Annotated in this window: 52 protein-coding genes (1 of these 52 running past the window's edge); 30 read left to right on the plus strand and 22 right to left on the minus strand. The window is 43.1% G+C overall.

Annotated features, from left to right (window positions below):
• The coding region (locus tag ACM0OZ_RS28930; protein WP_414586290.1) for a pentapeptide repeat-containing protein at positions 1–216 on the plus strand (216 nt) is incomplete at its 5' end.
• Positions 217–437: 221 nt separating this feature from the next.
• Here the strand turns inward: ACM0OZ_RS28930 and ACM0OZ_RS28935 are convergent.
• A complete protein-coding gene (locus tag ACM0OZ_RS28935; RefSeq protein ID WP_414586291.1) occupies positions 438–623 on the minus strand; it encodes a hypothetical protein in 186 nt (61 codons plus the stop codon).
• A 57-nt stretch (positions 624–680) separates the two neighbouring features.
• Between ACM0OZ_RS28935 and ACM0OZ_RS28940 the strand changes: the two genes are divergently transcribed.
• From ACM0OZ_RS28940 to ACM0OZ_RS28965, 6 genes are all read left to right on the plus strand, one after another.
• Positions 681–1,766 (plus strand): RNA-guided endonuclease InsQ/TnpB family protein, encoded by a 1,086-nt coding sequence (locus tag ACM0OZ_RS28940; RefSeq protein WP_414586292.1) that lies wholly within the window; start codon positions 681–683, stop codon positions 1,764–1,766.
• A gap of 105 nt (positions 1,767–1,871) precedes the next feature.
• On the plus strand, positions 1,872–2,822 hold the full coding sequence (locus tag ACM0OZ_RS28945; protein WP_414586293.1) for a DUF4351 domain-containing protein: 951 nt from the start codon (positions 1,872–1,874) through the stop codon (positions 2,820–2,822).
• Positions 2,823–3,244: 422 nt separating this feature from the next.
• A complete protein-coding gene (locus ACM0OZ_RS28950; protein ID WP_414586294.1) occupies positions 3,245–4,219 on the plus strand; it encodes a phosphate/phosphite/phosphonate ABC transporter substrate-binding protein in 975 nt (324 codons plus the stop codon).
• A 232-nt stretch (positions 4,220–4,451) separates the two neighbouring features.
• Complete coding sequence (locus ACM0OZ_RS28955) at positions 4,452–5,180, plus strand: phosphonate ABC transporter ATP-binding protein (RefSeq protein ID WP_414586295.1); 729 nt, start codon at positions 4,452–4,454, stop codon at positions 5,178–5,180.
• A 37-nt stretch (positions 5,181–5,217) separates the two neighbouring features.
• On the plus strand, positions 5,218–6,012 hold the full coding sequence (phnE, locus tag ACM0OZ_RS28960; protein ID WP_414586296.1) for a phosphonate ABC transporter, permease protein PhnE: 795 nt from the start codon (positions 5,218–5,220) through the stop codon (positions 6,010–6,012).
• Between the two features lie 20 nt (positions 6,013–6,032).
• Positions 6,033–6,179: a hypothetical protein gene (locus ACM0OZ_RS28965; protein WP_414586297.1), complete on the plus strand. Its 147-nt coding sequence runs from the start codon at positions 6,033–6,035 to the stop codon at positions 6,177–6,179.
• Positions 6,180–6,340: 161 nt separating this feature from the next.
• Here ACM0OZ_RS28965 and ACM0OZ_RS28970 read toward each other — a convergent pair whose 3' ends face one another.
• The 5 genes from ACM0OZ_RS28970 to ACM0OZ_RS28990 form a co-directional block, all read right to left on the minus strand.
• Complete coding sequence (locus tag ACM0OZ_RS28970; RefSeq protein ID WP_414586298.1) at positions 6,341–6,685, minus strand: type II toxin-antitoxin system RelE/ParE family toxin; 345 nt, start codon at positions 6,683–6,685, stop codon at positions 6,341–6,343.
• Positions 6,682–6,936, minus strand: coding sequence for a hypothetical protein (locus ACM0OZ_RS28975; protein WP_414586299.1), 255 nt, complete (start codon positions 6,934–6,936; stop codon positions 6,682–6,684). Before ACM0OZ_RS28975 ends, ACM0OZ_RS28970 begins: the two co-directional genes overlap by 4 nt.
• Before the next feature lie 125 nt (positions 6,937–7,061).
• Entirely contained in the window at positions 7,062–7,784 is a 723-nt protein-coding gene (locus ACM0OZ_RS28980; RefSeq protein ID WP_414586300.1) for a hypothetical protein, read from the minus strand.
• Between the two features lie 263 nt (positions 7,785–8,047).
• Positions 8,048–8,743: a (2Fe-2S) ferredoxin domain-containing protein gene (locus ACM0OZ_RS28985; RefSeq protein WP_414586301.1), complete on the minus strand. Its 696-nt coding sequence runs from the start codon at positions 8,741–8,743 to the stop codon at positions 8,048–8,050.
• 54 nt (positions 8,744–8,797) lie between these two features.
• Positions 8,798–9,046 (minus strand): Asr1405/Asl0597 family protein, encoded by a 249-nt coding sequence (locus ACM0OZ_RS28990; RefSeq protein WP_414586302.1) that lies wholly within the window; start codon positions 9,044–9,046, stop codon positions 8,798–8,800.
• Positions 9,047–9,552: 506 nt separating this feature from the next.
• On the opposite strand from ACM0OZ_RS28990, the gene ACM0OZ_RS28995 reads away from it, so the two are divergent.
• From ACM0OZ_RS28995 to ACM0OZ_RS29025, 7 genes are all read left to right on the plus strand, one after another.
• Positions 9,553–10,107: a Dps family protein gene (locus tag ACM0OZ_RS28995; protein WP_069348791.1), complete on the plus strand. Its 555-nt coding sequence runs from the start codon at positions 9,553–9,555 to the stop codon at positions 10,105–10,107.
• A 531-nt stretch (positions 10,108–10,638) separates the two neighbouring features.
• Positions 10,639–13,902 (plus strand): carbamoyl-phosphate synthase large subunit, encoded by a 3,264-nt coding sequence (gene carB / locus ACM0OZ_RS29000; RefSeq protein ID WP_414586303.1) that lies wholly within the window; start codon positions 10,639–10,641, stop codon positions 13,900–13,902.
• Positions 13,903–14,084: 182 nt separating this feature from the next.
• Positions 14,085–15,242: a sulfate ABC transporter substrate-binding protein gene (locus tag ACM0OZ_RS29005; RefSeq protein ID WP_414586304.1), complete on the plus strand. Its 1,158-nt coding sequence runs from the start codon at positions 14,085–14,087 to the stop codon at positions 15,240–15,242.
• A 175-nt stretch (positions 15,243–15,417) separates the two neighbouring features.
• Positions 15,418–16,419, plus strand: a complete 1,002-nt coding sequence (locus ACM0OZ_RS29010; protein ID WP_414586305.1) for a PstS family phosphate ABC transporter substrate-binding protein — start codon at positions 15,418–15,420, stop codon at positions 16,417–16,419.
• A gap of 1,176 nt (positions 16,420–17,595) precedes the next feature.
• Positions 17,596–18,552, plus strand: a complete 957-nt coding sequence (locus ACM0OZ_RS29015) for an RNA polymerase sigma factor, RpoD/SigA family (RefSeq protein WP_414586346.1) — start codon at positions 17,596–17,598, stop codon at positions 18,550–18,552.
• Positions 18,553–18,845: 293 nt separating this feature from the next.
• Entirely contained in the window at positions 18,846–19,190 is a 345-nt protein-coding gene (locus tag ACM0OZ_RS29020) for a DUF760 domain-containing protein (RefSeq protein ID WP_414586306.1), read from the plus strand.
• 539 nt (positions 19,191–19,729) lie between these two features.
• Positions 19,730–20,176, plus strand: a complete 447-nt coding sequence (locus ACM0OZ_RS29025) for a DUF4332 domain-containing protein (protein ID WP_414586307.1) — start codon at positions 19,730–19,732, stop codon at positions 20,174–20,176.
• A 39-nt stretch (positions 20,177–20,215) separates the two neighbouring features.
• Here the strand turns inward: ACM0OZ_RS29025 and ACM0OZ_RS29030 are convergent, their stop codons facing one another.
• On the minus strand, positions 20,216–20,830 hold the full coding sequence (locus tag ACM0OZ_RS29030; RefSeq protein ID WP_414586308.1) for a TetR/AcrR family transcriptional regulator: 615 nt from the start codon (positions 20,828–20,830) through the stop codon (positions 20,216–20,218).
• A gap of 192 nt (positions 20,831–21,022) precedes the next feature.
• Positions 21,023–22,087, minus strand: a complete 1,065-nt coding sequence (locus ACM0OZ_RS29035) for a hypothetical protein (protein ID WP_414586309.1) — start codon at positions 22,085–22,087, stop codon at positions 21,023–21,025.
• 275 nt (positions 22,088–22,362) lie between these two features.
• Here ACM0OZ_RS29035 and ACM0OZ_RS29040 point away from each other — a divergent pair, with 275 nt between their 5' ends.
• From ACM0OZ_RS29040 to ACM0OZ_RS29050, 3 genes are all read left to right on the plus strand, one after another.
• Positions 22,363–23,940, plus strand: a complete 1,578-nt coding sequence (locus ACM0OZ_RS29040) for a M16 family metallopeptidase (protein WP_414586310.1) — start codon at positions 22,363–22,365, stop codon at positions 23,938–23,940.
• A 79-nt stretch (positions 23,941–24,019) separates the two neighbouring features.
• Entirely contained in the window at positions 24,020–25,528 is a 1,509-nt protein-coding gene (locus ACM0OZ_RS29045) for a M16 family metallopeptidase (protein WP_414586311.1), read from the plus strand.
• Positions 25,529–26,342: 814 nt separating this feature from the next.
• Positions 26,343–27,185: a hypothetical protein gene (locus tag ACM0OZ_RS29050; protein ID WP_414586312.1), complete on the plus strand. Its 843-nt coding sequence runs from the start codon at positions 26,343–26,345 to the stop codon at positions 27,183–27,185.
• A gap of 96 nt (positions 27,186–27,281) precedes the next feature.
• On the opposite strand, the gene ACM0OZ_RS29055 is transcribed toward ACM0OZ_RS29050, so the two are convergent.
• The 5 genes from ACM0OZ_RS29055 to ACM0OZ_RS29075 all read right to left on the minus strand — a co-directional run bounded on the left by ACM0OZ_RS29055 (position 27,282) and on the right by ACM0OZ_RS29075 (position 34,002).
• A complete protein-coding gene (locus ACM0OZ_RS29055) occupies positions 27,282–27,473 on the minus strand; it encodes a hypothetical protein (protein ID WP_414586313.1) in 192 nt (63 codons plus the stop codon).
• 186 nt (positions 27,474–27,659) lie between these two features.
• On the minus strand, positions 27,660–27,962 hold the full coding sequence (locus tag ACM0OZ_RS29060; RefSeq protein ID WP_414586314.1) for a hypothetical protein: 303 nt from the start codon (positions 27,960–27,962) through the stop codon (positions 27,660–27,662).
• Positions 27,963–28,439: 477 nt separating this feature from the next.
• Positions 28,440–29,222 (minus strand): peptidylprolyl isomerase, encoded by a 783-nt coding sequence (locus ACM0OZ_RS29065; RefSeq protein ID WP_414586315.1) that lies wholly within the window; start codon positions 29,220–29,222, stop codon positions 28,440–28,442.
• A gap of 23 nt (positions 29,223–29,245) precedes the next feature.
• A complete protein-coding gene (locus tag ACM0OZ_RS29070; RefSeq protein WP_414586316.1) occupies positions 29,246–30,808 on the minus strand; it encodes an HlyD family efflux transporter periplasmic adaptor subunit in 1,563 nt (520 codons plus the stop codon).
• Positions 30,809–30,924: 116 nt separating this feature from the next.
• Positions 30,925–34,002, minus strand: coding sequence for a peptidase domain-containing ABC transporter (locus tag ACM0OZ_RS29075; protein ID WP_414586317.1), 3,078 nt, complete (start codon positions 34,000–34,002; stop codon positions 30,925–30,927).
• Between the two features lie 1,616 nt (positions 34,003–35,618).
• On the opposite strand from ACM0OZ_RS29075, the gene ACM0OZ_RS29080 reads away from it, so the two are divergent.
• The 5 genes from ACM0OZ_RS29080 to nblB all read left to right on the plus strand — a co-directional run bounded on the left by ACM0OZ_RS29080 (position 35,619) and on the right by nblB (position 39,860).
• Positions 35,619–35,861 (plus strand): hypothetical protein, encoded by a 243-nt coding sequence (locus ACM0OZ_RS29080; protein ID WP_414586318.1) that lies wholly within the window; start codon positions 35,619–35,621, stop codon positions 35,859–35,861.
• Between the two features lie 344 nt (positions 35,862–36,205).
• Positions 36,206–37,291, plus strand: coding sequence for an SGNH/GDSL hydrolase family protein (locus ACM0OZ_RS29085; RefSeq protein ID WP_414586319.1), 1,086 nt, complete (start codon positions 36,206–36,208; stop codon positions 37,289–37,291).
• Between the two features lie 145 nt (positions 37,292–37,436).
• The gene (locus ACM0OZ_RS29090) at positions 37,437–38,480 is read left to right on the plus strand and encodes a M42 family metallopeptidase (RefSeq protein ID WP_414586320.1); all 1,044 of its coding nucleotides are present in this window, start codon (positions 37,437–37,439) and stop codon (positions 38,478–38,480) included.
• Between the two features lie 138 nt (positions 38,481–38,618).
• The gene (locus ACM0OZ_RS29095; RefSeq protein WP_414586321.1) at positions 38,619–39,086 is read left to right on the plus strand and encodes a CBS domain-containing protein; all 468 of its coding nucleotides are present in this window, start codon (positions 38,619–38,621) and stop codon (positions 39,084–39,086) included.
• Positions 39,087–39,188: 102 nt separating this feature from the next.
• Positions 39,189–39,860 (plus strand): phycobilisome degradation protein NblB, encoded by a 672-nt coding sequence (gene nblB, locus ACM0OZ_RS29100; RefSeq protein ID WP_414586322.1) that lies wholly within the window; start codon positions 39,189–39,191, stop codon positions 39,858–39,860.
• A 329-nt stretch (positions 39,861–40,189) separates the two neighbouring features.
• Here the strand turns inward: nblB and ACM0OZ_RS29105 are convergent, their stop codons facing one another.
• From ACM0OZ_RS29105 to rpaB, 3 genes are all read right to left on the minus strand, one after another.
• Positions 40,190–40,708, minus strand: coding sequence for a DUF456 domain-containing protein (locus tag ACM0OZ_RS29105; RefSeq protein ID WP_414586323.1), 519 nt, complete (start codon positions 40,706–40,708; stop codon positions 40,190–40,192).
• Positions 40,709–40,881: 173 nt separating this feature from the next.
• A complete protein-coding gene (locus ACM0OZ_RS29110) occupies positions 40,882–41,526 on the minus strand; it encodes a cofactor assembly of complex C subunit B (RefSeq protein WP_073635752.1) in 645 nt (214 codons plus the stop codon).
• Positions 41,527–41,556: 30 nt separating this feature from the next.
• Positions 41,557–42,285 carry a response regulator transcription factor RpaB gene (gene rpaB, locus ACM0OZ_RS29115; RefSeq protein ID WP_414586324.1) on the minus strand — a complete coding sequence of 243 codons (729 nt, stop codon included), beginning with the start codon at positions 42,283–42,285 and terminating at the stop codon, positions 41,557–41,559.
• 170 nt (positions 42,286–42,455) lie between these two features.
• Here rpaB and radA point away from each other — a divergent pair, with 170 nt between their 5' ends.
• Positions 42,456–44,000: a DNA repair protein RadA gene (gene radA / locus ACM0OZ_RS29120; protein WP_414586325.1), complete on the plus strand. Its 1,545-nt coding sequence runs from the start codon at positions 42,456–42,458 to the stop codon at positions 43,998–44,000.
• Positions 44,001–44,327: 327 nt separating this feature from the next.
• Here radA and ACM0OZ_RS29125 read toward each other — a convergent pair whose 3' ends face one another.
• On the minus strand, positions 44,328–44,993 hold the full coding sequence (locus ACM0OZ_RS29125) for a helix-turn-helix domain-containing protein (RefSeq protein WP_414586326.1): 666 nt from the start codon (positions 44,991–44,993) through the stop codon (positions 44,328–44,330).
• A 188-nt stretch (positions 44,994–45,181) separates the two neighbouring features.
• Complete coding sequence (locus ACM0OZ_RS29130; RefSeq protein ID WP_414586327.1) at positions 45,182–47,071, minus strand: KAP family NTPase; 1,890 nt, start codon at positions 47,069–47,071, stop codon at positions 45,182–45,184.
• A gap of 157 nt (positions 47,072–47,228) precedes the next feature.
• Here ACM0OZ_RS29130 and menB point away from each other — a divergent pair, with 157 nt between their 5' ends.
• Positions 47,229–48,062, plus strand: coding sequence for a 1,4-dihydroxy-2-naphthoyl-CoA synthase (gene menB, locus ACM0OZ_RS29135; protein ID WP_414586328.1), 834 nt, complete (start codon positions 47,229–47,231; stop codon positions 48,060–48,062).
• Positions 48,063–48,446: 384 nt separating this feature from the next.
• Here menB and ACM0OZ_RS29140 read toward each other — a convergent pair whose 3' ends face one another.
• The 3 genes from ACM0OZ_RS29140 to ACM0OZ_RS29150 form a co-directional block, all read right to left on the minus strand.
• Positions 48,447–48,746: a hypothetical protein gene (locus tag ACM0OZ_RS29140; protein ID WP_414586329.1), complete on the minus strand. Its 300-nt coding sequence runs from the start codon at positions 48,744–48,746 to the stop codon at positions 48,447–48,449.
• A 647-nt stretch (positions 48,747–49,393) separates the two neighbouring features.
• Complete coding sequence (locus ACM0OZ_RS29145) at positions 49,394–49,969, minus strand: DUF721 domain-containing protein (protein WP_414586330.1); 576 nt, start codon at positions 49,967–49,969, stop codon at positions 49,394–49,396.
• Positions 49,970–50,320: 351 nt separating this feature from the next.
• Positions 50,321–50,509 carry a hypothetical protein gene (locus ACM0OZ_RS29150; RefSeq protein WP_414581817.1) on the minus strand — a complete coding sequence of 63 codons (189 nt, stop codon included), beginning with the start codon at positions 50,507–50,509 and terminating at the stop codon, positions 50,321–50,323.
• Positions 50,510–50,674: 165 nt separating this feature from the next.
• On the opposite strand from ACM0OZ_RS29150, the gene ACM0OZ_RS29155 reads away from it, so the two are divergent.
• From ACM0OZ_RS29155 to thiL, 6 genes are all read left to right on the plus strand, one after another.
• A complete protein-coding gene (locus ACM0OZ_RS29155) occupies positions 50,675–52,015 on the plus strand; it encodes a hypothetical protein (RefSeq protein ID WP_414586331.1) in 1,341 nt (446 codons plus the stop codon).
• A 140-nt stretch (positions 52,016–52,155) separates the two neighbouring features.
• Positions 52,156–52,857 (plus strand): PspA/IM30 family protein, encoded by a 702-nt coding sequence (locus ACM0OZ_RS29160; protein ID WP_414586332.1) that lies wholly within the window; start codon positions 52,156–52,158, stop codon positions 52,855–52,857.
• Between the two features lie 162 nt (positions 52,858–53,019).
• Positions 53,020–53,793, plus strand: a complete 774-nt coding sequence (locus ACM0OZ_RS29165) for a PspA/IM30 family protein (RefSeq protein ID WP_414586333.1) — start codon at positions 53,020–53,022, stop codon at positions 53,791–53,793.
• 209 nt (positions 53,794–54,002) lie between these two features.
• Complete coding sequence (locus tag ACM0OZ_RS29170; RefSeq protein ID WP_073635741.1) at positions 54,003–54,338, plus strand: thioredoxin family protein; 336 nt, start codon at positions 54,003–54,005, stop codon at positions 54,336–54,338.
• Between the two features lie 71 nt (positions 54,339–54,409).
• Positions 54,410–55,594, plus strand: coding sequence for an LL-diaminopimelate aminotransferase (locus ACM0OZ_RS29175; RefSeq protein ID WP_414586334.1), 1,185 nt, complete (start codon positions 54,410–54,412; stop codon positions 55,592–55,594).
• Positions 55,591–56,634: a thiamine-phosphate kinase gene (gene thiL, locus ACM0OZ_RS29180; RefSeq protein ID WP_414586335.1), complete on the plus strand. Its 1,044-nt coding sequence runs from the start codon at positions 55,591–55,593 to the stop codon at positions 56,632–56,634. Before ACM0OZ_RS29175 ends, thiL begins: the two co-directional genes overlap by 4 nt.
• A 44-nt stretch (positions 56,635–56,678) precedes the next feature.
• On the opposite strand, the gene ACM0OZ_RS29185 is transcribed toward thiL, so the two are convergent.
• A protein-coding gene (locus ACM0OZ_RS29185; protein WP_414586336.1) for a type I glyceraldehyde-3-phosphate dehydrogenase crosses the window boundary here: on the minus strand, positions 56,679–57,671 show its 3' portion. 24 nt of this gene lie beyond the right edge of the window; only the last 993 of its 1,017 coding nucleotides appear in the window; the start codon falls outside the window, past its right edge; its stop codon occupies positions 56,679–56,681.

Genomic DNA, 57,671 nt, shown 5'->3' on the forward strand with positions numbered 1-57,671 from the left:
CTTAGAGAGGCGGACCTTAGAGAGGCGGACCTTAGAGAGGCGGACCTTAGAGAGGCGGACCTTAGTGGGGCGGACCTTAGAGAGGCGAACCTTAGAGAGGCGGACCTTAAAAAGACAAAGCGTGAAGGAACAAACTTTGCAGGAACAATTTTTGAGGGCAAAGACTTAACATACTTAGATGAAGATGATGAAGATTTAGATTCTGATGAATCTTAGCAAGGCAACGGCGATCGCATTGTTGTCATTGAAATGGAGTGCGATCTTTGCAGCTTAAGGAAGCGATCGCGTTGAGATATGGCACGTCAATGAGAACCGCTATATTGCACGCCCAAGCTTGATAATTGAAACACCAGTACCATATACCAAGCTCATTCATGACCTCCGAACGCAAAAGGGTTAGAAACTGTAACTTAATCTCTATTCACCTGTGTGCATTGTTAGTCATTTTTGGGTAGGTTTGAGATGAGTTGATCAACAAACTCTCTCAATCGTTCTTGCCAATCAGGAACAGCTTTGAGTTTTTCTTTTTGCCCTTCATAGCCTTTAAATGCGATTGCTTGTTTGTCTAGTGGTCTTTGCAATTTCTTTTTTGCTCCCAGCTGATGACCTTTTTTGAATGGCATGATTGACACAGCATTTTATATTGGTTAACCTATATATACCATAAAAAAAATGACGCAATGCTACTGGGCTTTAAGACTGAATTGAAACTGAACAACCAACAACGTACGGCACTGATGAAGCATTGTGGTGTGGCACGCCATGCATGGAATTGGGCACTTGGGCTGACTAAACAAATCCTTGACCACAACAAAACCAATCCTGAGGAGAAAATCAAGTTCCCCACTGCTATCGATTTACATAAGTGGTTGGTGGCACTGGTGAAATCTGAAAATAAGTGGTATTACGAGTGCAGCAAATCTACACCACAACAAGCGTTAATGGCTTTGCGCGAAGCTTGGAAGCGTTGTTTTAACAAAACTGCTGGCGTTCCAAAGTTTAAGAAAAAAGGTAAGAGAGACTCTTTCACACTTGAAGGCACAGTCAAAATCTTAGGCAGCAACAAGATTCAAGTGCCTGTAGTTGGTGTTCTTAAGACCTATGAACGATTGCCACAGCAGTTAATTAAATCTTGCACAATATCTCGTCAATCTGATAGATGGTTTATCAGTTTTCGGTTTGACATTGAAGTTCAAGACTTAGGCAATACAGACGTTGTAGGCGTTGACTTAGGAGTCAAATCATTAGCCACACTCTCTAGTGGTGAGGTGATAGCCGGAGCTAAATCTTACAAAAAGTACGAAGCCAAGTTATCTAGAATACAGTGGTTGAACCGCCATAAAATCATCGGTTCTAATAATTGGAAAAAGGCACAGACGCAAGTTGCTAGGCTCCACAGAAAGATAGCCAACATCCGAAAAGATACGTTGCACCAAGCTACAACACTACTAGCTAAGAACCACGGCACAGTAGTGATTGAAGACCTCAATGTATCAGGCATGATGGCTAATCACAAGCTAGCTAAAGCAATCGCTGATATGTCATTCTTTGAGTTCCGTAGACAGTTAACCTACAAGTGTGAGTTATATGGCTCAAAACTTGTCGTTGTTGACCGATGGTTTCCATCTAGCAAGACTTGCTCTAACTGTGGAACAAAAAAAGAAACACTCGGACTTGATGAGCGAGTGTTTGAATGTGGTCATTGTGGCTTCATAATTGACCGCGATTTGAATGCAGCAATCAATTTGAGCAAAGCTGTCAGTTAGACAGTGATAGCCTGTGGACTGGTTGAAGCCGACTTCTCCAGAGTGAAGCAGGAAGTAAACGAAGTTCAAGTTCAGTTGAATAGTTTTGATTAGCATTGACTAAACTTGAGCAGGATTTATGTAACGGTCGATAATGATTCACCGTGGAAAGAAATCTTAGAAGCTTACTTTCCCCAAGCAATGCAATTCTTCTTCCCTCAAACGGCTGCATTAATTAATTGGAAACGTCCCCATGAATTTCTTGATAAGGAATTTCAACAAATAGCCCGCAATGCCGAACAAGGAAGAAGATACGCAGATAAATTAGTCAAAGTTTGGCAAATTCAAGGAGAAGAAATTTGGCTGTTAATCCATGTCGAAATCCAGGCGAAACCGGAAGATAACTTTGCAGAAAGAATGTTTTCCTACAACCTACGAATTTTTGACAGATTTGCGAAACCAGCCATTAGTTTAGCTATTTTGTGTGATCCAGACCCGACATGGCGACCAAATCAATACAGTTATAATTATCCTGATACGAGTCTGCATTTTAAATTTGGAACCATCAAACTTCTCGATTATCAAAACCGTTGGACGGAATTAGAGAAGAGCGATAATCCTTTTGCAACGGTTGTGATGGCACATTTGAAAACACAGCAAACTAGTAAAAAGCCAGGAGAACGCAAAACTTGGAAATTTAGCTTAATTCGGCGATTGTACGAATTAGGTTTTCCAGAAAAAGATATTCGTAACCTTTATCGCTTCGTGGATTGGGTTATGATTTTACCAAAAGCATTAGAAGCAGAGTTTTGGCAAGATTTTAAGGAGTTTGAGCAGGAGCGTGTAATGAGTTACATTACTACAGGCGAGCGCATTGGCTACGAACGTGGACAGCAGGATATCGTTCTACGGCAACTACAAAGACGAGTAGGAGAGCTATCTCAAGAGGTTAAAAAGCAAGTACAGGCTCTTTCACTGGAAGATTTAGAAGCACTTGGCGAAGCGTTATTAGATTTTACAGCAATGGGTGACTTGCTAAATTGGTTACAAGCACATCCTAATGAAACTGAAAATTAGCGATCTTCGCAGTTTCAGGAAGCGATCGCATTTGTGATCGCATTTATTGTAACCGACCATAGGGGCGATAAGCCGGAGGCTTGACGCTACGCGTATCGCGCAGCTTAACGAAGCGATCGCGCCATCGATGTTGCACCGAGACACAGATCCCCGACTTCTTTAAGAAGTCGGGGATCTTGTTTTTCAGCTATAGTAATGTGCATTTTAAATTTGGAACCATCAAGCTTATTCCCCCCCTCCCCGCTTGCGGGGAGGGGTTGGGGGTGGGGTTCTGAGTTCAAGTTTTCTAGCCAATACCCTCGAACGACTCAGCACTGATTGACTTTTTCTCCAAAAAGCTTAATAATATTCCTTCTTAATAACAATCTTGTTAAAACAAATTCTCAAAACTATTAAGAAATATTTATCATGGAGGGTGGCAAATGAGTGTGAGGAAAAAGGGTTTATTGAGCGCTGGCGCTGCGTTTGCAGTGCTTACAGGGTTAGTTGCTAGCAGCTTTGGAGGTATGCAAGCTATTGCTAACTCAACCCGAAATCAGAAGAGTTCAACATTAGTTGCTCAAGCAGAACAAAAAACTTTAACAGTTATCTTTCCTAATAGGTCTGATTCTACAGACTTACAAAATAAAGCAAATGCAGTCGCGACATTTTTGTCTAAAGAACTAGGAACACCAGTTCAGGCAAAAATCGGCGATGATACAGCTGCTGTAGAAGCGTTGAGAGGAAACACCGCTGATGTGGCTTTCTTAAGCAGCCGTCCGGCTTTGAAAGCTGAACAACTCGCAAACGCACGCTTGTATTTAGCAGAGGTACGTCCGAATTACTCTGGAAGATACACTTATAATTCAATTATTGTTGTCCCCAAAGATAGCTCGCTCAAAACTTTAGGCACATCCAAAGCGACTTTAGAACAGTTGCGAGGTAAAAGAATGGCATTTACTTCGCCCACTTCTGGATCGGGGTTTATCTTCCCTGTGGGTGAGTTGGTGAAACAGAAACTTGTGCCAAACCGCGATCGCCTAGACGCTTTCTTCGGTCAAGTTGTCTACGGTGGCGATTACAGTAAGGCGTTAAAAGCTGTTGTGCAAGGTCAAGCAGATGTAGGGGCTGTGTCAGAATATGCTTTCAACACTCCGTATATTACGGATGCTGAAAAAAGCCAGTTACGAGTTCTCTATAAAATCCCTGGAGTTCCAGCACACGGCGTAGCTATTGATGATGACGTTCCTACTGCTACGCGCGAACGACTTGTCAATGCCATGCTGAAGTTAAATGAACCACAAAACAACGAATTGCTTCGCAGCTTGTATAACTCCACAGAATTGGTGAAAGTTGACCATACTAAGCACTTAGCACCAATCCGTGAAGCCCTTAAAAACGCAGGAATTGACCCGTAATGTTAGTAGGGTGCGTTATAGCGAAGCGCAACGCACCATTGATCGGGCGTGCGTTACGGCAATAATATTTATATTTATTGTCACTATCTTTAGTCACAAGCGTGCCGTAACACAACGGCAATAAACCGGGAGGAAAATCCACACCGCTTTTTGCCTCCCCTACATTAAGGTTTAGTTTATAAATGGTCTCTAAGGTGTTACCCAACTAGATAATGAAAATGCCCAACCGCACATGAGCCAGCCAGTAATTGAGTGTCAGGATGTAGAAACTGCTTATTCCGCAGCTTTGAATCGTCCTATCCTTAACCAAATTAATCTCCAGATTCATCAGGGTGAGTTTGTTGTTTTGCTGGGACTGAATGGCGCGGGTAAGTCTACGCTTTTGCGTTCTTTGGTTGGGTTAGTACCAATCGTGCGGGGAGCAATTGAGATCAATGATGTACAATTAACTCCACGCACGCTGCCTCATATTCGACGTGATGTTGGTATGTTATTTCAGGGCGGCGGATTGATTAGGCAATTATCGGCAATTGAGAATGTGCTGTGCGGACGCCTTGGCGCTAGGACAACTTGGGAAACGCTGTTTGGGTTTCCTAAAAATGACCGTCGTCAAGCGTTGGAACTGCTGGAACAGTTAGGGTTAAGAGAGCAAGCTTATCAAAAAACAGGTCAACTCAGCGGCGGACAACAACAACGAGTGGCGATCGCCCGCGCTTTAATTCAATCTCCTCAAATTCTGCTTGCAGATGAACCAATCACAGGATTGGATATCAAAGCATCTAAACAGGTGATGGAAACTTTATCTATGCTGCACTCGCAACAAGGTATGACAATTGTTACAGTTTTACACGATTTGGGTGTAGCAGCGCAGTACGCCCAACGAGCAATTGTGTTGGATGCTGGATGTGTTGTTTATGATGGGTGTTGCGACAATGTGCAAGCTCAATTTGCTCAAGCATAATCGATATCGCACACAGTAGGCGAATTCTTTTTTAGTAATGAAAAATTTTTCTCGTTTTTGGAAACGCTTTTCTTGGGTGAGTCGCCTACTCATCTTGTGCGTTGTTCTTTTAGTTTATGGTTGGGCATTCCAAGGTTTGAAAGTAGATTTTGGACTATTAAAACAAAGCTGGTTCAACATCATTGATTTTGTATCGCGGTTGTTTCCCCCGAATACAAGTTGGGATATTTTCTACAAAACAATCAAAGCACTAGTAGAAACTGTGCAGATGTCTGTGGTAGGAACGACTCTTGGGGCAATGCTTTCTCTACCTATTGCTATTGCTAGCGCCCGCAATGTCGCCCCAGTTTGGCTACAATGGTTAGCTAATTTTCTGCAAAATGCTGTACGTTCTGTCCCGTCGATTATTCTGGGATTGCTGTTTGTCGCAGCAACTGGACTTGGTCCACTAGCAGGTACACTCGCTTTAAGTATTTACACAATTGGCTACTTAGGAAAATTTTATCAACAAGCGATCGAAGCGGTTGACCCTCGTTCTATAGAATCTTTGCAAGTCGCTGGTGCATCGCGAATCCAAATTGCCCAATATGGTATTTTGCCGCAAGTGCTACCTTTGGTGTTAGGCTACACCTTGTGGATGTTTGAGTACAACATCCGTGCTGCATCAGTTCTTGGTGCTGTTGGTGCTGGTGGATTTGGCTTTGAGCTAAAAAGTTATATAGATGGCTTTGAGTACACTAAAGCAACGACTATGATCCTGATACTGTCGGTAGTCGTTACCGTGATTGATGCGCTAAGCAGCAAATTACGTCAGCGTTTGGAATCAATGTAGTTGTTATGGCGGCTTGATACGTGATTAGCTTTGCCACTCACTGCCGTGTTCAACTGAGCGCTCACGGCGAAGCCTTGGGCAATCGCCCTTTGGGCGGCTCCTCTGGAGCATCGCCTACCGCGGACGCTTTGCGCCAATACCCTTTGGGTACGCTACGCGAACACTGAAAGGCGGGTACCTTATGCCATCCACGATTCGTCTAGTGCAATATGGTTATACCAATTCCCCATGAAGATGCACTTAATATTAAAAAACGAACCGCCAAGAAGCCAAGAACGCCAAGGAACAGAAGAATATTTATTAAGTGCAAGTTTATAGAGAATTGGTATTAGGTTTCGTTGGATTCCTGGCTCTCACCAATTGTTTGCTTTGCAGCATGTCGAACGTGGAGAATCCGAACTGTGAATACCTCTTCGCCTTCCACAATGGTAAAAAGGATACGGTAAGAGTTGCGCCCTCGACTGTAGAGAAGCTGCCGAATTTCTTTGGTGAAATAGTCATTCTCCCGTGCCAACGGACATCGTTTTGGCATTTCTGATAGAGACTCAATTGCTTTGAGCAACCCCTCATACCAGTGACTTGCCTTTTCAGCTGAGGTAACTTGAGACATCCATAAAAATGCACTATCTACTTCAGCCTCTGCCACACTTGAAATTTCAACACGATATTTCATGGGTTGCTTGGCAAGTTGTATTTGCGACGCTGCTCCTCCGCAAATTCATTAAAAGAACGGGATCGTTCCGCCTCAAAATCATCTAAGCCACCTTGAATGCCTGCAATAGCCTCTTCGTAGTCTTGCGCCTCCCACTCTAAAGCACTAGCCAAGAGTTCAGCAGCAACAATCGCAACATCTTTCCCTTGTCTTGCAGCTTTTCTGTGGAGTTTCGCCTCTTCTTCTGGAGTGAGAGTAATAATAATAGCCATAGACTTGCTTCCTCTATCTAATATCAAGTTTTTGTCTGCCATCCTAGTAGAGCGATCGCACAAACTAACACTACGCTAAGCAAAATAAGCGATTTTCTTTGGCACTACACTCTGTGTGCTCGCACTTACCTCCTGATCAGCTTCATAATTTCATCGGCTGTTAACAGCTTGTTTACCACTAATTTCTTATTTTTTAACATACTAGCTATATCAATCTTTTGAAAGGCAAATCCCCAAGTTGCATAAATCTCATCTATCACTAATTGAACTCGCTTTTCAAATCTTTTATAATCCTCATCAGAGGGTATAAGTAGAATTGTATCTAAATTTCTCACACGCAAATTCGATAGCACAATACGCTGAGTTTTAAATCTTATACTTCTGTAATTGATGAACTGAATTTTCTTGTCACTTTCTGCGTTCCAAAACTTACCGTTGTCTTCCCACCCTTCTGCATAGAGCGCATAGTACGAGGTAGGTATAGGAAGACCAGATATAAGGCAAGATTTAATTCTTTGCCTAACTGGATAGGCTTGATTAAGTTCTCTATCTTTGATTAATCTTATGAAATTCAAATGCGTTTTAATTAGCCAACCTAAAGTATAGATGGTGAATGTTACAGTAATGGGATGTGCGCTGTTCCCATTTACCAACTCACTGACTAATCTGCTCCCTGCTGCGTCATAAGGTGACAGTTTTGGGTTACAAGAATCACACACGTCTTTTAAACATTGCTCGTGATCAATTAAAATCTTCTCCCCCAAAAATTCTGCACTCAGTACATTTCTAACAGGCTCCCCAAATGCTTCATGCAATGCAGCGGCTGAGATCACATGTTCTCTAGTCATCTTTGAACTGCAATTTTGCTGGTTATAAAAGCACTTCTGCAAGTTTATCTCCTCAAATACCGCCAACTTTCATCTTGGCACAACCACAAACGTATTAACGGATGCAAATAATGACAATTGTAATGATAAACCCGGTTTCTTAAAGAAACCGGGTTGATGAGAGATTTTGCAAAACTTTTGCAAAAATCACGAGTAAGTTTTTGAACAACAGCGGTAGTAAAATTCTTAGTAGATTTCCCATTTATATAGTAGTGCTACAACTGTCAGCACTCAGTTTGCGATAGGCACGTTACTTTACTTTCCTGATCTTGCTCGTTGTCTACGCTGTCAGCGGCAAAATGTTTATCCATAAGTGCAGAGACTTGTGTAGCTTTTATACGACTGTAACGAGTTTTGTCTGGCATCACCAAGTTTGGTCCGGCTTTGCAATTTTTCATGCAACCAGTTCCTTTAATCGTTACTTCTGACTCTAAACCACGAGCGCTTACAGCAGCTTCCAAAGCTTGACAAACCTCTTTGCCACCACGTTTCATGCAATCAGACTTTTGACACACTAATATAGTGGCTTTTTTTAACTTGGCGTTACCAGAAGAGGATGCTCCGACACGGGAAGACTCCAACGTGGGCAAAGAAGAAGACACGGGCAAATTTTCACTCTCTGCGTCTTTTTCTCTGTGCGTCTTTACCTCTACAGCCGCCGCCATCACTTGCTGAGCCTTTAGTTTGACTTCGCCCTTTTTCGGGTCATACTTTTTCTCACCTACAACTTGCAACCAAGTACCTACTGGTAAGCGCAAGTCAAAAGTAGCACGTAAATGTTTAGCCAATTTAACGTAGCATTCACCGTCAGCAGTTTGCAGTAGTAAGCCTTTGAGTTTGTAACCATCTTTGATGACAAAATCTAGAAGCTTTCCCTCAAGGCAAAATTCGGAAACTTCGGTTGTGTGGAATTTACTCATTTCTTTGACCTATTTTTGACTAGTTTTTGACTAGATTGTAGCTACAGCAAGCTTTTAAGTGCGATACTGCCAGCATTTTTTCAGAGTCCCAATTAAGTCTTGGCGGCAAGTAGTAAATTGCCGCATAACACTCCAAAGTTGTATGGCGGCTGTAGGATTGCTTATTTCAACTGTCAATGGCTGGTTCGTCTCACACCGGCAAGGAATGTCTAGTTCCTGCAAGCGTCGATATATTTGCCAGCGATCTGCCCAATTTACCTCAACGATGTACTTTACCTGCGGTTCTAAAATTGACGGTTTCAAGACAATCCCCCTAAAAGTGCAATAGTTTTGCAGTAAGTACGCACCTTGACTCGCATAATTTTTTGTTTGTTAGGAGCTTAGTACAACTTGTCATTCATAGGGGTCGAAAACCAAAGTTATGCCAAATCTGGGAAATGAATTATCCCTTAAGGCAATTCCGAACGCCCTTTTATGGTGATCTGTACTTAGCTTCTTTACATAAGAATAACCTAAGTGCAAACTTTTCTCAGTAATTTTTGAAAAAAAATAAAATCTATAAGCATTCTTAAACTTTCCTCTAACTCAGGATAATGCAATGCACGTTTATGGAAAAAAATCAGTAATCTAGATAACATTAAGTATGATATGTGTGGAAATCTCTAAAAAGGAATAAAAGTTTAGGCTGATTTTGAATACAAAACTCAAAAGTTTGTGAGATTAATTGAGCTTGCTATGATTTTTAAAATGTTAAGATGTAGAGACTAAGCAGTTAGAAACTCTAACTGCCAAAAGCGAGGAGAACAACAATGTCTGAAACGCAAACTTTGTTACGAAATTTTGGTCAAGTCTATGACAATCCTGTCCTCTTGGACAAAAGTGTAACCGAGCCAGTTTGTGAAGGATTCAATGTCGTATTAGCAAGTTTCCAAGCACTGTACTTGCAGTACCAAAAGCATCACTTTGTAGTGGAAGGTGCAGAATTCTACTCTCTGCATGAGTTCTTTAACGAAAGCTACAACGAAGTCCAAGAACATGTCCATGACATTGGAGAACGCTTAGATGGACTGGGCGGAGTACCCGTTGCTAACTTGCGCAAATTGGTAGAATTAACGTGCTTTGAGCAAGAACCCGATGGCGTCTATTCTTGCCGTCAGATGGTAGAAAATGACCTGAAGGCAGAACAAGCGATTCTTGGTGTGATCCGTCGCCAAGCTGCACAGGCAGAGAGCTTGGGCGATCGCGCAACCCGCTATTTATACGAAAAAATCCTGTTAAAAACAGAAGAAAGGGCTTACCACTTGGCTCACTTCCTTGCCAAGGATAGCTTAACCTTGGGATTTGTTCAACCTGCTCAAAACTAACGCACTCATAATAATGAGTGGTTTAACTAGACTGGAAAAAAAAGTTGTAAGTACTGATTCTTAAACAACTATTAAGAAATGGCAGAGAGGTAGACGCCCTACCTCTCTGCCATTTTTCATACAAGTCAACAAAAAAATGCGGGTTTAACTTCCATTGCTCGGGAAGATAGTTAGTAAATATTGTTATTTAGCAAGATTAGCATATGAATAAAACACGAAATTGTTCATTCAGGCATTTGCCAAAAATGATAATCTGCTTATTGAGAAAAATCACCATTTTAAATAGAAAAGAGTTGCAAAAAAAATATCAGCATAGCATGATAAATGAATAAAATAAAACCTTTAAAACCAGCCAATAAAAAAACAGGGTACACACGATAGGACATAGCGAAAAAGCTGTAACCTATAACTTGTCCCCTATGCCCTCTGTATAGAGAGAACTGAGAAAAGTTGATAATAAACAAAGGAACTAATGGGTGAAGACCCTTAAAATAACCAGGATTTATATTTTTTTACTCAAAAGCAACGACTATGCCGCGCCGTGACGATATCAGGAAGATTCTGCTACTTGGGTCTGGTCCAATCGTGATTGGACAAGCCAGCGAGTTTGACTATTCTGGGACTCAAGCTTGTAAGGCATTGCGAGAAGAAGGCTACGAAGTGGTGCTGGTCAACTCGAATCCCGCCTCAATTATGACCGATCCGGAAATAGCGGATCGCACATACATCGAACCGCTGACACCGGAATTAGTTGAAAAAGTCATCGCCAAAGAACACCCCGACGCCCTACTACCAACGATGGGAGGACAAACCGCCCTCAACATTGCTGTCGCTTTGGCGAAAAATGGGGTGTTGGAAAAGTACGGCGTTGAGTTGATTGGGGCTAAGCTCCCAGCCATTGAAAAAGCGGAAGACAGGAAACTTTTTAACGAAGCGATGACAAAGATAGGGGTGAAGATGTGTCCGAGTGGGACAGCTTCATCTTTGGAAGAAGCCAAGGCGATCGCCAGACACATTGGCACTTATCCCCTGATTATTCGTCCTGCTTTCACATTGGGTGGTACAGGAGGGGGTATCGCCTACAACGAAGAAGAATTTGCAGAAATGGCACAAGCAGGTATAGATGCAAGTCCCGTGTCGCAAATTCTCATCGACCAGTCCCTACTCGGCTGGAAAGAATACGAACTGGAAGTGATGCGCGACTTGGCAGATAACGTTGTGATTATCTGTTCCATTGAAAACCTTGACCCGATGGGTATCCACACCGGAGACTCAATTACCGTTGCCCCAGCTCAAACCCTCACCGATAAAGAATATCAACGGATGCGGGATATGGCAATTAACATTATCCGCGAGATTGGCGTGGAAACTGGAGGTTCTAATATCCAGTTTGCCGTTAATCCCGTTGATGGAGACGTAATTGTCATTGAGATGAACCCTCGTGTATCCCGTTCTTCGGCTTTGGCTTCCAAAGCCACAGGTTTCCCCATCGCTAAAATGGCGGCGAAGCTGGCTGTTGGCTACACGCTTGATGAAATTAACAATGACATCACCAAGAAAACCCCAGCCTCCTTTGAACCGACGATTGACTATGTTGTCACCAAAATTCCCCGCTTCGCTTTTGAAAAGTTCGCCGGCGCTGAAGCAGTGCTGACAACGCAAATGAAGTCAGTAGGAGAGGCGATGGCAATTGGACGGACTTTTAATGAGTCTTTCCAAAAGGCGTTGCGTTCCCTAGAAACCGGACGCGCAGGTTGGGGTTGCGACCAAAAGGAAAAATTACCTAGTGGTGAACAAATTCGCGCCCATCTGCGGACACCTAACCCTGACCGCATATTTGCTGTGCGTCATGCGATGCTGTTGGGGATGAGTATTGAGGAAATCTACGAGTTGACGGGTATTGACCCGTGGTTCCTGGATAAGATGCAGGAACTGCTGGAGGACGAGAAGTTTCTGAAGCGGACACCGTTGCAGCAGTTGACAAAAGAGCAGATGTATGCGATTAAGCGGCAGGGATTTAGCGATCGCCAGATTGCCTTCGCGACCAAAACCACCGAAGATGAAGTCCGGGCTTACCGCAAACAACTGGGTGTGATTCCAGTTTACAAAACAGTAGATACCTGTGCTGCGGAATTTGAGGCATTTACTCCTTATCACTATTCTGCTTACGACGAAGAAACGGAGATCATGCCTACGGATAAACCCAAGGTGATGATTTTGGGTGGTGGTCCTAACCGTATTGGGCAGGGAATTGAGTTTGACTACTGTTGTTGCCACGCTGCCTTTGCTTTAAAAGACGCGGGGTATGAGACAATTATGGTCAACTCCAACCCGGAAACAGTCTCCACAGATTATGATACGAGCGATCGCCTGTATTTTGAGCCGCTGACAAAAGAAGATGTCCTGAACATCATCGAAGCGGAAAACCCAGTTGGGGTAGTTGTTCAGTTTGGTGGGCAAACTCCATTGAAGCTTTCCGTTCCCCTACAAAAAGTTCTCAGCGCTCCAAACTCACCACTCAGCACTCGGATTTGGGGGACTTCACCAGATTCTATCGACATTGCAGAAGACCGAGAACGGTTTGAGAAAATTCTTCAAGAGTTAAATATTGCTCAACCGCCCAATGGTATCGCCCGCACTTATGAAGATGCTTTGGTCATTGCCAAACGCATTGGTTATCCGGTGGTGGTGCGTCCTAGCTACGTGTTAGGGGGAAGGGCAATGGAAATCGTCTACTCTGATGCAGAGTTGGAACGTTATATGACTTTTGCGGTGCAGGTAGAACCGGAACACCCGATTCTCATTGATAAGTTTTTGGAAAATGCCATTGAAGTCGATGTAGATGCGATCGCCGACCACACTGGACGAGTGGTGATAGGCGGTATCATGGAACACATTGAACAAGCGGGTATTCACTCGGGAGATTCTGCCTGCACCATACCTTCTATTTCTCTACCACCAATCGTTTTAGAGCAAATCCGTACTTGGACGGTGGAGTTGGCCAAGTCACTTAATGTCATAGGGTTGATGAATATTCAGTTTGCCGTTGTTGGCACGCAAAGCTATTCGCCCCAAGTTTACATTCTCGAAGCCAATCCTCGCGCTTCTCGCACTGTACCGTTTGTATCTAAGGCAACTGGAGTGCCACTGGCAAAACTCGCATCCTTAATTATGTCGGGGAAAACTTTGGAGGAGTTGGGCTTTACCCAAGAAGTGATTCCAGACCACATTGCCGTGAAAGAAGCCGTATTGCCATTTAACAAATTCCCTGGTACCGATATCATTTTGGGACCGGAAATGCGTTCTACTGGCGAAGTGATGGGTATTGACAACGACTTTGGACGCGCCTTTGCCAAAGCAGTATTGGGCGCTGGTGAGCGTTTGCCCATGACTGGTACAGTGTTCGTATCGATGAACGATCGCGATAAAGCAGCAGCGGTTCCTGTGGTCAAAGAATTTATCGATTTGGGCTTTGCTGTGATGGCGACAGATGGTACACGTCGCGTTCTTCATGAACACCGCTTAGATGTGGAGTTGGTGCTAAAACTGCATGAAGGTCGTCCTCACGTCTTAGATGCAATTAAGAACCATAGAATTCAGTTGATTATCAACACGCCTTCTGGGGAAGAAGCGCAAAGTGATGGTAGACTCATTCGCCGTACAGCTTTAGCTTACAAAATCCCGATTATTACCACGATTGCTGGGGCTAAAGCCATTGTCGCCGCTATCCGCTCGTTGCAAAATACAACCTTAGATGTGAAGGTTATCCAAGAATACACAACGGTGAGTAAGTAGCATCCTTCGGGAGTGGGGAGATTAGATCCCCGACTTCTTAAAGAAGTCGGGGATCTTGTAACCCACCTGGGTAATTAATTAAAGAAAGATGAATGGCAGATGAAAACTATTGGTTGATTGACTTATAATACCGCAAAAGTACGGTAAAACTCTGAATTTACCGTAATTATCAAAGAATTTTGATGAGCAACTGGCAACATATGAAAAAATCAGGGATGTACTGGATCGAGGAAACTCAGACTTATGTTGTTAAAGTCTGGCAAAAAATTAGACACAGGAGTCATAGATCACAAATAGCAAGTTGGTCGAATCGACGTTCACTTCGAGACTTTGTGTGCCTTTTTTTACTAGGAACGACTTTGAGCGTAGCGATCGCCGCCTGTGGAAGCAGTTCAGCTTCCAAAGCTGATGTAAAATTAAACCTCGTTTCTTTCTCAGTCACTCAAGCAGCTCACGATCAGATCATTCCTAAATTTGTAGCAAAGTGGAAGAAAGAACACAATCAAAACGTAACTTTTGAGCGCAGCTACGGTGGTTCTGGTTCCCAAGCCGATGCCGTGATTAAAGGTTCAATAGAAGCAGATGTGGTACACCTGGCACTTCCGCTTGATGTTACTAAAATTCAGCAAGCAGGTTTAATTCAACCGCATTGGGAAGTGGAAGCTGCCAAAGGTAGCATTGTCAGCCGTTCCGTAGCAACTATCGTCACCCGCCCTGGTAATCCCAAAGGCATCAAGACTTGGGAAGACTTGGCAAAAGATGGCGTCAAGCTGATTGCTGCTAACCCCAAAACTTCCGGTATTGCTATTTGGGAATTTTTGGCTTTGTGGGGTTCAGTGACTCAAACAGGCGGTGACGAGGCGAAAGCGCTGGATTTTGCCACCAAAGTCTATAAAAACGTCCCCGTGCTTACAGCAAGTGCGCGTGATGCAAGCGATCTCTTTTTCCAACAAGGAAAGGGAGATGTGTTAATCAACTACGAAAACGAGGTATTTCTGGCTGAGCAGAAAGGTGAGAAACAGCCTTATGTAGTACCTGGAGTTAACATTTCCATCGATAACCCTGTCACAGTTGTGGACAAAAACGTTGAGAAGCACGGTACCAGAGAAGTTGCAGAAGCATTTATCGATTTTCTTTACTCAGCAGAAGCCCAACAAGAATTTGCTAAGTTAGGATACCGTCCCGTTAACCCCAACGTAGTAGAAGAAGCAAGTAAAAAGTATCCGCAAATTCAAACCTTCTTTACTGCTCAAGATTTGGGAGGTTGGGATTCTCTCCAGAAGAAGTTTTTCAATGACGGGGGAATTTTTGACAAAGTTTGGACTGCTAGTAAGGCATAATAATTCATTCGTCTCTAGATTGTCTATCAAACTGCAACTAGAACACGGAATAAACTTGCATATTGAATTTTTTTCAAATTCTTCTAGGTTGGGCTGTCCGGTTTCCTCAAATCATGCAAACTTATTCGCGTCATAACTTAAGACAGTATTTCAAAGAACGACAGGATTATACATTATGAGCTTTTGCTATCAATTAAAAAGCCGTGCTTTACTCACATCTCTAATAGTTATGACTTTCGGCATAACTTCTTGCAACAGCGCTGAGGAGAAGAACAAACAGGTAAGTATAGATGGTGCGGCTGTTGGTTTTCCCATCTCTCTCGCAGTCGCAGAAGAATACCAAAAAGTTCAACCTAATGCCAAAATAAGTGTTGCTTCAAGTGGTACTGGAGGCGGTATCAGTAAGTTTTGTGCAGGAGATATTGATATCGTGGGTGCTTCACGTACCTTCAGGAATGAAGAAATCAAAACCTGTAAAAAGAAGGGCATTCAGTTTGTAGAACTACCTATTGCCCTTGATGGAATTGCCGTCATTACCAATCGTCAAAACAACTTTGCCCAATGTTTGACTATTGATGAACTTAAGAAAATGTGGAATGCCAAATCCACTAACAAAATCACCAGTTGGAATCAAGTCAATTCAAAGTTTCCCAACAAGCCGCTCAAGCTTTATGCTCCAGCTTCTGATACTGGAACCTTTGATTATTTCACACAAGCTATCACTGGCAAAGCCAAAAATAGCCGCACAGACTACACTCCTAGTCACAATCAAAATATCCTTGTCCAAGGAGTTGCAGGCGATCCTACCGCTCTTGGATACGTTGGCATATCTTATTATTTACAAAACCAAGATAAGCTGAATTTAGTTGGCGTACAAAGTCCAAAAGGAAACTGTGAAAAGCCAGTTCCAGTAGACAATGTTGTGAAAAATATCTATACTCCTTTGTCTCGTCCCCTTTTCGTCTATGTTAGCAAGAAGTCGCTGGACACCAAACCAGCAGTCAAGGAGTTTCTTAAATTCTATTTAGAGAATTCTTGGAAATGGGTTGATTCAGTTGGTTATGTTTCGCTACCCGATGACGCTTACGTCAAGGTACAACGAAAACTTGTGACAGGTGAAACTGGTACTAAATTCCAAAAGGCAAAACCAGGCGAGCCTATTATCAACTTCATCTAAAAAGAACTTTCTTCTTCCTTGTTAGGTCAGTTATCAGTTCACTATACTTTACTTCTTGCAAAAGTATCATTGAAACATATAGGTAACCAGAAATACACACAGATTAACAGTAGTTATTTATCTGTGTGCATCTGCGCAATGTCTGAGGGTCGGTTTCCTCCGCTCAGAACTTTCCAAGACAGTGTCCATCTGTGGTTTAATTTTCATAAATTTGTCTTTTGCAAGAAGCTTCATCTACTTCGTACACAACGAAGGCTCTATTAAAGCCGATTTGATACCCCTGCTTCTCTAAGCAGTCTTGTTCCAGGTGGAGTTTAAATCTCTCGATGTAAGATAATTATCAATTATGAATTATGTTTTGGGCGCTAAAAAAATCACAATCATTTTTTACGCTTGGTATCACTAACCAAAATGTATTAGGTAGGGTGGTTAGCGAGTCTAATCTCTCTGTGACACTCTCTACTCTTGCGGCGATCGCCCTTTGAACTGTGCGCTGTCTTCGCAATCACCACCTTAGGACAACAACAGACGGAGATCGCTCTAGTACCGCTCCTGAGTCAGTCAAAATACAATAACAAAACGATTGTGGCATCGTCGATATTGACTATAAGTTACTTAACATACAGTAAATCGGCTAGTTTACTGCGAGCTAATTTTCAGTAAAAATAAATGAAATCAATAGCTCAGCCTGCTCAGGTTTTCAAGTTGAGATAAAAATAAAACAATGGTCATAGACAAACAATGATGGTTATTGTTGATTTATTTTAATAATTCTTAGAAAGTTTTCTTTTTGCATATACATTTATTAAAGAAGTTTCTAGACAATACTTGAATGATGTATTAGGCTTGAATGACAGGGAGCGGCTGTAGTTTTACAGCCTAACAGCTAGTCAAAAATTCTCATAAATGTTACAATATTTAACAATACCTAAAGAAAAAATGTTGGAGTGGTTACCTTCGATCTAACTATAGATACTTGAGAAAAAGGGGAAATAGCTGTAAGTTCTAGCAATTAAGAACCAAATTTGCAGACAATTAGTCGCCCTTGTTTACCCTGGCGCGTAAGTTGTGAAACACAGCATGGCTACCCAGTCTAACTGGGTAAACAGCCAACAAAAGGCATCTATCAGCTTTCTGACCATTCTGTCAAACCCGTCAAAACCCAAGAGTAGTGCCATGAAGACCGCTCAGACAGCCACAGACCTCGTGCGGACTTACCTGCGTGAGATTGGCCGTGTGCCACTATTATCCCATGAGGAAGAAATACATTATGGCAAACAGGTGCAGCGTGCATCAGCATTGCACGAAGTGAGGGAGTCGTTTGCCATCGGCTTAGGTCGTCAACCAACTTTAGAAGAGTGGGCAAAAGCGACAGGGCTAGAACCAACAGAGTTGAACGAAGCAATAGCAGACGCTGAAATTGCCAAGCGTAAGATGGTAGAAGCAAATTTGCGACTCGTTGTGTCTGTAGCTAAAAAGTACATCAAGCGCAACGTAGATCTACTCGACTTGATCCAAGAAGGTAGCATAGGGATGCAGCGGGGTGTAGAAAAGTTTGACCCAACCAAAGGCTACAGGTTCTCTACCTATGCGTATTGGTGGATTCGTCAAGCCATAACGCGGGCGATCGCTGAAAAAGGTCGTACTATCCGGTTGCCTATCCACATAACTGAGAAATTGAATAAAATCAAAAAGGCGCAGCGACAGTTATCTCAGAAATTAGGACGCGCCCCCACAGCTTCTGAATTAGCACAAGAATTAGAATTGACTCCTAGGCAAGTGCGAGAATATTTGGAAAAGGCACGTGTGCCTCTGTCTTTGGATTTGCGGTTGGGAGATAATTACGATACAGAACTCGGGGAAATGTTGGAAGACCCAGGAGTTTCTCCAGAAGAATTTGTTGCTCAATCTTCTCTATCATATGATTTAGAGCGTCTCATGGGGGAACTTACTCCACAGCAAAAGGAAGTCATCTCCCTGCGCTTTGGTTTGAAAGATGGGCAAGCACACACTCTCGCCAGCATCGGTGAAATCCTCAATATTAGCCGCGAGCGAGTGCGGCAAATTGAGCGGGAAGCCTTAACCAAACTCCGTAAGTTGAAAGCCGATATAAATGAATATCTGGCAAGTTAGTCATTTGTCGTTTGTCCTTTGTCATAAGTTGTTCACAAAGGACAAATGACGTATACCTTCGTAGACCCCGTTAGCAGGGCTAAGCGGAAGGTAGACAAATGACACTTAACAAATGGCATTTAGGTGAGACAATCCGTTGCTTTTGGTACGGTTACACCGACTTTGGTAGTTTTAGCTCGACTGTTACATTAGTTTATAGGAACATACGAAAGCAAAAGTTTTGTCATACACATCAAAGGCATTCACGACTGAACTAACACTAACGGCAGTTGTTCTACTAAAGGAGGTATAACGTGAGTAACCCATCAAATCGAGTTTCAGAATTTTTTAATAGTGAGTCAGAAACCAGCGACTTGCTGTGGCAGTATGTTAAATCCTTAAGTCCACAGACAGTAACCCAGTTATCTAAACCTTCTTCTGCCGAAGTCCTTCAGGTGATGGAGCGCAATATTGTAGGGCTGTTAGGTAATCTGCCTTCTGAACACTTTGGTGTCACCATCACAACCAGCAGAGAAAATTTGGGTCGTCTTCTTGCCTCCGCAATGATTAGCGGTTATTTCTTGCGTAACGCCGAACAGAGAATGAACTTTGAAATGGCTTTGCAAGGTATTGAAACCAACAACGCTGATGCTGAGTAGCAATTTGAAATTGCTGTTGGAAATTTCGGATTGTTGTGTTCATAATTGTTGTGTTCATAACAATCAATCCAAAACTCCCCTCTGCAAAATCCTTATACTCTCCCTCTCGTTGTCTCGAGAGCAAAGCTAAAATAGCCCGATGCGGGAGGGAGTCAGCCCCTTCAGGGAATTCAAAATTCAAAATTCAAAATTCAAAATTGAAGACCCCACGGATGAACCCAGGGGCTAGTATCCTTTTGTATTTGGTCATCTAAAATTTCAAATGTAAAAATATCTGGTGCAGTCTGCTTTTGATTAAGGAATGCTGAAAAAACGAAATAAATTTCCAACCTATAATACAATACAAACTCGGCAGACACCAACTTAACTGCCGAGTTTTATATTTAAAGAGAGTATTTCTTTGTGAAGTCGGTGGGCATAAACCGCTCTAATGTAGTCAGGGATTAAGGTGTTAGAAACCTTGCTCTTTTGGGAAGATAACGCGCACTACGAACAAAGAATTTATGTTTATGTTTAATTTCACTTACTTACTTAAAAGAATGTCCCCAAAACAAAAATCAAGTGTGAGTAGTATCTCATCTTGTCATTGGCCCATCGAGCAATTGCCTGGATTGAGTCAGCAGGAACAATCGCAACTGCAAAACTGCGGCATTACGACTACAGAGGCGCTTGTCAAACAAGGGAAAACCCCTATGGAGCGGCTAGCGCTGGCAAATAAATTACAGGTTCATCTTCAGTATGTCAATAAATGGGTAGCATTGGCAGATTTGGCTCGTATCCCCAGTGTAGGAACACAATATTGTGGATTATTGCTGCATGCGGGTATTGGATCTGTGGGACAGTTAGCCACTACCCCCACTCACAGATTGCACCAACAACTTCTGCGCTTTGTAGTTGCGACAATGCAACGGCGTGATTTGTGTCCTTCGATTGAGCAAATTCAACAGTGGAATCAACAAGCACGAACGATACAAGAAAGAAGATAGAAGAAAAGAAAAAAGAAAATAAAACAATTTCTTCACTCTTTATTCTTTTGCTAAGACTCCATTAAGGAAGATATCAGCTAGTCCTTCTGCCATTGCTTGCATTTGTTGAGGTGAGGCGTCTGGTTCCATAACGGTGTTGTTGGAAAACCCTGCAACGGCAAACATTCCTAAAAAAACTTTAGCGACCAGTGCTGCATCCATCTTACGATAGATTCCTTTGTCCATTGCCGTTTGAAAGAAGGCTTCGGCAACATTAGTCATTTTGACAATCACGTCAGATTGGATGCGATCGCGCAAGTCTGGGTGAAACTGTGCTTCCATAAAACAAACGCGCATTAAGTCAGCATTTTTATGGAAATTCCACATCCGGCGGCGCATAACCTGAGCAACAGCCTTGTAACTGCCCATTTCACTCAATTCTGTCAGCAAATCTGTCAGAATCTCCACCCACCCTTGAGTTGCCACCTCAACCAAAATCGCCTTTTTATTGGAAAAATGACGGAACAGAGTGCCTTCAGCGACGCCTGCGGCTTGTGCCAAGTCACGAGTCGTCGTACCATCAAATCCTTGGGAGGCAAATAACCGCCTTGCCGCGTCTAGAATGCGGGTGCGTGTTTGTGCTTCAGAGGATGGAGGAGAATTAAAAATTCGCATAATAGTTATAGTGATATATCCGGAAGAGGATGTGTAGCATTATTGTCTAACGTTAGATGCAATAACTATAGAAAGCTTAATACAAGATTAAGACCCTAATGATATGGAAACGACTCGAACAGCAGGTGTCTAAATTTTAATATGAGCAATACGCCTTTATGGTGCGGTGTTTTGTTGGAACCACTCATTTGATCAACGTGCCCAATCCTCCACTTCATACAGAAATCGTGTTTTTCCCATCAGTTTGCGATTGGCAGAAGTACTTTGCACAAACACAACGTATTTTTCCAGGTTGCTTGGTTTAATTCGCATAGTTGTCCCAGCAGGCAAACCGAGCATATCTCGTGCTGCTTCCCCTTCAAATAAATCGCCCGTTTTGCGAGCCATGAGAATAATTTCTTTATGACCTTGAATAGTTTCTGTCTTCGTGAATTCGTAGAAGCCTCGTCCGACTTTGAACGTCAAACCATTCTCTAAGACAAAAGCTTTGATGGAAATGTCCTGATCCACGTCCAAAACTTGAAAGCGTCCAGGTGACACTGCTCGTAAATCTGCTTCCCCAAACTCATCAGAAGCATCGCGTTTCAGAAGCGTGTTAAACATGCGGTTCAAACCGCGATTCATCCGCCCCTGGTTTGCGACTTCTTGTTCATATGCCTGGAGTTGATCTTGAGACGACTGTTGGTAGCAAACGGATAGGAAGAAATCGGTGATGTAGGAAAATTGATCCAAATTGAGGTGAAAACCTCCAGACTGATCTGCTAATTCCTTGTAGAAAAGTGTTGCATGAGAACGATTTAATGCTTGAATACCATAGACGGTAATGTCTAACTTCGTTAACTTCTCCAGTTCTTTTCGCCAATTCAGCTTTTGAGGCGTTTGAGCAGGCGCATGGGGAATGTCATCCCCAATCATCACAAGAGTTTTGATGCTGGTAGGCGACCAGGAGAAGGATTGAGCTTCGTGCAGGACGAGTTCATAACATTCGGGAGCATCGCCACCACCTGTGGCTTCGACAGTTTGCACAAAATTGCATATGGTATCGACATTCCCTGATAAATCCATGTGTTTTGTGACATAGGTAGACCCAGCATCACAATAGTCACCATGAGCAATAATGCCAATACGAATGCCAGGAATTTCATCGAGCAACCGAGTGACAGTGCTTTTGAGGTTGCGGCGAACTTGAGTCAAACAGGGATACATGCTCCCTGTAGTATCAAAGCTGAAAACTACTTCAATATTGCTACTAGCCATGAATCTCTATCTCCCAAATCAAATAACTGTGCGATCACCCCTTAGTTAAAGCTCTCAAAACTGTCAGGCTTCCAGATCCTTAGTATACTTTAACGTTCTAAATAGCAGTCTGCACGAGACTATAACAGCTATGGTGAGATATCCGGAACAGGATGTGTCGCGTTATTGTCTAACCTTAAATGCAATCACTACAGAGAGCTTAATACAAGATTAAGACCCTGTTGACTAAGTTACGTTTTTGGTGTTGTCATAGAAATTTACTTTTATTTTCGTGTATGAATAGGCTTAGTTGCTTATACCAAAGGGAAGTGAAAAACAAAGCAAGTCAACTTTTAGTCTCTTTTCTTGTAGCAATACTTCTTTGGTGGGGGTTCCTACCAGGAATTGCTCTAGCGAAGACTCAGACACCATCTGCTGAAAGTTCGATTCAGCCCTATTTGAATCGCGTGATAAAGCAGTTGACAGAATTCCGTCTTGACAATGGTTTGAAGTTCATTGTCTTGGAAAGACATCAAGCGCCCGTAGTTTCTTTTCTGACTTATGCTGATGTTGGAGGCGTGGATGAGCCAGATGGGCAAACAGGTGTGGCACACTTTTTAGAGCATTTGGCTTTTAAAGGAACCACAAAAATCGGTACATCTAATTACCAGGTAGAAAAACCATTACTTGAGCGTTTGGATCAATTGGCAGAACAAATAACAGCAGCAAAAGCGGCTAATAAAAAAGATGAAGTTGCTAAGTTAGAAGCTCAGTTCAAGCAAATAGAAGCACAAGCTGCTAAACTTGCCAAGCAAAACGAATTAGGACGAATTGTCGAACAGGCGGGAGGCGTAGGTTTAAATGCCAATACCTCTACGGAAGCGACTCGTTATTTTTACAGCTTTCCTTCCAATAAGTTAGAACTGTGGATGTCGTTGGAATCGGAAAGATTTCTAGATCCCGTATTTCGGGAGTTTTATAAGGAGAAAGATGTCATTTTAGAAGAGCGACGTCTGCGGGTGGAAAACTCTCCTATCGGGATCATGATAGAAAAGTTTATCGGTACCGCTTTTCAAGCCCATCCCTATAAACGTCCCGTGATTGGCTACGACCAAGATATCCGCAATTTGACACGCGAAGATGTGCAGAAGTTTTTTGACAGCTACTATGCACCCAGTAATTTAACAATTGCCGTTGTTGGTGATGTCAACCCCACTGAAGTTAAGAGACTGGCACAAATTTACTTTGGGCGTTTCAAGGCAAAACAAAAAGCTGTTGCTCAAATCCCCTCAGAACCAAAACAAACACAAACGCGGGAAGTGACTGTGGAGTTCCCTTCTCAACCTTGGTATCTTGAAGGTTATCACCGTCCGGCAATAACTGATCCAGATCAAGCAGTTTATGAAATTATTGCTAGCTTGCTCAGTAATGGGCGTACGTCGCGATTGTATAAGTCTTTAGTCGAACAGCAGCGGTTGGCGCTAGCAGCACAGGGTTTCAGTGGATTCCCAGGTGATAAGTATCCCAATTTGATGTTGTTTTATACTCTCACAGCACCGGGTCACACGGTTGATGAGGTGGCGGTAGCTTTGCGTAAGGAAATTGAGAGGTTGAAAACTGAGCCAGTTTCTGCTACCGAGTTGGAGCGAGTGAAAACGCAAGCTCGAGCAGGTTTGTTGCGAATACTCGATTCCAATATGGGAATGGCGCAGCAGTTGTTGGAGTATGAGGTAAAAACTGGCTCTTGGCGGAATTTGTTCAAGCAGTTGGATGAAATTGTTGCCGTCACGCCTGCTGATATTCAACGAGTGGCGACGGCAACGTTTACAGCGGAAAATCGTACAGTTGGTAAGCTGTTGTCGAAGCAGAAATAGGAATTGAACTGTCAAGACACCTTAGACGCAAGAGCTACGTGCTGGAGGCTAGAGCACCAACAAGGAGGAGAAAAGAGATATGAAGAGGTTTAGGGGTAGAAGGGACAAGGTAAAAGTGAGAAGGTTTTTTTACTCGTTGTTGGTTTGTTTTGCGTTGGTTCCCTTGCTATGCTTTGGAGTGTTGAACACATCTTGGGCGGCGACGGCGGCAAAACATTACACGGAGTTACAGCTGCCGCCACTACCTCAGGTGAAGTTACCGAAGTATGAGCGGTATGTGTTGAACAACGGCATGGTTGTGTATTTGATGGAGGATCACGAGCTACCGTTGGTGGGTGGTTCGGTGATGGTACGTACGGGCGATCGCTTTGAACCAGGAGATAAGGTTGGTTTGGCTCAGTTGACGGGTGTCGTCATGCGTTCTGGAGGAACTCAGAAGCATACGCCAGATCAACTCAATGAAATTTTGGAGCAACGGGCGGCTTTAGTAGAAACTGGTATTGGCGAAAGTGCTGGTAGTGCTTCTTTTGAAGCACTCACTGAAGATTTGGAAACGGTGTTTGGGTTGTTTGCTGAGGTGCTGCGGGAGCCAGTGTTTGCTCCAGAAAAGCTGGATTTGGCAAAAACGCAGCTGCGAGGTGGGATCGCCCGTCGCAATGACGATCCTGATGATATTGCGAATCGGGAATTTCAGAAATTAATTTATGGCAAAGATAGCCCTTATGCCCGCACGGAAGAGTATGCAACGCTGGATAAAATTTCCCGTGAGGATTTGGTGAAGTTTAAAGAGCAGTATTTTTATCCCAATAATATGATATTGGGAATTGTCGGGGATTTTGACTCGAAAAAAATGCGATCGCTCATTCAAGCGAAGTTAGCTGACTGGAAACCAAATCCGCAACTGCTTAAACCTCAGTTACCCAAAGTGTCGCAAAATAAACAAGGCGGTGTCTTTGTTGTTAATCAACCGCAACTGACACAGAGTAGTGTTTTGATTGGGCATTTGGGGGGACAATTCAATAGCCCTGATTATCCAGCACTAGATGTGTTGAATGGGGTGTTAAATGGATTCGGTGGACGCTTGTTTAATGAAGTGCGATCGCGTCAAGGTTTAGCTTACTCCGTGTCTGGTTCCTGGAGTCCCCGCCATGACTACCCTGGTTTGTTCATTGCTGGGGGACAAACGCGCTCTGATGCTACAGTGCAGTTTGTCAAAGCTGTACAGGCAGAAATCAAGCGCATCCAAGCTCAAAGGGTAACGCCTCAGGAGTTAGCTTTTGCTAAAGAGTCTACTCTCAACTCGTTTGTTTTCAATTTTGCAGATCCCGCGCAAACATTGTCTCGCTTAATGCGGTACGAATATTACGGCTATCCGTCCGATTTCCTGTTTCGCTATCAGCGTGCTGTGCGAGCAACCACAGCGGCTGATGTGCAGCGGGTAGCGCGGAAATACCTCAAGCCAGAAAATTTGGTGACTTTGGTAGTCGGGAATCAAAACGCGATGAAACCACCACTGACGCAGCTAGCAACACAAGTGACGGTATTAGATGTGACGATTCCTGGTTCACCAAGCCAGGCGAAGAATTAATATGCGTTCCCTGGCGTTGAGCCAGGGAACGCTAACCTTAACCTTGAGAATTTTTAAATATGTTCATTAAATATGTTCATAAGTTCCTAGCGTAACGCTCGTAGTTGCCGCTACATTTTTCCGAGACTTAACCGGACAACCTTGGCAAAAAAGGCGGGTAAATCTTTCAACAAGTACGAATAATTGAGAATAACCCCCTTTTTTGCCCCCACCACAGATATCTGTGGGTGCTTCAAGAGTACTTGTGGGGGAAGGTTGTCCGGTTTTGTCATGGTTTCACCCAACCCTGTCTTCGCTTATGATCCGTTGTCAGGCTGAGCCTACGAAAGATTGCAAGACTAAAATGCAACTCAGCTGCTGAATCACCCCTTAAATAAAAGATAAAAGGGCAAGATGAGCGTTTGAGCCAATTTTAAGACAACAAGATATCATACCGTATTTATATTAAGTAAATCTAGTAAAACTGCGTAAATTTGCAATTTCATCATTAAAGTCTCGTACAAGTTTAAATTTTGACTATAGCTTCCATAGAATCAGTAAAAAACAGGTCAAAAGAGCTTTAGTATTGATACTGAAGTAATAACTTACCCGTAAAAGAGTTATTGAAATATTACTGATGCGGTAATTGCGGGTTTTTGTTTGTCACAAGGTTTCAAAGTATCCTCTGTTACTGGAAGAATTTTCTTTCGATACTGCAAAACTAGCTCGGAAGATATTCAGGCTGCGTGATGCTTACTGTTATTATTTATACTCATCTAAGCAGTTAGGTGAGTGAATCGGTTGAAAACCTAACGAGTATAGAAAAAGATTTGTTATGAAGCAATATCAGGCATTTACCAAGCGCTTCTTACTATTGCTTACTCCGTGGATAGCTAGTTCTGTGTTAGCAGCCTCACCTAGTCAAGCTGCTACCTTAGCACTATCTGAAGGGGTAGTAGAATTTACAAGATTTAGTCAAAGCCCTTCAACGGTTGACACTAACGTTGACACCAACACCGTTATTAACAATGACTTAGTGAATGCTTTGGCTAACGCAGAAGCAACTTTTATACTTGCTCCACCAACAGCATTCAATTCATCTTTTAACATAGCCCTGGGTAAAGGTACAAATTATTTAGGACAAGCAGAAAGTGAGGCTACAGTTATCGGTAACTTCGATGTAGATGCAGGTACACCTTTTTCTTTTGACTTCACAGCTGGTTTAAACGTGGCAACATCAATAGACAATCCACCACCGATAGGTGTAAGGGAAGATGCAACAGCAAGTGGAGATATATCTTTCGTTTTACTCGACACCGCTAATGACAGCGTCTTAGACTTCTTTAGCCTTGTGGGAAATGTAACCAGCGAAGACGATAGCGATTTTATCGGATTTCAAAAAAGCGAAAATGTTACATTAAGCAATCCAATCAAAACGTCTGATTTTAAAGGAAATGAAGAATCAGCTACAGCTTTCGTTCAGGGTTCTCTGCAACGCTCTTTTGCTAAGAAAACAAATTTAACTTTAATAGAAGTGAAGAGAAATAACGCTATAGTTACAGCTAGAACTCCTGAACCTTCAAGCATCCTAGCTTTACTATCCTGTTGTGGTGTAATTGGTGTAGTGTTGAAAAGTAGACGCAAAGAAACGGTTTTAGGCTGCTCGTTGAAAAGATAAGATAGCCGTTGGGGTTTGAAAACAACTTAATAGCTAATTGTTAACACTAACCAGACACCATATTTCATGGAGTCTGGTTAGTTTATTTATTTTGAGCTACTTAGCACTGGAAGTAGAGCTAGATGTTGAGCGAGCGCTACAACTATTGCCAGAAGAAATGTTGACTGAGACGGTTTGATGAATCTCACTTTGGCTATCGTCAGATGCTGTGGCTATGCTTTTTGCCTCTGCAACAATCTTACCATCAGGTGAGACTATCCGTTTAATTACAACTTGATAGCGAGCCATGATTGTGGAACCTATAGTTGTTTACAAATAGTTAAATCGCTGAAAGTTAAAAAACTTTCAGCGATTTTTGTTAGCTTTTGAGGAATTTTTTATAAAGCTTTCAACTCATTATGGCCAATATGAGCGAACTTTATAAATCATCAACGTCCTCAAAAATCGTCTTTATTAGGTTACAGTCAACTGAAACTAGTTAGTAGCAGAGATGGAGGTACCATCAGCCTTAGAGTAGTTATGATCAGTTTCAGTGAAGGTGAAAATTTGAGCTATGGTATCATCACCGAATGCATCAGCCTTGCTTTCTGCGATAGCAGAATTACCCTTGACATCAACCTTAGCCTTGAATTTCTTCAAGATATCGACGTCTTCTTTGATGTCGATGTTTTTGTCGATGTTAACATCAACCTGGAAGTCATTCTTTCTATAGTTGTATCCACCTACAACATCAGCACCTTCAACAACTTCGAGATGATTCAGATCAGAAATAATCATGGGTTTTTCCTGGGAATTGGTAGATTGTTTTTCGGAATTCGTGTAAGCAACTTTGTTTTTTGCTTACATTATTAATATAGCAGATTGAATCAAAAATGCAACATCAAATCTCGGTTTAATTAATTAGTATTCTTGATATTTAATAGGAATAATTCAAAGAGTTTACTTATCATTTAAAGTCAAAAATATTTAATACATTAAGATGAGAAAACTAGGCAAGAAAAGCAATTTTTTCTTGTCTATTTTAAGTAAAATATAAAGTTACTAAGTTAAACAATTTTCTTTAAAAAAGAAATAAGAAAATTCATATGTTTAGAGAATAAACAACATCTTTTTAAGTGTTTTCAGTCTAATTTATGGATTTAAAGCCTCATTTAAGAAACCACAGATTCTTCTATAAGCCTCCTTACAAAAGAGGATAATAGGTTACAAAAAATAGCTGAATTTGTATTAGTACTTTTGTCGTTAATAACTGATTTAAGCCTGCATCAGCCGTTCCTTCGATGGTTGTAAACTGGTCTCTGAGTCTAGCTGGGTGACAATTTCCATTTTTTCGATTTGTTGCTTTAACCAAGCAGAAAACAAATCTGTAATAATTTTTTGGCGCAACTCCTCATTAAATTCGGGTTGAATGATTTCTTCAACCCAAATGAGATGGACTCCTTTGGGAGTCACAATTGGCTTGAGAATCTGGGGCGGAGTCGCTGCAAATACAGGAGCGGCTATCTCCGGTCGAAAGTCTGTGCGATGTCGGATTCCCTGATATCCACCAGCGCGGCGGCTTTCTGGATTTTGGATGTATTGACGGGCGATTTCTTGGAAACCGATTTCGCCTTCTTGTAGGGCATAAAACAGTTCCAAAGCCAAGTCTTTATCATCCAAAATGACCTCGTAAGTGACAGCTGCAAGGTAATCGAGTTGGTGTTCGTAAAAGAACTGTTCAACTTGATCTGCAAACAGGTGATTGGCTAATTTTTTAGAAAGTACGTTGCTGCGGGCTAATTCTTCAAAATCATCCAGAGAAAGATGATGTTTTTTAAGCCAAGCCCAGGTGTCTTTAGCTTGTACTAGTTTTTTTTCTACCCGCAGCTTATCTCCTTCTTGCTGTAGTTCTTCTTCCGAAACCTTAATGTTTGCTTCCTCAGCAGCCTCAGCAATAATTTGTTGAGTAGCTATAGCTTCGACAACACTAGGAATTTGACAAGAAAGTTTGATGTTGCGAATTATGTCTTCGCAGGAAATGTTCAAACGTTTTAACATGGAACAATTTCTCTCGCTAATGATTAAAGGTCTAAACCGTTTTTTTGCAATTTCTTAAACGGGTCTATGATGAAGTCGATGATGCGCCGCTGGCGGATAATCACCTCAGCAGTTGCAGTCTGTCCAGGAGTTAATGCAATAGGTTTGTCGCCATTCTGGATATACTGCCGATTTAAGGCAATTTCTAACTCAAAAGTTTCTATATTACCTTGAGGTGTTTGACTCACTTTGGAGTCTGGAGAAATCCAATTCACTTTCCCAGGCACAATGCCATACTCCTGGAAAGGATAGGCATCAAACTTGACTTTGACCGGCATTCCCACTTTCAAAAAGCCGCTTTGCTGGTTAGGCATAGTAGCTTTGAGTACTAAGGCAGCATTTTTAGATGCAATTTGGGCAACTCTCTGACCAGGTTGTACGAAAGCTCCTGGCTTGGTTATCGGCAACTCAAAAATCACACCGTCAATCGGCGCTCGCACAACTCTTTGCCCTAACTGAATCTTTAGAGATGTGATTTGGCTTCTGGTCTGGGCAATTTCAGATTGCAGCGATTTGATTTGTGTTTGCAGTTCTTTAAGTTGTTCTTCAGCTTTGAGTTGTGCGAGTTGACCTGTATGAATCAGGCTTTGATAGCTGCGTTGTTCTTCTTGTAAGCGCAGTTCGGCTTGCTGAATCTCAGATTGAGCCTGATGAATGCTCTTTTGGTAATTGCTTTGTTGTTCTTGGAGGCGAGACTGAGCCTGAGAAATATCAGAACGAGCTTGTACCAGGCGTTCGTAATCTTCTTTTGCTGACTGTTGGACTTCCTTGAAGCGGTCTTGTGACATGACACCATCTTCATAAGCCTGTTGATAGCGTGGGATTTTTTCTTGAGAGGCTTGCAAACGAACTTGTGCTAACTTATGGGCTGCCTTGCTTGAGTCAATAGCTTGTTGCATCTGGTCAACTTTCGCTCGTTTTTCCTCTTTTTGTAAGTTATAAACAGCTTTAAGAGCAACCAAATTCTGTCGCACCTGCTCTACTTGAGACTGTTTTGCCAATTGTTGAGCCTGGTTTTGTTGCTGCTGAGTGCGCAAAGCCAGTGTCAATTGATTTTTGAGCAGTTCTAAGTTTTGCTGCCGATTCTGTAGCCCGTCGAGCTTTGTTAGAACTTGGTTGATTTCAGTTCTTAAGATATCTGACTCTAGTTCCAGCAAAATCTGACCTGCTTTTACTGCCTCTCCTTCTTTAACCCTGACAGCAGTGACGCTTCCGCTAGATGAACTATCTAATTTTTGCGTTGCACCTAATGGTTCAATACGCCCTCTGGCGCTCCCTGTCTCATCAACTTTCGAGAGCATCGACCAAGGTAAGACTAGCGCTGCAAAGCCTATTAACAAGTACAGCAAAGAGCGCGTCCAAGCACGTGGTAAGGCATCTAGTAGTTCTTCGGTACCGAAAAACCATTCTTGTGCCTCATCTGCTGCTTCTGTCTGACTCTCTAACTGTGAAGATTCCGCCACTTCCAGTGGATTTATATCATTTGTCTGCTCATCTGGCGCTGATTTGGCAACCGTAGATGATCGATTGCGAGATGTGTATGGCATAGTTTTTTTAAGATGGGTAGATTGCGAGGTAGGGATGTAGGTGAATGATTTTCCTCTTCGTTCCCAACCCCACTGTGTGGGAACCCCTAGTCCCCTTACACGCGATGACCAATGACTCAACCTGCATAAGCAAATTGTTGTTGGTTGAGGTAGTAGTAATGTCCTTTTTTAGCGATTAATTCTTCGTGAGTGCCGCTTTCCACCAAGACTCCTTTGTCTAGAACTAGAATCAAATCAGCATTCCGTACAGTGGAAAGGCGATGGGCAATAATCAGGCTAGTGCGCCCTTTGAGAATTGTTTTCAGGTTCTCCTGAATAATGCGTTCAGATTCCGCATCAAGGCTACTAGTGGCTTCATCGAAAATTAACAATCGAGGATTGCCTAGCAAAGCACGAGCAATGGCTATGCGTTGGCGTTGACCACCAGATAACATACCGCCGCCTTCACCGATTTCGGTTTCGTAACCCATAGGAAATTGCTGAATAAATTCATCTGCCCCAGCCAAATGCGCTGCCTCGATAATCTCTTCCAAAGAGGCTTCTGGATGAGCAATGCCGATGTTTTCCCGAATCGTACCGCCAAACAAGAATGTGCCTTGGTCTACCACACCAATTTGCTGTCGGAGCGACTTCAGGGATATTCCACTTAGATCCTGACCGTCGATTAAGACTTTACCTTCTGTAGGAGGATATAAACCCAAAATTAACTTTGACAAAGTTGTCTTCCCAGAACCGCTGCGCCCTACGACTGCTATTGTTTGTTCGGGCTGTATCTCAAAGCTGAGATTTTCTAAAACATTTGTCTCGCTTTCTGGGTGATAGCGGAATGTGACATCGAGAAAGCGAATTCTCCCTTGAAGTTTACGTACAGGCTTGCGGGGTGACGAGAGCAAGTCTTCTTCTGGTTTTGCTTCTAGGACATCGTTAATGCGTTCCACTGAAATGACGATTTCTTGGAATTGATTCCACACGACCGAGAGCCGCTTGAAAGGAGCGATCGCTCTGCCCAACAACATATTGAAGGCAACTAATTGTCCAATGGTGAGTTCATTGTGAATCACCAACCATGCCCCATACCATAGCAATGCTGTATTCATCACGGTATCGATGATGGCGCTTATAATTTGCAAGTTGTTGCCAATTATCTGACCGGTAAAGGATTTTTTAATTAAATTATTTAGCAGTTCCTCCCAACGCCAGCGTACTGTGTGTTCAATTGCCATTGAGCGGATAGAGCGAATTCCTGTTAGGGATTGAATCAGATAGCTGCTTTGTTCTGCTCCAGCATTGAAAATCTCTTTGGACATACGGCGCAAGATGTTTGTGGAAGCCAGAGTGAGGATAAAAAATGGTGGCACAATCATCAACCCCAGTAATGCCATGCGCCAGTTGTACCAGAACATCAATCCCACATAGATAAACACTGTCAGCAAATCGAGAATGATTGACAGTGTCTCGCCGGTGAGGAAGCGCTGAATTTTCTGGTTTTCTTGGATACGAGAAACGATGTCCCCGACGTAGCGGGACTCGAAGAATGATAAGGGCAAGCGGAAGGTGTGTTTAATAAAACCCACTAATAGTGCAACAGAGACACGGTTAGCAGTGTGAGCCAAAAGATACTGCCGCACCCCATTAACAGCAATGTTGAAAAAGCCAAAAATCATCAACCCTAAACCGACCGCGTTTAATGTGGAGATGCTGCCTTGTACTATCACTTTGTCTAACAGTAACTGGGTAAACAATGGCGTCACCAGCCCAAACACCTGAATCAGCACCGAAGCCAAGAACACTTCCAGCAGTACCCAAAAATGCGGTTTGACTAACTCAAAAAACCTCCAGATGCCTGTAGTTTCTTCCTGGGCTTCTTGAAGTTGGACTGTGGGTTGCAGCAATAAGGCGTATCCAGTCCAGCCTGCTTGAAATTCCTTTAGGGTCAGGGTGCGTTGACCAATGGCGGGATCGCCTACTATCACGTGTTTTTTGGTGATTTCATAGACGACTATGTAATGCTTGCCTTCCCAGTGAGCAATCGCTGGTAGCGGTTGCTCTGCCAATTTGTCAAAGCTGGCTTTGACTGGACGCGAGGCAAAGCCAACGCTTTCAGCGGTGGCGGCTAAGGCACGCAGTGATGCGCCAGAGCGGTTGACGTTACTTAAATCCCGCAGTCGATTGACGCTCAAACGCTTACCCCAGTAGCGTGCAATCATGACTAGACAGGCTGCACCACAGTCAGCAGCGCTTTGTTGTGCAAAGTATGGATAGCTTTTGCTGATCTGTCCCCAGACTTGCCCTACTTTGACCTTCGGGCTGGGAAAGTAGGGACGTGATTTTTTTGGCTTTTGTTTTGACGCCGACTCACGTTGGGGAAAGGGTATAACGTTTCCAGAAGAGGCTATTCGTTCTGGTTTTGACCTAACAGAACGTGGCTTTTGGTCTTCCACGACCAAAGGACGCTGTTGATCTACAACTAATTGAGCTAGCTGTTGCCAGTGCTCCAAGGCTGTTTGCCTATGCGAATCTCGGAGAATATAAACGCTCGTTGGCTTTGTCGCCTGCCAAAGACCCTGTTTTAGGTCTGCATACATCTTGCCTGCTGTGAGACACTGACCATCTGTATGCCACAATTCCCCTTTGTGCAGCAGCCATAGTTTGCCATCTGGTGGTGCGGATATTTCCTCATTTATGTCTAGGCTGTGGGGCTCAAATAGCGATAAGGCTTTGAGTATCCCTGCTACATCCGATGGCTGGCACTCTAATTGCGAGTTTTGTCGATAGATCATCAGCAAATCCCACACCTGTGCGCGTTTCCACAGGTAATCTCGGATACTGGGATATTTCTCCATTAGTGTTTGCAGTATCTCTTGTTTGAGATAGCAAAGCTTGAGGTTTGTCGAAGCTCTAGCGACGTATGGCACAAAGCGTTGTTCTGGAAATAAAGTCGCTTCCCCAAACAATGATTCTGCACCGAGAGTTGTAATTAAGTTCTCCGCACTATCCAACAGTCTGACTTTGCCAGAAATAATGAGATATATTCCGGCTCGACTATCTGTTGAAACCCAGAACTGCTTTGTGGGTGGAGGCTCCACGATTTCTGCCTCTGTAATCCACATCAACAGTTCCTGTTGTGAAATTGTCTCACCCAAAGCTGTGGTGAGTTGCTTATATAGCTGCTGTTGCGCTATCACCAATGACATTACTTTTTCTCCATCCTAAGAATAAGTCTTTGGTCTGAACTCGATGTGATGACCAATGGAAACTAGTCTTCGGTTGGATTACCTATTACCAAGCGTAATGTCTGCTTTTATAAAAGGTGCCACCACTGGCTGCTGATCTTGTCGTGGCTTTTCAAAAGCTTGTTGTTTACTTATTTGGTGTGACATAATTGTTACCAGTTGTGGTCATAAAAACGTGGGCGAATAGGTCCGTCGCAGCTGTGAGCAAAATCCAAGCGCAAAGGATTAACAGCTGCGAAGTTAATAAGTGATGTGCAACTGACCTTGGAAGTATCCCCCCTAGTATTTTGGGAGTCTAGGGGGGCAATTCCTCGGTTGTCGCAGACCCTAAGAGTTATCCCTTAGTATTTTGGGAGTCTAGGGGGTAATTCTTGGGTCACTGGAAATTTTGATTACCTTATACGTAACCAAATACTAGCTGTTATACCATGTTTTTAAATTGATTTTGTAAATGAAGAAAAATTGGTGTTTGGAGTTTTGCTACTAAAAATTTATAGTACTGAATTGACATATGGTAGTAAGCATCCCTACAAAAATTTGCAAATAGCATGGTTTTTGTGTCCATGATAAACAATCAGTGCTTGGCAAAGCCATTACAAACAGTGACAAGTTCACTGTTTCATTTAAGAATTCAAAGCTTTTGTCTTTTGTTTTTAGCACTAGTTAGATTTTATACTAGCACTTCAACTTTTGAGATTTTTCTCAAAAATCACAGGAACTTTTTGGCCACCTAACAATATGGCTTAATAGTTTTAATGAACTTTGCCAATTTGCCAAACGAATAACTCACTTAACCTCAAAATCCTGAGTTGGTTTGAGTGAAGCTTACAGAGAGATTTGAAACCTGTTTAATAACTGAAATCAAATGGGGGGAGACTTCAAGCATGAACGCAATCTCTTCTTGTTGCATCAGCCTGAATTCAGTTGTTCATACTTATTCAGGAGACGACTGTCGCTCTGAAACAACTTAGAAGTTAATTTCAAACATACAGCACTACCTGAAGTTGTTTACTTAATGATTTGGTATCTCCAATATCAATCCTTATACATTTTGTCAATTTTGTTTCACCCTCAATCTAATCTTCATAGAAAATTTATAATCACTTTATTTAATACACATATTTTTTTAATACATGTCACGATGTTGATTTTAACAGTAGTACGAATACTTGTCTTTTCAACTACTGCTAATTTACAGTTTTTCATACAAACTTTGGAACTATCAAATTAAAAGTAAGTTTGTACAAAGTTTTCCTACACTAATAACTTAAAAATAAGTTAAATGCCGTTAAAATTATGTTTTACAAGAAATTTTAAGCATCTACCTATAGACATAAAATACTATATTTACAACTTTAGTATTAACCACAGTTAATGCATCTATCTAAATAGATAAAGTTGAATAAAATAGTATGATCAATTGTTATACACCCTGAATATGTCGAATAAGATGTTAAATGGGTTGGCAACAGCGAACCCAAAAGCCGTACGTACAAACTTAAAGTTGTAGCCAAACCAGAGCGATCGCCATTGATTAAATGTCAGACGTAATAAAAAATTACACAAAGCCAGAGTAAGTGTCAATACCCCTGCCCTACGGTGAGGGGGCGATCATCGCCTCAAACCTAAGCGGATTAGTTGACCAGACTCATGTACCTTCGGGTACTACGTTATTGGTAAGTGTTCAAGTTCCTACCTTGGAGGAGAGTGCTAGTTCCAAGCTCAAGAACCGAAGGATTAAACAGGTTTATTGGGTTAAGCCAGTGTCGCGCGTGATACTACCGACCAATAACATTGTCGTTGCAAGAGCGTGTGCGTAAGCGCAAAGCCCACATTTCGTGTTGGCGCAGCCTGTCCGTAAGGACTTACGCGTAGCGGCTCCGCAGGAGCTAGCACTCACCTAACTTAACCCCGCAAGGGAGGCTTATTCGAGCAAAACCCAGGGTGCGTACAGGGGAGCCAGTACTGCAGGAGGGTTTCCCGACCTAGGTATCTGGCGTTGAAAGATATCAGTTCGTAATTGCCCGCAGATGCGTAGATTGCAATACTACACGGTATTGAGTAACCCCAAGGCGCTAATGTTGACGGCAATTAAAATTGCCGAGTCGTGTTTCCTCCGCGTGGCTGTAGTGTACGCGGTTTCCACACTCCCGGAGGCTTTGAGATGAAAAAAGAACTCGTGACAGCAGGATTCGTCCTCTTCTCTTTGACTGTGCCACTAAAAGCTTTAGCTGCTGATTTTAGTCAGTTTGTGATCTTTGGTGACAGCCTGTCAGACACTGGCAACTTATTCAACGTCACCCAGGGCTTACCAACAGGTCCGATTCCCCCACCGCCCTACTTTCAAGGACGTTTTTCCAATGACAAGATTTGGGTGGACTATCTCGGAGACAACTTAGGATTACCCCCTACCCCAATTACTGATTTAATCGTTCAGCTCAGAACGACTCCTCCGGAAGGCGTTAACTATGCCTTTGGTGGTTCTTTGTCTGGTCAAGGAAACTTCTTTAATGTTCCCGGTGTTCCAGGAGTACTGGAACAAGTCGGCTCGTTTACGCAACCGTTCCTAACAAACAATCAGAAGGTTGACCCAAACGGTCTTTATGCTGTGTGGTCAGGTGCGAACGATTACTTGTTTACTCAGAGCCCTGACGTCAATCAAACAGTCAAGAATGTATCAAATTCAGTAGGGTTACTTGCCCAAGCAGGCGCAAAAAATATTTTGGTATTTAACTTGCCAGATTTAGGCAAGACTCCTTTGGTGTCGGCGACGGGAAATGCTAACGCTTTCACGACTTTAACAAACAATCATAACGCGGCATTGGCAGCTGGTCTGGGTCAATTAAGTAATACCCCTGGCGTCAATATTATCTCCGTTGATGTTGATTCCCTATTTAATAGGCTGCTAGCTAATCCGAGTGAATTCGGTTTCACAAATGTTACCGCACCTTGTGTGGTAGGTGATCTTGTGCAAGGTGTAATCATAAGTGTATGTAATAACCCGAACGAGTTCTTGTTCTTTGATTCTGTTCATCCCACTTCACCAGTTCATAAGCTTGTAGCAGAAACAGCGTTAGCCTCAATTAGAGCTAAGTCTGTCCCTGAATCCTCTGCAACATTAGGTCTGTTGGGGCTTGGTGCTTTGGGTGCAGCAGCAATGCTTAAGCGCAAACAAAAAAACTTAGCCCTCACTCCACTAGCAAGTCAAGTCGTTAGCAAACACTCATGCCGTGCAGTCGTTGAAAGATAAATCTGTTTATTAACTAAGTCATCCAAGTCAGCCGTGATTCTCATGAATGACGGCTTTGTTTTTATATAAAGTTTGCACAATCCAGTCTTGATATATGATTGATTAGATAAAAAAAGATATATTTTTGGTTAAAATTAAACTAACAATGTGGAATTACGAAGACTTATTCAAAAAAATTGAAGAATTGGTTATGCACCATTCTCCTAGTGGTGTAGAAGCAGAAATTAACCAATTCTTGATGCAACAATTTGCAGCGTTGGGAGTCGAAGTTTGGTGCGATCGCGCTGACAATATCATTGCTAAAATTCCAGGGTTAGATCCAACAAGACAAATCGCTATCACCGCTCATAAAGATGAAATAGGTGCAATTGTAAAAACAGTAGGCGACAACGGTCGAGTCGAAGTTCGTAAGCTAGGTGGCGCATTTCCGTGGGTTTATGGTGAAGGAGTTGTGGATTTACTGGGAGACAACGCAACTGTCAGCGGTATTCTCAGTTTTGGTTCCCGCCACGTCTCCCACGAATCACCACAAAAAGTCCAGCAGGAAGACACTCCTGTAAAATGGGAAAATGCTTGGATTGAGACAAAATGTACAACTCCTGAATTAGAAGCAGCTGGCATTCGACCAGGAACTAGAATGGTGATTGGCAAGCATCGTAAGCACCCCATCAGGTTAAACGACTATATTGCCAGTTATACCTTGGATAACAAAGCTTCAGTTGCTATCCTACTAGGACTTGCGGAAAAGGTAAAACAGCCACCAGTCGATGTCTACCTGGTAGCGTCAGCAAAAGAAGAAGTGGGAGCAATTGGAGCACTTTTCTTTACTCAAAACCAGCGCTTAGATGCCTTGATTGCTTTGGAAATTTGTCCCCTCTCATCAGAATACCCAATTGAGGACGGGAAAAGCCCTGTGATACTTTTTCAAGATGGATATGGGATTTATGATGAAACGCTAAATGGGCAGCTGCGTCACTGCGCTAAGCAATTGGATATGTCAGTACAGCTTGCAACACTCAGTGGTTTTGGTAGTGATGCTTCAATAGCTATGAAGTTTGGTCATGTTGCTCGTGGGGCTTGTTTGGCGTTTCCTACACAAAACACTCATGGGTACGAAATTGCTCACTTGGGAGCAATTGCAAATTGTATTGATTTGTTACAAGTGTTTTGTGAAACTGAATTTGAGTGATAGGTAATCACCCAAAACTACTTCTGTATTCTGAGTTCTGAGTTCTTTCTTGGTAACAATGTATTAACGCTATCAGGTTAAGACCCGCAATTCTTTACAATGATCCCAGGTAGGTTAATAAAAGGTGACAGCAAGCCAATGCCTAAGACCGTTGCCGATATCATGAGCCGTGATCCGATTGTCGTCCGACCGGAAAGTCCTTTACAGGAAGCGATTAAAATCCTGGCAGAACGACGGATAAGTGGGTTGCCTGTTGTAGATGACACTAGCAAATTAATAGGTATTATTTCGGAAACGGACTTGATGTGGCAAGAAACTGGTGTCACTCCTCCGGCTTACATCATGTTTCTTGATAGCGTCATTTATTTACAAAATCCCGCAGATTATGAACGCGATCTGCATAAAGCACTTGGACAAACTGTTGGCGAAGTCATGAGCAAAAACCCAATCACCATTACTCCTGACAAAACTGCCAGAGAAGCTGCTAGACTGATGCACGATCGCAATGTCCACCGCTTGCCAGTCCTTGACAGCGAGGGCCAAGTTATTGGTATTCTCACGCGTGGTGACATTATTCGGGCAATGGCAGCCGATCAAGATGGGTGATAAGTCATGAGTTATAAGTCATAAGCCATTAGTCCAGTATGTGGCTAGTGAGTCTGAATTGTTAAGTTTTTTTAAAACATTTTTGAAAACTGGGATCATCAAATGAGTATTACTCCTGAATCTGTCAAGCAACTGCTGAATTCCGAAGATTTAGGCGATCGCTTGCGAGCAGTGAATCAAATTCGTCAACTAGAACCCGCTAGTGGTTTTGAGTTGATTCAAAATGCTGTTAACGATAGCAGTTCCCGTGTGCGGTACTCAGCAGTCAGTCAGTTGGATACTCTAGGCGGACAAAATTTAGACTTATCTTTGAATATATTGCGCGATCGCTTGCTCAATGATCCTGAAGCCGATGTGCAAGCCGCAGCAGCAGATTGTTTAGGCGCTTTGAAGCTACATGATGCTTTTGAAGATTTACAAAAAACTTACCAAACCACCAACGAGTGGATTGTACAATTCAGCATCATCGCTACACTCGGAGAGTTGGGCGATCCAAGAGCCTTTGAGTTGCTAACACAGGCACTTGCTTCAGACAATGATTTAGTCAAGACTGCAGCTATAAGTTCGTTTGGCGAGTTGGGAAATACGCAGGCTATTCCCTTGTTAGCTCCCTATGCAACAGATCCAGATTGGCAAGTTCGTTATAGACTGGCGCAAGCCTTAAGCCGTTTAGGCGGTACAGAAGCCAATTCCATATTAGAAACTTTGGCAAATGATCAAGCAGAGGCTGTTGCAACTGAAGCTATAAAATATGTAAAGGGGACTGGGGATTAGGGATTGGGGATTAGGTAATAAAGCGGAAAAATTATGTCTAGGGCAATAAAGACCTAGACATATTTTGGAGCATTCCCAATCTTGAGTCAGTCTTCAGCCACTGCTATGGGAAACGGCATTCAGTCGCCAGTACTCTCCCGAGGATCTTCCGACACAGGTATCTGGCATGACAATTCCCTGATTCAAAATTTATATTTCAAAAATAAGATTATTTGCGTGAATTTTGAATTAATAATTTTGAATTGTTGTATGGTGGGAACTCCTTGCCGCAATCAGTTAAATCAGGCTTGAAAACGATAAAACCCGCCTTTGCAATTTTCGCTCTCATTCTAAGTGCCAAATACTTGTGGCCAAGTTGTAACTACGAAAACCACAACTGCTGCGATCGCCAACAACCCTTGAATCAAATTCCCAACCACCGTACCTACGACAATTCCAATACCAGCCTTAATAGCCAAGTTCAAATCCCGTCGGTAAATATACTCACCAATAATTGCTCCGAGAAGCGGTCCGAGTAACATTCCTAATAATGGACCACCAAAAGGCAATGTTGGCAATAATCCTAGAAAACCCACCACTAATCCAACAATTGCACCAATTTGCCCCCACTGACTTGCACCAGCCTTTCTTGCACCCAAGTAGCTGGCTAAAAAATCAATTCCTATACTCAGTAATAAAACAACAATTGTCACAATAAGCGGTATTTTTATCGCGGCAAAAGAACCACTAATAAATCCCCAAGTGATTATTGCAATTAAAATTAAACTGGCTCCTGGAATCGCAGGAACTACAGCGCCAATAATACCCACAACCATTAGGGCAAGAAGTAACCAGTAAATAATTTGCATAATTATTTGTGAGTTGTTATTTATTAGTGGTTAGTAGTTAATTGTTTATTTTACTACTAACCACTAACCACTAAATATTACTTATAGCGGTTTGCAACTGGATAAGGTACACAAAGAAATAATGAACCACAGATGGACACAGATAAATAATTACTTCATTTAGAGCAAAAGCGCTATATTTCCTCTTTTAGGGTAACAGCTAATTTATCTGCAATTCCCGCAATCCAGTTTTCATCTTGTTTAGTGTAGCTGCGAGGAGCATTTGCTCCTAAAATTAGGACTCCCTCTTGGCCAATTGGTTGACAAATCACACCTTGAGTATTCTCTGGCAAATAATCAAATTCAACCCTTCCTGGATAGACTTTTAAATCTACCAGATAAACTGGCTTTTGTTTTTCCAGCACTCGTTTTAAGATTGCTCCTGGTACGACATCCGACTTAGGGCTTAAAATTCCCCGACGTAACAACACTTTATCTTTATAGAAAACGACGAGCGATCGCGTCACCGTATTCGTTAATAACAAATGCGATGCCCAAGCTAGTTCTGTTTTCACAGCTTGGGGTAAATTGGGTGCAAGCACAAAACCTTCTTCACCAATGAGTTGCACGGCTTCTGGTAAACGCGGTTGTACTTGCTGCCAAATTAACCCTGTTAAAATCAACACCGCACTCAAAATCACACCCAGAACATCTGCACGCGCTTGGGAGTTCGTTAATTCTGGTGCTAGCAAACGGTTAATCAGCAAAAGTACCGCGCCCAACCCACCTACTACGATGGGTAGACGCCGTAAAACTTTATTGGGATCGGATTTAGTCATTAGTCATTGATTTGTATTATCCTCTTGTGCTTATTCCTCTCCTGGTTCAATAATGCGTTGGAATAGATAACCAGTCCCCCTTGCTGTCAGGATTAACTCTGGGTTACTTGGATCGTCTTCCAACTTTGCCCGTAAACGCGATATATGCACATCTACTACGCGGGTATCTACATGGCGTTCTGGTGTATATCCCCAAACTTCCTGCAAAATTTCCGAACGGGAGAAAGCTTCTCCAGAACGGCTGACTAATAACTCTAGCAAGCTAAACTCCATGCCCGTTAACCGAATGCGCTCATCGCCTTTATAGACTTGCCGCTTATTCGTATCAATTTTGATCGTGCTAACATGGATCACTCCAGAACTGGGAATACCAGAGGCACCTGTTTTGTCTACCCGCCGCAGTACTGAACGAATGCGGGCTTCTAACTCCTTAGGGGAAAAAGGTTTAACGACGTAGTCATCAGCACCCAACTCCAGACCCGTAATCCGGTCAGCCACATCCCCCAAGGCTGTTAACATAATAATTGGGACATCTGATTCCTTACGTAATTCTTGACACACGCCGTAGCCATCTAGCTTCGGCATCATCACATCTAGAACCACTAAGTCAGGATCGGCTTTGCGAAAAGTTTCCAAAGCTTCTTCGCCATCACCAGCCGTAACCACATCGTAGCCAATCATCGAAAGGCGCGTTTCTAAAATCCGGCGAATGCTGGCTTCATCATCTACCACTAGAATTTTTTCTTTATGACTTTCCAAGTTTCTCAACGCTCCTTAACTAAAATTTTCATGATTAATTTTTAATACCATATTATTAAGATATCATTTCACAAATTGATTGGAAAAATCCCGCATCTACTACCAATTATTGGATTTTAGTTTGCTCAAAAACTTAAGCAAAAATTAAGAAGATTTAATAAAATATAAGAATGGCAAAGCCTAAAAGTTATTACGTTTGTAACGAATGTGGTGCAGAATCCCCCCAATGGTTTGGGAAGTGTGCAGCTTGCGGCACTTACAATTCTCTAGAAGAGCAAATTAGTATCCAGTCCTCAACCGATATACCTAGTCGCGGAATGAGTGGATGGCATCAACAGACGAACAACAAACCTGCAGCAACGAAACCAGCTAAACCACGAGCCTCATTGACATTTGACCAGATTAGCGATCGCCAAGTCACACGTTGGGCTTCTGGCTATGAGGAACTAGATCGAGTCCTGGGCGGTGGAGTTGTTCCTGGTTCTATGGTGCTAATAGGTGGCGATCCAGGGATTGGCAAATCTACACTGCTGTTGCAAGTATCGAATCTACTGTCGCACAGATACCGCATCCTCTACGTTTCTGGAGAAGAATCAGGACAACAGGTAAAATTAAGAGCTTCCCGTTTGGGGGTGGGAAAACCTTTGAGTGTAGTGGGCGATGGCAATGGTAATGGTACAACAGCAAAAGAAACTCCCGAAGAAACAGCCAAAGTAGAGGAAGCTGACGGCATAGGTGCCGATTTATATGTTTTGCCAGAAACAGACTTGGAAGAAATCCTGCGGGAGATGGATTCACTCAAACCGAATGTGACAATCATTGATAGTATTCAAACAGTTTTCTTTCCGGCTCTAACCTCTGCACCCGGTTCTGTCGCTCAAGTGCGCGAATGTACGGCAGCTTTGATGAAGGTGGCAAAGCACGAGGACATCACAATGTTAATCGTGGGACACGTGACGAAAGAAGGGGCGATCGCCGGACCGAAGGTTTTGGAACACTTAGTTGATACAGTGTTGTACTTTGAAGGCGATCGCTTTGCCTCTCATCGGTTATTACGGACAGTGAAAAACCGTTTTGGGGCAACTCACGAAATCGGCATCTTTGAAATGGTAGACAACGGGCTGCGAGAAGTCCCCAACCCTTCAGAGCTATTTTTGGGAAACCGTGATGATCCGGCTCCCGGTACTGCGATTGTCGTTGCTTGCGAAGGAACACGCCCAATCGTTGTTGAGTTGCAAGCACTCGTGAGTCCCACCAGCTACCCATCCCCGCGTCGTGCAGGCACAGGTATAGATTACAACCGCTTAGTGCAAATTTTGGCAGTGTTAGAAAAACGGGTGGGTATCCCGATGTCGAAGTTAGATTCTTACGTTGCGTCTGCGGGTGGGTTGAATGTAGAAGAACCAGCCGTGGATTTAGGAATAGCGATCGCAATTGTTGCCAGTTTCCGCGACAGAATTGTTGATCCTGGTACCGTACTGATTGGGGAAGTTGGGCTAGGAGGACAAGTCCGTTCAGTGTCGCAAATGGAACTGCGGTTAAAAGAAGCAGCAAAACTGGGATTTAAGAGGGCGATCGTCCCAAAAGGGCAAAAATACCCCAGCCTTAACATCGAAATTTTGCCAGTGTCCAAGGTTATAGATGCGATTATTGCAGCGATACCCCAGCAGGGATTGACCGAAGAAGATTTGGCACCCGATGACGATGAGGAGTAGACGCCACCTCAACCCCTAGGTATGCAAGCAAAGAGGGGCTTGAGGCGAACAATTAATAAATGGCGTTGCTGAATTTGGTCATGAATTAGGTTTGTACACATTTTTGTAGTTTGATGCAAAATCCTTGTAGAGACGTGCCATGGCGAGCCAGCGCTGCAGGAGGGTCTCCCTCCGCAGGCGACTGGCGTCACGTCTCTACACAGCCATGAATTATAAATTCATATCTTGATTCAGCAATGCCTAATAAATAGCCCCAGATACAAGGAAGAAAATCCGCTATGATAACCACTGTTACCCAAGACTACCAAATAACTTGGGAAAAACACTTTAAACCGTTTCTGCTAGTTGATTGTTCAGAGCTTCGAGATCAATTTCGTATCGTTGAAACAGCTCACTCACAGTAGTCTTGTCTGTTTCAGCTAGACGGAGTAAACCCCACAAAAGATGTTCAGTCCCAATCGACTTCTTACCCTGAAGCCGAACGACTTGCAAGGCTAGTTCTAGAACGAAATTACTCTGGGGACTAAATTTTAGATTCTCACGGGATTCAAAAGAATGTTCACTGGTTTCGATGTTCACTTGGCAGCCATTTGCTTGAAGTAAACGAGCACTTGTTGTCGTTGGATCAGCCAACAAGCCAGCAAGCAAATGTTCTGGCTCGACTTGTGATTTCTGCGAAAGTGCTGCCTCATTTCTTGCAAACTTGACCGCGTTGATTGCCTTTTCAGTGAACCTCTCGAAACCAAACTCGAAACCAAAGTAATTTTTGAATCGCTCAACAAGTGTTTGCATAGAATTCTTCGCCTCATAGATGAAAACGTCTTCAAGTGCAACGTTGAACAAGCTGGCAATTTTGAAAGCCATGTCCAGGCTGGGGTCAAACTTGCCGGATTCAAAACCATTGACCGCCTGACGACTGACTCCTAATTCTCTAGCTAGGTCAGATTGTGACCATTGACGCAGTTGCCGAAGTTCTTTCAGTCGGTTTTTCATAGCTTTGTCTGTTCGTCGTCAAGTATCACTTTACATCCTTGACCAGAGCAGCGTCAAGTGTAGCTTGACAAATAGTGCCTGCTCATATTGGAAATAGGCTGTCTTGCTCCAGATGCAGCATAATAACGCCCATGTGGTCAACTATATACAAGCGATCGCTAGCGCATGGCTCAATATCAATACGCATTTTATGCCTGCTTTCTTTTAGCAACAATTTCTTCCAGTTCTTTCAGATGTTGTGTGCTAATCAAGTCTTCGTCTTGAAGGTTAAATATATCTGAACTGTACTCACCTTGTTGCTCATTTAAATATTCTAATTGTTTTGTAATTATTGATAATGCTTTTCCTCGAGCCATTGAGGTTTTTAACACTTCAAACCGTGCAGCTTCATCAAGACGGCATAACAACCGTAAGATGATACGATGAATTCTAATTTCATTACCAAAATCAAACATTGTGGTATGAGGTTCATCGTCAGAAGGCAACAGTTCTTCTCCTACATCAAATAAAGCTTCCACAATTGAGGGAATGCAATCAGTTGGAATTTCGTTGAGCGTGCTATCTTCAAGTTTTTCTAAAAATGCCCTAACTTGAGTTGTACCATCAGGACGTATTTGCTCAGACAATTCTATAAGTTTATTTCCAAATAGCTTGGTATCACAAGATGAAGCAATAATAGCTTGAATCTGAGTATTAGATAAATCAGCTTCTAATAAAGTTAAACGGAAGTAGATAGGAAATATTTCGGAACAGCATACACGCTGTTGGCTTCGCCACTTTAATTCTTGTTGTTCATCATAATATCTTTTTCCCCAAACAGCTTGTAATTTAGGAAAAATAATTTTGAGCAAATTTTTAACAGGTTGCTTATCTTTATCTTGCAATTGGGCAAGCCAAGAATTATGGAACTTTTTCAGTTCATCTAAGGAAGAATTTACATTTACTACAAAATAGTTTTTGTTTTTACGAATTATGTCATATAGCATTGGGTAAAAAACTCGCAGTGATTCTAAAGCAATAAAATCTACTGGGTTCACTTCGCCTTTCACTACCGGATATGTCATTGTTAGGGTGTCAGTCAGATGAACAATGTCGCGGAGGTTAGTAATGAAGTGGTCTATTCCTTGAAAGTAAACATTGCTCCAGTAGGTTTGCTCAAATACCTCAGCCAGCGGCGTGGATGGGTTTTCCACATCAGCTTCCTCCAAGTCAGGAACCTGCTGAAGTTCTGGTTCTTCAGCGCTTGGACTTGTCTCATCAGACGGTTGACTGGAGTTGGCGTCCTCGCCGTCCTTTGGTGTGCCAATCAGAACACTATCGAGTTTTTCAAAAAGTAGCCGACGAAGTGAAGTTTTATCTGGAGAAGGTAACTCAAAAGCAACTTGAATAGTTTTCTCCAAATATGCTTCTGGTGATGCCTCCTTAGTTTCGCAAAGTGCTTTGCTAACAACTTGTTTATCAAAAACGAGAAGATAGACAACGTTAGTAAAATTCGGAATCGCTTTAAAAATGCGAAATAACTGCTTAATATCCTCTGCGGGAAGCCTATCAATATCGTCAATTGCCACGACTATTCGCCGCTGCTGCTGCACCACTGTGTGTTCAAGTTCTTCTTTTAACTCGGAAGCTTCCTTTTCCTGATCGTTAAATAATGTTGCTACTGCCTTGCCAGCTTGAGCGTAAGGTAAGGGAATTTCAGAAATAACTTTAGCAAAACCGGCGATTCGCTCTTTCAAGCCTCTCGGCACATATGTTACAGAGGTTAAAACGCTATGTAATTGGTCAAAAAAGCGCCTTGTAATGTCTTGGTTTCCAGTAAACAACCAAGCACTAAAGGGAACGATGATTGGTTGCTCCTCATCAGGCTTTTGCTTAAGATAATGAACTACAAAGTTCAACAGTGTCGATTTGCCGGAACCCCAAGAACCGTACACTGCAATCACGAATCCTTCTGTAACGGTCATTTTGCAAATACTGTCTGCCAAATGCTTGGCGAAGGGCGCATATCCTAGTCGGTCTTTTTCTGGTTCGATGAAGAGGTCATCTTGCAGGTGGTTATGAGTTTCAGTCTGTGCCATAAGAAACTTTTCTGACTTGTACTGCAATCGTGACACATATATTAGATAGCGCTATGCCACCCTACGATAGAATTCTGTGCGATCGCCGTACATATTATAGGTATGCATATGCCTACCAAAGATAGAATTTGTAAGCTGAAGTAAATACTCTTTCGCGATGCAAATTAACTGGCAAACTGCTAAAACCTACGAAGACATTCTTTATCATAAAGCTGATGGCATTGCAAAAATTACTATAAACCGTCCCCACAAACGCAATGCCTTTCGTCCCAAAACTGTTTTTGAACTGTACAACGCTTTTTGCGACGCCCGCGAAGATACCAGTATCGGCGTTGTTCTATTTACTGGTGCTGGTCCACACACTGATGGCAAATACGCCTTCTGTTCTGGAGGCGACCAAAGCGTACGCGGACAAGCTGGGTATGTAGACGATGATGGCATACCGCGTTTGAATGTGTTGGACTTACAACGCTTGATTCGTTCCATGCCAAAAGTAGTGATTGCCCTTGTCGCTGGGTATGCAATTGGTGGAGGACACGTCCTTCACTTAATTTGTGACCTCACCATCGCTGCTGATAACGCCATTTTTGGACAATCTGGTCCTAAAGTTGGCAGCTTTGATGGGGGTTTTGGTGCTAGCTATCTTGCCCGTATTGTTGGACAAAAAAAGGCGCGAGAAATTTGGTTTCTCTGCCGACAGTACAATGCACAGCAAGCACTGTCCATGGGTTTAGTCAATTGCGTTGTTCCTGTGGAACAACTCGAAGCTGAAGGTCTCCAGTGGGCGCAGGAGATTTTAGAAAAAAGCCCGATCGCCATTCGTTGTCTGAAAGCAGCATTTAACGCCGACTGTGATGGGCAAGCGGGTTTGCAAGAACTCGCTGGCAATGCCACTTTACTCTATTACATGACAGAAGAAGGAAGAGAGGGAAAACAAGCATTTCTAGAAAAACGCCCTCCTGACTTTCGTCAATATCCCTGGCTACCTTAGAAACACAAAAACCGCACCTTTTCTCAAAGGTGCGGTTTTTCATGTGTTGTCTTGTTAATAGCCAGAAATGTTAAAACAGTTTTCAGTTATCAGTTGTCAGTTCATTTTCACACCTGATGTTAAAAGATTTCAACAAGATTTTTTATTTGTTCACCGATGAATTTGTTAAGTTTAGTAGACATTTTTTGGATGAGATGATAACTGTTTACTGTCAACTGATAACTGATTTCAGCCTTTTCACAAAGTTAAATGTGAAACGTTTGCGCTTTACAAGGTAAAAGTCTAATTTCACTTGAAATGAAAAGAGGCATTAACCAATTAGCTCAAAACCAGACTAAAATCGTGCTTTAGCGATTTGATTTTTCCTGTTTTGACAAAGAAAGGCTATATTAGTACTGCCTCAACCTTTGCCTTTTCAGAACAGCTGCTAGTTGCTGTTTCCTCCACAGGAGCAAGTGCTGCTTTGTTTAAACCTGAAGCTAAGACTGGTGTTGCATTTGGCAAAGCCCAAACATCTTCCAAATTTTCCCAAGAAGGAGCAAACGGTGGCAGCGCTAAAGAACAAGCCTTCCAATTACCCAGCACTGGTGCTCCCAATTGTTGGCAGAACCCGCCACGACGCCCTTCTAGCTTGTAATAACGACAATATTTACAGGCAGAAGTCAGTGATTTCATCTGTTTCATATTTAGTGCCGTTTTGGGCTAATTTTCATCTTTTATTTTGCGTCTATACACAATTGTGGATTTCAGCCAAAACCCGTGTATCTACTAGGTTATAGCGATCCCAAGGAAAAAATTAACTTTATAATGTCTTTATGTTTGTGTCATACTTTTCAATTTTTTTGTTAACAAAGTGAAACATTAATTGCAGGAGGTTAAGCATACTAAATTTTGGCTGAAACTGAATGGGGATCAAAGCTAATAATAAAGATAACGATTTAACTAGCCTTTGAACTTCAGCCTTTAGGGACACTTTTTAAAATGAATTAGGCTGTACTTTTGACAGAGCTAGCGTGATGACACAGTGAATTAGCTAGTTTCTAAAGAACTAAAAATCTTCTATCTTTAGTAAGAGGAAGTGATTTGCAAAGAAATTTTTATATCTACGGACAAATCACAAATCTATTTTGATAAGTTAAGGAAATTCCTTTCTTAAAAAATATCCAACTTTTTCTTGTGGAATCCACCAATTGGCACCCGTCCTATAAACTGGGTGGGCTTTCCGGCCCACCCCACTCTCATTGGATAATTTATTTGTTGGAATACCCTTAACTGAACCGTATTGTCTTATAAGATGAGCACGTTGACTGATAACGGTTAACTGTTAACCATCAACACCTATATTCCCCTATACCCTTAGTGAAAGATTGCTTAGCAGCACAGACAGAACAAACACCCCAACGCTGAAGTTCGCCGGGTGGGGTGGGACAGTCGCACAAAGGACAAAGAGGTAAACCGTGCGATCGCGCTTGTACTGTTCTAGCCCAATTTTGGAAAGCAGCATTGGCGTCCTCGGGTGCAGAGGTCAGATCACGGCGTACGTTCATCTGATCACCCACGTAACTAGGATGTTCGCGCAGTGACATTGTTTGTTGTTCCTTCCGAGGCTGTTGAGGACGCCGCCATTGAGCTGTAGAAAAACGAATATCGACTAAACCAATTGACAGCTTTTCATTCAACTTTAAAAGCAGGCGCTGGCGCTCGAAAGTTAAATTCTGTGCCCAAGCTGCGCTAGAAGTTCCCACCCGCAAAACATCGCGTTCAATCGACGAAGGTAGCGTGTGAGCAGCTACTACTGGTCCTACAACTTCAGCCCAACACTTGAGCAAGCGTTGAAATGGTTGCTCTTGCCATTCAGCTTGAGCTTCCAAAACCTCTAAAATATCATTAACTGATTTCAACGACATCTAGCCAACCTTGGCAAAAATTGCAGCATAGTTATGCAATATATCTGTAAGCAACCCCTGGATTCAATCCAGGGGCTTCAGCAAATGTTGAAGCCCTAGCTTACCAGACTCAGTACGCGCGTGTACTACGTTATTGGCAAGTGCTGAAGTTCCTACCCTGGAAGGAGAGTGCTAGTTCCAGGCTCTAGAACCAGAAGATTAAACAGGTGTATGGGTTAAGCCAGTGTATAAATGGATATGCCGACTAATAACATTGTCGTTCGCGTTCGCGCAGCGTGCCCGCAGGGCTCAGCGTCTCCCCTTGGGAGAAGCTAACTTAACCCCTATTGGGAGGCTCTACGGAGCAAACCATTATGCGTACAGGTGAGTCCAGTCCTGTTCGCGCAGCGTCTCCGCTAGGAGAAGGCGGGTTTCCCGCCGTAGGGAACTGGCTCTCCCGTTGGGGTGAACGAGTTGAAATGGTAACTGTCCCATTGAAAGTACATCACAAAAGTACACCGATTCAAGTAACCCCAAGGCGGTAATGGTATCTAAAGGCATTTGACGGCTAAAAATAACGCCGAGTCATGTTTCCTCCTTGGTCTAAAGACACAAGGTTTCCACACTCCCGAAGATTTTTAGATGATAATTTTCGTTAGGATTGGCACAAATATATTTTTAGTATTTTAGATTAATCCGGCAGTCTAGGTTTAAGGCAGACAGGCTATGAGTCAAAACCCCCTAGTAGATTCGGGTGAGAAATCTTCCAAAAAAACTGGGTTGAAACCACCACTAGCAGCAGCAGTGGCTAGTTTGGAAGTACAACTCGATCAAGAGTTAACTCGATATCGACGCACACGAACTGGATATAGAACATTCAGCCAACCCCGTGTAGGCATTTCCACAAGCAGTAAATATCAACAATTAACTAGGGTTCATCCAATAAGGGACACAACAAAATCATCACTAGAAGACAGTCTCCAGAAATTTGGGTTGGCAACACCAAAAACCTCCACTCCGACTGTCGGGCAAGAGGAAATTCTTGTTACCCCAGAAACAAAAATCAACACGCCAAAATCTGTAGCAGAAACTCAACATCAGGTGTCAGCATCAGTGACAGCACCCGACACTTTGTTGCAACCCCAATCAAATACACCAGTTTCCTCAAAAACACAACAGCCACAATCTGAAGCAACACCAACTGACTCTGTCGAAGCGGAAACTATACCAGCGCCTAATGTCAGTATTGTGCCTACACGAGTCAAGGAACAAAGTCAGAGCCAGAGCGAAAATCTTGCATCACAAGATGACACAGACAAACAACCAAATGACTATTTGGAATCGTCTGAAGCACTACTGCGAAGTTTAACAGAAGAATCTAAAACTCAGAAAGCAAGTCATTCTAACGACAGTTTGTTATCACCCTTGGGCATTGGCTCGATGCTACTACTCTTATTAGCAAGTCTTACCTTGGGGTATGTAGCATTTAATCCTAAGAGCTTGTCACAATTTAGTTTAAATGGATTGTTTACACAAAATGCGCCAACAACTGCGGAAAATACCGTAGAAGCTGGTAAGAATGTTAAAACCGTAGCTCAACCACCTCTCTCGCCTATACCGAAGTATCCGAATTTAGCGACTGACGAGTTTGCGGAGGTGAGAGATCCAAATGATGTCGTTAGTTTAAAACCTAAATCCCAACCAACACCACCAGCATTACCTGACGTCAGTGTCCAAAACCCCAGCAATCGAGTCACAGTACCGAATGTGCAACCACCTTTAGGACTGAATTCGCCACCGCCTTCTACAACGAACCCTACTCAGACGGCATCGAATACTCAACAAAAGCCGGATACACAAATCAAACCGTCAGCAGATGGGTTTTATCATGTGATCACAGATAATCAAAGCGATCGCAGTTTTGCGTCTGCACGGCAAATCGTTCCTGATGCTTATTTATCACCCGACGGTAAAATCATTTATCTCGGTGCCCTCAAGAGCAAAGAGAAAGCACAAGAATTGTTGCAAGAGCTACAAGCAAAAGGCATGAAAGCTAGAATTCAGTAGCCTTAAGAGAAGTTGTGGAAAGGAGAAAGGGAATCTATCGGGGTGTAGGTGAAATTAAAGAAAAATCATAATTTAAAATATTTTCTCCATAACCCCTTGACCCCTTACACCCCTAATTAACCGTGAATGGAGGGTCTAACATGGGACTGATTGACCGTATAATGCGGGTGGTTCGCGCAAACCTCAATAGTTGGGTTGTAAGTGCAGAAGATCCAGAAAAAATTCTGGAAAAAACTGTCTTGGAGATGCAGGAGAATCTGGTGCAATTGCGGCAAGCGGTAGCCCAAGCGATCGCTACCCAAAAGCGCACTGAACGACAAATTGCTCATGCTCAGTCTACAGCAGAAGAATGGTACCGCCGCGCTCAACTAGCTCTGCAACAAGGCAACGAACCTCTAGCACGCGAAGCTTTGACCAAACGCCATGCCTACCAAGAAACGGCACAAGCACTTGCCACTCAAATAGAACAACAAAATGGTATTGTCGCCAGACTGAAACAGGATATGCGGACGCTAGAGCAAAAAATTGCCGAAGCAAAAACCAAAAAAGATATGTATATTGCGCGCGCTCGTTCTGCTGAAGCGTCATATAAACTCCAAGAAATGTTGGGCGCGACTTCTAGCATAGACGACATCAAAGCCTTTGAGCGTATGGAGGAAAAAGTTTTGCAGCTCGAGGCTCAAACAGAAGCGATCTCCATTACCAGTACAGATGATTTACAAAAGCAATTTGTTTCTTTGGAAGAGGGTGATCAGCTTGATGCAGAACTAGCAGCAATGAAGGCTCAACTTTCTACTGAATCACAAAAAAGACAACAGCTACCGAAAACTCCAGATTTATGAAGACTGGGCAATGTTTCAATTTCAAGCGTATCTTAAAAAATAAGAACTGGTGAGGAGGACTAATCCAAACCGGAACGATTACATTGAAATAAGTAGCTATCAAATAGTAAAAAAGCTAACTGCCCAACTAGGCGCGTAAATCACAAGAGGAAAAACAGAGTTATGGGATTATTTGATCGCATTAGGCGAGTCGTGAGTGCCAACCTCAACGACCTGGTCAATAAAGCCGAAGACCCGGAAAAAATGCTAGAACAAGCTATCCTGGAAATGCAGGAAGACTTGGTACAGCTGCGTCAGGGCGTTGCACAGGCAATTGCTGCCCAAAAACGTACTGAGAAACAGTATAATGACGCCCAAAACGAAATTAATAAGTGGCAGCGAAATGCTCAACTGGCACTGCAAAAAGGCGATGAAAACTTAGCAAGACAAGCGCTGGAACGCAAAAAGACTTTTACCGACACTGGCAATGCTCTCAAAGCCAGCCTTGACCAGCAAACTGTTCAGGTTGAGACTCTCAAGCGTAACTTAATCCAGCTTGAAAGCAAAATTTCTGAGGCAAAAACCAAGAAAGAAATGCTCAAAGCACGGATTACAGCCGCCAAAGCTCAAGAGCAACTCCAAGGCATGGTGCGTGGTATGAATACCAGCAGTGCAATGGCTGCCTTCGAGCGTATGGAAGACAAAGTTCTCATGCAAGAAGCCCGCGCGCAATCAGCAGGTGAGTTAGCAGGTGCGGATTTAGAAACCCAATTTGCCAAGTTGGAAGGTAGTAGCGATGTGGATGATGAATTGGCAGCTTTGAAAGCGCAAATGCTACCTGGCGGTTCACCAAATCAACCCCAACTACCGCAACAAACAACTGCTCCAAAATCAAATAATAATGAAGTGGTTGATGCCGAGTTGGATTCGCTACGCAAGCAATTGGATCAAATGTAGGCTTTTGATCAAACAAGCTTTGCGCCAATCCCACGCCACTCGGTTGTGGGATTTTGCTTCATAAATCATAAGTGCTTGATTACTTAGAAATCATTAGTATTATGACTTGGGCACAAATCGCGCTCAATTGAGGTAGTTGACTGCCAACAGATTGGGATAAAGTATTTTGTGTGCCTACGAATGAACGATGCCACCTGATGGAGATAGCCATGAGTAAGGGTGTTATATCCATAACTGATGCTGAGTTTGAAACGGAAGTATTGCAAGCCAATCAACCGGTATTGGTTTACTTTTGGGCTTCCTGGTGCGGACCTTGTCAATTAATGTCACCCCTGGTAAACTCGGCAGCCACTACCTACAGCGATCGCCTCAAAGTGGTAAAAATGGAAGTTGATCCTAACCCGGTCACAGTCAAGCAGTACCAGGTAGAAGGTGTACCTGCCCTCAGACTCTTTCAAGGAGATAAACTTTTGGTATCCACTGAAGGAGTCATCAGCAAAGACAAATTCCTCAGCCTGTTAGATTCTCATCTAAATAGTAATTAGTTATCAGTCATGAGTCCTTTGTGCAAATGCCAAATGACTCACGACTTATAACAAAGGACAAAGGACTAAAAATGCAGATTGCCAAGCGTTTACAACCCCTGCAATCAAATGTATTTCTTGATATGGACAAAGCCAAGGCAAAGGCTTTGGCTGCAGGACAAGAGTTAATTGATTTGTCACTCGGATCTTCGGATCTACCACCCCCAGCGCACGTCATCGAGACGATCGCCCAATCTCTGTACAACCCAAGTACCCACGGCTACTTGCTATTTCACGGTACCCTAGACTTTCGCCAAGCAGCCGCCCACTGGTATGAGCAAAAATTCGGTATTAGCGTCAATCCAGAAACAGAGGTACTGCCCCTGATTGGTTCCCAAGAAGGCACGGCTCATTTACCTCTAGCAGTCCTCAACCCAGGTGATTATGCCCTGTTGCTTGATCCGGGTTACCCCTCGCATATGGGGGGAGTTCACTTCGCCTCCGGGCAAATTTACGCAATGCCAATGCTGGCAGAAAACGATTTTTTACCAGTGTTTGCCGATATTCCCGCACCTGTCTTAGCACAGTCGCGGATGATGGTCTTAAGCTATCCTCACAATCCTACCACAGCGATCGCACCTTTATCCTTCTTTAAAGAAGCCGTAGCTTTTTGTCAGCAACACAATCTCGTCCTAGTTCACGATTTTCCTTACGTGGATTTGGTATTTCAGGAAACAGGGAAGGGCAAAGACCAATCCCTTGCTCCCTCGATTTTGCAAGCTGACCCACATAAAAGCGTCTCAATTGAATTTTTTACCCTCTCGAAGTCCTATAATATGGGCGGCTTCCGTGTTGGTTATGCCATCGGTAATGCCGAATTGATTCGTGCTTTACGTAAAATCAAAGCAGCAATTGATTTTAATCAGTACCGAGGGATTTTAAACGGCGCTATAGCTGCCTTAACTGGTCCACAAAGTGGGGTCACAGCCACTGTCGAAACCTTGCGCCAACGTCGAGATGCCTTTGTAGGTGCTTTGCATCGTATTGGCTGGTATGTTCCGACTCCCAAGGCAACAATGTATGTTTGGGCAAGGTTACCAGAACCGTGGAGCCGAGATTCTGTAGAGTTTTGTACTCAGCTTGTGCAAAAAACAGGGGTAGCCGCCTCACCCGGTGGTGGCTTTGGCAAATCTGGAGAAGGATATGTCCGCTTTGCCTTGGTGCATGACATACCCATGTTAGAAACCGCTGTAGAGAGAATTGCCAAGTTTTTGTGAACAGTGAATTATCTTCTTTGCAAATTCGAGATATTGGAGAACAAGGTCTTTTAAAAAGATTACAACGCTATTGTCCTCCAGAAATTATCGGAGATGATGGAGCTGTGGTTCCTACTGAACCAGGGCAATCTCTGGTAGTGACAACTGATGTGTTAATTGATGGTGTTCATTTCAGTGAGATTACGACTTCTGGGGAAGATGTAGGTTGGCGGTCTGCTGCTGCTAACTTATCAGATTTAGCAGCAATGGGCGCTTCCCCATTAGGAATTACTGTCGGGCTAGGACTTCCTGGAGATGTTTCCGTCAGTTGGGTAGAGCAATTGTACCAGGGAATGACACAATGCCTGCAACAGTACAATACGCCAATAGTCGGCGGTGATATCGTGCGATCGCCCACAACGATCATAGCTATTTCCGCTTTTGGTCAAGTTGATCCGTTACGTGTCATTCGCCGCAACAGCGCGAAAGTGGGAGATGTCATAGTTGTCACAGGTGTTCATGGGGCTTCATCTGCGGGCTTAAAATTACTGCTGCATCGCGAATTAGGGCAAAACCTGAGTGAGAGCGATCGCGCAACATTGATCCAGGCGCACCAAAGACCATTACCCCGACTAGACGTCTTACCAATTCTCTGGGAAATTCTAGAGACGTACCATGACGCGTCTTTTTTACCATCCCAAATCCGTATAGCTGGTATGGATAGCAGTGATGGCTTAGCAGATGCTGTGGTGCAAATTTGCCGTGCTAGTGGTGTTGGTGCTGTAGTTGAACGCATTTCAATTCCTTTACCAACACCATTCAATCACTGGCTGACAAAAGAACAAGCACTGGAATATGCTCTATATGGTGGCGAAGACTTTGAGTTAGTACTGTGCTTGCCAAAAGAACCAGCTTATGCTTTTGTGCAACAGATAGGCAACGGCGCGGCTGTTGTCGGCACAATTAGAGGTGAGTCAAGAGTAATTTTGCATGATCCAACACAAGAATACCCCGATCAAGATTTACTACTTGGTCGGGGATTTCAACATTTTGATCATTAGTCAATAGTCATTAGTCATTAGTCAAAGACTCTAATGACTGTTGACTATTTAACCCATTTTTCGGCGACTAACTCTGCCAAGTCAAGAACTCGTTGGCTGTAGCCCCACTCGTTGTCATACCAAGCCATGACTTTGACCAAGTCGCCACCCATGACAAACGTCAAGTTGGCATCGACAACCGAAGAGGCATCAGTACCTTGATAATCGGATGAAACCAGGGGTAGTTCGCTGTAGTCCAAAATGCCTTTAAGTTCACCTTGAGAGGCTTCTTTAAGGGCTTGGTTGACTTCCTCAGTAATAGTGGGTCTTTCAACCTGTATGACGAAATCCACCATCGAAACGTTTGGGGTGGGTACGCGCAACGCCACGCCATTCAGCTTGCCTTTGAGATCTGGTAGTACCAACGCTACAGCTTTTGCCGCACCAGTGGAGGTAGGCACAATATTGATCGCTGCTGCACGTGCCCGCCGTACATCGCGGTGAGACGCGTCTAGCAGGCGTTGGTCACCAGTGTAGCTGTGAGTGGTGGTCATCGTGCCTTTGATGATGCCGAATTTCTCGTGCAACACCTTAGCAATGGGAGCCAAGCAGTTGGTTGTACAGCTAGCGTTACTGATGATGTTGTGTTTTTCGTGGTCATAGTCGTGATGATTCACGCCAACCACAAAAGTCCCATCTTCGTTCTTGCCAGGTGCCGTGATCAGCACCTTCTTAGCACCAGCGTTGATGTGCTTCGTTGCCCCTTCTTTGGAAGTGAAAACCCCTGTTGCTTCGATAATTAGGTCAATTTCCCAGTCTTTCCAGGGCAAGTTTTCTGGGTTGCGGTCAGAGACACACTTAATGGTCTTACCGTTAACGATGATAGAGTTATCATCGGCACTAATGTCATCATTCTTTAACTTCCCTAGCATCGAGTCATACTTCAGCAAGTGAGCGTTGGTTCTAGGGTCGGATGTGTCGTTAATAGCGACAAGGTCGATATTACTATTTTCTCTAGTTAACCAACAACGTGCAAAGTTACGCCCGATGCGCCCGAA

The organism is Scytonema sp. PCC 10023 (genome assembly GCF_963920835.1).
Taxonomy (GTDB): domain Bacteria; phylum Cyanobacteriota; class Cyanobacteriia; order Cyanobacteriales; family Nostocaceae; genus Kalymmatonema.

Bases quoted from the DNA above. Each gene is read 5' to 3' on its own strand.
- ACM0OZ_RS29085 (WP_414586319.1), top strand. From the start codon at position 36,206: ATGAAAAAAGAACTCGTGACAGCAGGATTCGTCCTCTTCTCTTTGACT.
- ACM0OZ_RS29070 (WP_414586316.1), bottom strand. From the start codon at position 30,808: ATGCCATACACATCTCGCAATCGATCATCTACGGTTGCCAAATCAGCG.
- ACM0OZ_RS29125 (WP_414586326.1), bottom strand. From the start codon at position 44,993: ATGAAAAACCGACTGAAAGAACTTCGGCAACTGCGTCAATGGTCACAA.
- phnE (WP_414586296.1), top strand. From the start codon at position 5,218: ATGAAAAATTTTTCTCGTTTTTGGAAACGCTTTTCTTGGGTGAGTCGC.
- ACM0OZ_RS29140 (WP_414586329.1), bottom strand. From the start codon at position 48,746: ATGAAACAGATGAAATCACTGACTTCTGCCTGTAAATATTGTCGTTAT.
- ACM0OZ_RS29130 (WP_414586327.1), bottom strand. From the start codon at position 47,071: ATGGCACAGACTGAAACTCATAACCACCTGCAAGATGACCTCTTCATC.
- ACM0OZ_RS29170 (WP_073635741.1), top strand. From the start codon at position 54,003: ATGAGTAAGGGTGTTATATCCATAACTGATGCTGAGTTTGAAACGGAA.
- radA (WP_414586325.1), top strand. From the start codon at position 42,456: ATGGCAAAGCCTAAAAGTTATTACGTTTGTAACGAATGTGGTGCAGAA.
- ACM0OZ_RS29110 (WP_073635752.1), bottom strand. From the start codon at position 41,526: ATGACTAAATCCGATCCCAATAAAGTTTTACGGCGTCTACCCATCGTA.
- carB (WP_414586303.1), top strand. From the start codon at position 10,639: ATGCCGCGCCGTGACGATATCAGGAAGATTCTGCTACTTGGGTCTGGT.
- ACM0OZ_RS29075 (WP_414586317.1), bottom strand. From the start codon at position 34,002: ATGTCATTGGTGATAGCGCAACAGCAGCTATATAAGCAACTCACCACA.
- ACM0OZ_RS28955 (WP_414586295.1), top strand. From the start codon at position 4,452: ATGAGCCAGCCAGTAATTGAGTGTCAGGATGTAGAAACTGCTTATTCC.
- ACM0OZ_RS28935 (WP_414586291.1), bottom strand. From the start codon at position 623: ATGCCATTCAAAAAAGGTCATCAGCTGGGAGCAAAAAAGAAATTGCAA.
- ACM0OZ_RS29040 (WP_414586310.1), top strand. From the start codon at position 22,363: ATGAATAGGCTTAGTTGCTTATACCAAAGGGAAGTGAAAAACAAAGCA.
- ACM0OZ_RS29150 (WP_414581817.1), bottom strand. From the start codon at position 50,509: ATGCCTTTAGATACCATTACCGCCTTGGGGTTACTTGAATCGGTGTAC.
- ACM0OZ_RS29025 (WP_414586307.1), top strand. From the start codon at position 19,730: ATGTCCCCAAAACAAAAATCAAGTGTGAGTAGTATCTCATCTTGTCAT.
- ACM0OZ_RS28995 (WP_069348791.1), top strand. From the start codon at position 9,553: ATGTCTGAAACGCAAACTTTGTTACGAAATTTTGGTCAAGTCTATGAC.
- ACM0OZ_RS29175 (WP_414586334.1), top strand. From the start codon at position 54,410: ATGCAGATTGCCAAGCGTTTACAACCCCTGCAATCAAATGTATTTCTT.
- ACM0OZ_RS29145 (WP_414586330.1), bottom strand. From the start codon at position 49,969: ATGTCGTTGAAATCAGTTAATGATATTTTAGAGGTTTTGGAAGCTCAA.
- ACM0OZ_RS29065 (WP_414586315.1), bottom strand. From the start codon at position 29,222: ATGTTAAAACGTTTGAACATTTCCTGCGAAGACATAATTCGCAACATC.
- ACM0OZ_RS29050 (WP_414586312.1), top strand. From the start codon at position 26,343: ATGAAGCAATATCAGGCATTTACCAAGCGCTTCTTACTATTGCTTACT.
- ACM0OZ_RS29045 (WP_414586311.1), top strand. From the start codon at position 24,020: ATGAAGAGGTTTAGGGGTAGAAGGGACAAGGTAAAAGTGAGAAGGTTT.
- ACM0OZ_RS29030 (WP_414586308.1), bottom strand. From the start codon at position 20,830: ATGCGAATTTTTAATTCTCCTCCATCCTCTGAAGCACAAACACGCACC.
- ACM0OZ_RS29015 (WP_414586346.1), top strand. From the start codon at position 17,596: ATGAAGACCGCTCAGACAGCCACAGACCTCGTGCGGACTTACCTGCGT.
- ACM0OZ_RS29055 (WP_414586313.1), bottom strand. From the start codon at position 27,473: ATGGCTCGCTATCAAGTTGTAATTAAACGGATAGTCTCACCTGATGGT.
- ACM0OZ_RS28975 (WP_414586299.1), bottom strand. From the start codon at position 6,936: ATGGCTATTATTATTACTCTCACTCCAGAAGAAGAGGCGAAACTCCAC.
- ACM0OZ_RS28970 (WP_414586298.1), bottom strand. From the start codon at position 6,685: ATGAAATATCGTGTTGAAATTTCAAGTGTGGCAGAGGCTGAAGTAGAT.
- menB (WP_414586328.1), top strand. From the start codon at position 47,229: ATGCAAATTAACTGGCAAACTGCTAAAACCTACGAAGACATTCTTTAT.
- ACM0OZ_RS29090 (WP_414586320.1), top strand. From the start codon at position 37,437: ATGTGGAATTACGAAGACTTATTCAAAAAAATTGAAGAATTGGTTATG.
- nblB (WP_414586322.1), top strand. From the start codon at position 39,189: ATGAGTATTACTCCTGAATCTGTCAAGCAACTGCTGAATTCCGAAGAT.
- ACM0OZ_RS29005 (WP_414586304.1), top strand. From the start codon at position 14,085: ATGAGCAACTGGCAACATATGAAAAAATCAGGGATGTACTGGATCGAG.
- ACM0OZ_RS28985 (WP_414586301.1), bottom strand. From the start codon at position 8,743: ATGAGTAAATTCCACACAACCGAAGTTTCCGAATTTTGCCTTGAGGGA.
- ACM0OZ_RS28980 (WP_414586300.1), bottom strand. From the start codon at position 7,784: ATGACTAGAGAACATGTGATCTCAGCCGCTGCATTGCATGAAGCATTT.
- ACM0OZ_RS29095 (WP_414586321.1), top strand. From the start codon at position 38,619: ATGCCTAAGACCGTTGCCGATATCATGAGCCGTGATCCGATTGTCGTC.
- ACM0OZ_RS28950 (WP_414586294.1), top strand. From the start codon at position 3,245: ATGAGTGTGAGGAAAAAGGGTTTATTGAGCGCTGGCGCTGCGTTTGCA.
- ACM0OZ_RS29105 (WP_414586323.1), bottom strand. From the start codon at position 40,708: ATGCAAATTATTTACTGGTTACTTCTTGCCCTAATGGTTGTGGGTATT.
- ACM0OZ_RS29035 (WP_414586309.1), bottom strand. From the start codon at position 22,087: ATGGCTAGTAGCAATATTGAAGTAGTTTTCAGCTTTGATACTACAGGG.
- ACM0OZ_RS29155 (WP_414586331.1), top strand. From the start codon at position 50,675: ATGAGTCAAAACCCCCTAGTAGATTCGGGTGAGAAATCTTCCAAAAAA.
- ACM0OZ_RS29060 (WP_414586314.1), bottom strand. From the start codon at position 27,962: ATGATTATTTCTGATCTGAATCATCTCGAAGTTGTTGAAGGTGCTGAT.
- ACM0OZ_RS29160 (WP_414586332.1), top strand. From the start codon at position 52,156: ATGGGACTGATTGACCGTATAATGCGGGTGGTTCGCGCAAACCTCAAT.
- ACM0OZ_RS29165 (WP_414586333.1), top strand. From the start codon at position 53,020: ATGGGATTATTTGATCGCATTAGGCGAGTCGTGAGTGCCAACCTCAAC.
- ACM0OZ_RS29010 (WP_414586305.1), top strand. From the start codon at position 15,418: ATGAGCTTTTGCTATCAATTAAAAAGCCGTGCTTTACTCACATCTCTA.
- ACM0OZ_RS28940 (WP_414586292.1), top strand. From the start codon at position 681: ATGCTACTGGGCTTTAAGACTGAATTGAAACTGAACAACCAACAACGT.